Genomic DNA, 55,404 nt, shown 5'->3' on the forward strand with positions numbered 1-55,404 from the left:
GTCCACCATGGTGGCGCCTCCTCATTTGTTCCCGAGCTTGCCTCCGGCCCGTATTCTGCCTTAAATCGGCTTACTTGCTTTGCTTGAACGCCAATACTGGCATCTATCCTTCCTTGATACGGGCTTTTTTTGTCCATGTCATGGCCACCATTTGGTGGAGACCGGAATATTCGTGACTATGATACCGATTGTCCGCCCGGCGTTTGTCGCCATGTTTTCGCTGCTGGCCGCCGCATGCCAGACAGCCTCGTTGCAGGATGTTGCGCCGACGTCAGTTCAGGTCAGTCGACTTGATGCCGGCACAACAGGCACCGACGCCCCGATCGACGGGATTGCTCCCGGTTCTGCTCAGACTTCGAATTCCGGCGCAACTGCCTCGACAGAGGTGCGGCGCAATCCGGGCTTTGCTTCGCTCATTCCGATTGAACAGACACCGCCGGCCGAGACAAAGGCGTTTGTTGCCAGCGGTGCCAGCCGATCAGGAGAGTACCCGACTTTCGGGCAGTTGCCGAATACCGCCAACGCACAATTCTCCGATGCCGACAAGATTGCAGCGGAGGCTGAAATGACCGAGTTGCTGCGCAGCCGTGCGTCCACTCCCGACGCCCGGGCCCAATATGACGCGCGGCTGAGGCAATTGCGCAGCCTGGCTGCGAACCATGGCAACGATATGCAGCAGCAAATCGAGAAATAGATCTTGCGTCTGACTTGGTTTGGTCGCAAACCGGTGTCATCAGAACGACATCAATCAGCCCACAATTCCGGGGAATTCCATGGAAGAATTTCACAAGGTCCGCCGACTTCCGCCTTACGTGTTTGAGCAGGTCAACAGGCTGAAGGCGTCGGCGCGGGCCGGGGGCGCCGATATCATCGATTTGGGAATGGGAAATCCGGACCTGCCGACACCCACCGCGATCGTCGATAAATTGTGCGAAGCGGTAAGGGATCCGCGCACTCACCGTTATTCCACATCGCGTGGCATTCCCGGGCTGCGGCGCGCACAGGCCAGCTACTACCAGAGACGGTTTGGCGTCAAACTCAACCCTGAAACCCAGGTTGTGGCGACCTTGGGCTCCAAGGAGGGGTTTGCCAACATGGCACAGGCGATCACCGCGCCCGGCGACGTGATCCTGTGCCCCAATCCGACCTATCCGATCCACGCGTTCGGTTTCATCATGTCAGGTGGCGTTATCCGTTCACTCGATGTGGTGCCTGACAACAGTTTCTTTTCTGCTCTCGAGCGCTCCGTAAGGCATTCGATTCCGAAGCCTCTGGCGTTGATCCTGAACTACCCGTCCAATCCGACGAGCTACGTGGCGACACTGGATTTCTACAAGGACGTCGTGGCCTTCGCCAAGAAGCATGACATTCTCATCCTGTCAGACCTCGCCTATGCGGAAATCTACTTCGACGAGACGCCGCCCCCTTCGGTTCTCGAGGTCCCGGGTGCCATCGATATCTGCGTCGAGTTCACATCCATGTCGAAGACCTTCTCGATGCCTGGCTGGCGGATGGGATTTGCTGTCGGCAACGAACGGCTGATTTCGGCGCTGACGCGTGTGAAGTCCTATCTTGATTATGGTGCCTTCACTCCGATCCAGGTGGCTGCAACCGCAGCCCTCAACGGCGATGGCTCTGACATCGCCGAGGTGCGCTCGATCTACAAGCGCCGTCGCGATGTGCTGGTCGACAGTTTCGGCAAGGCCGGCTGGGATGTGCCGCCGCCGGCAGCGACAATGTTCGCCTGGGCGCCTATCCCTGAGCAATTCAAGCATCTTGGATCGCTCGAGTTTTCCAAATTGCTGGTGGAACGCGCCGATGTTGCGGTTGCGCCGGGGATCGGTTTTGGCGAGCATGGCGATGAGCATGTGCGTATCGCGCTGGTTGAAAACGAGCACCGGATCCGACAGGCCGCGCGCAACATCAAGCGCTTTTTCTCCAGCGCAACCAATGGCGGCGGTGACAATGTGGTTTCATTAACCGCCCGGCGTTGACCGCCCGGTCCCCCGCCGGTAAACCCGCCCAGAGTTTCAAAGCTTCGCACTTTGGTTGCGGGCGATCCCAGACAGGTGGACTTTTACATGACTGATGCCCTGAAAATCGGCATTGCAGGCCTTGGCACTGTCGGTGCGGCGTTGTTTCAGATTGTCTCGAGCCGGCACAATCTGCTGGCCGACATCTGCGGACGCGAAATTGTGGTCACCGCGGTCTGTGCGCGCGATCGCAGTCGCGATCGCGGCCTCAATCTTGATGGGGTGGCCTGGTTCGACGATCCGGTTGAAATGGCGCGTGACGGAGATATCGACGTTCTGGTTGAGCTTATGGGGGGCGAGGGGGATCCCGCGCTTGCAGCGTCCAAGGCGGCGCTGACTGCCGGACGTCATGTGGTGACCGCCAACAAGGCGATGCTTGCCAGACACGGTGTTGAGCTGGCATTGCTTGCCGAATCGAACGGGGTTCTCCTGAACTTCGAAGCTGCGGTTGCGGGCGGTATTCCGGTGATCAAGGCGATGCGGGAATCCTTGACCGGCAATGCGGTCACGCGGATCTACGGCATCCTCAACGGCACCTGCAATTACATCCTGACGCGGATGCAGCGCGACAATATGGGCTTTGCCGAATGCCTGGCGGAGGCACAGCGACTTGGCTATGCCGAAGCCGATCCGGCTTTTGATATTGAGGGCAACGACACCGCGCACAAGCTGTCCATCCTTACAAGTCTCGCGTTCGGAACCCAGATTGCAGCCGATGAAGTCTACATCGAAGGCATCACCAACATTTCCATCGACGATATCCATGCCGCCGATGAGCTCGGCTACAGGATCAAGCTGCTTGGCGTGGCGCAACGCACTGCCACCGGCATCGAGCAGCGGGTGCATCCGACCATGGTGCCGAAGGGATCGATGATCGCGCAGGTGGAAGGTGTGACCAATGCGGTGACCATTGAAGCCGATATTCTGGGCGAATTGATGCTGTCTGGACCTGGCGCCGGTGGCGAAGCCACTGCATCCGCGGTGCTGGGTGATATTGCCGACATTGCCAAGAGCAAGCCCGGCCATCAGCACGCGCCGGCACTCGGCCGTCCTGCGGACAAGCTTGAGCCCTATACACGCGCACAGATCCAGAGCCACGAGGGCGGGTACTTCATCTCGCTCAAGGTGGATGACCGGGCCGGCGTGTTCGCCTCGATTGCCACGTCGATGTCCAAGAACGAGATCTCGCTCGAATCCATTGTCCAGCGCGCGCGTCCTTCTGGCGCGGAAGCCGGGCCACAAACGGTGATTCTGGTGACGCACGCGACAACAGAATCCCGGGTTCGCGCTGCCGTGGACGCCATCAAGAGCGAAGGTTACCTTTCCGGGGAGCCGCAGGTGATCAGAATCGAGCGGACACGCGAGAGCTGATCGTTCCGTTGGTCCGCGTGTTTGATCTGCAGCGGTCAGGGCGATGCGCATTGCTGCGCGCCGCCTAATCGATTTAGTTTGGGATCAGCTCAAATTCCTGAAAAAACAACGGGTTTTAATGTGGTTTTCACATTGCCTTGCTATGTTTGAACGCTGTATGAGCGGCGTAATGACAGACCAAAGGGGAATTTAGGCCATGGCAGGGAAACCGACAGAAGCAAGCGGTCTGGACCGGATCCTTACGCTGGAAATCGCACGCGTGACCGAACGCGCAGCTGTTGCTGCCGCACGGCTTCGTGGCCGCGGTGACGAGATGGCAGCCGATCAGGTTGCTGTCGATGCGATGCGGCAGGAGCTCAACCGGTTGCCGATCGATGGAACCGTGGTGATCGGCGAAGGCGAGCGCGACGAAGCGCCCATGCTCTATATCGGCGAAGAAGTCGGTACTCGCGACGGCGCCAAGGTCGACATTGCGCTTGACCCGCTCGAGGGCACCACGATCTGTGCCAAGAACCTTCCCAATTCGCTGGCTGTGATTGCCTTCGCGGAAAAGGGCAGCCTGCTCTACGCGCCTGACGTTTACATGGAGAAGATCGCCATTGGGCCGGGATATCCGGCCAATACGGTTTCGCTTGATGCAACGGCTACTGAAAACATTCATGCCGTTGCTCGTGCCAAGGGTGTGCCTGTCGGTCAGGTGACTGCCTGTATTCTCGACCGGCCCCGCCATGCGCGGATGATCGAGGAAGTCCGCGCCACCGGCGCAGCCATCCGACTGATCGGCGATGGTGACGTTGCCGGCATCATTCACACGACAGATCCGGAAGAAACCGGCATCGACATCTATATCGGCATCGGCGGCGCGCCCGAAGGCGTTCTTGCTGCGGCAGCGCTGAGGTGTATTGGCGGCCAGATGCAGGGCCGGTTGCAGCTCAATACCGAGGAAAAGGTAGCGCGCGCTGCCAAGATGGGGATTTCTGATCCAAAGAAAATCTACACCATGGAAGAAATGGCGCGTGGGGATGTCCTGTTCGCCGCCACCGGTGTGACTGACGGCAACCTGCTGCAGGGTGTGCGCTTTACCAACGACGCCATCATCACGCATACCATCGTCATGCGCTCGTCCTCGCGCACGGTGCGCGAAATCAAGGCACGCCATCAGGACCTTTCCAAGTTCGACTAGGGCTGCGGCCCGCTTGATCTCATCGATGTGAAAAATGCGATCGCCCCGGCTCCACAAGAAGCCGGGGCTTTTTTGTGCGCGTCATCCAGCATCGTCAGGGCGGGACCGCTTTGCCGCGCCGCGCGGTTTGCGCTATGAGCGTGCCTCAGGCACAGCCATCGGGGCAGGGTGCCCGAAGCAGGTTGGGTTCCGGATGACAGGCAACGGCGCATCAGACCGGGCATTTCTCGGGGTGGAACAGTCTCTGTCCGAGCAGAAATGGGTCGCGCGGCTGGACATGGCTGGCGAAAACAAGGCGATCTCCATTGCGCAGATGACCGGGCTTCCCGACGTCATTGCACGCGTGCTTGCGGGCAGGGAGGTGGCAATCGGGGATGCCAAGGCATTTCTGGATCCGACCATCAAATCCCTCATGCCCGACCCATCCAGATTGACAGACTGCGACAAGGCGGCTGAGCGAATTTCGCTTTCGATCTCGCGCGGCGAGCGGGTCGCGATCTTCGGCGACTATGATGTCGACGGGGCCGCATCCTCGGCTTTGATGCAGCGGTTCCTGAGGCATTTTGGCGTTGTCAGCGAGATTTACATCCCGGACCGGATCTTTGAGGGCTACGGGCCAAATCCCACGGCTATCGGTGAACTTGTCGACCGCGGCGCAAAGCTGATCATCACCGTCGACTGCGGATCAACCAGCCACGAATCGCTCGAGGAGGCCGCCCGGCGTGGTGTAGACGTCGTGGTGATCGATCACCACCAGGTGGCGAGCGAGCTGCCTGTAGCGCAGGCGCTGGTCAATCCCAACCGCGAGGACGATTTGTCGGGTCTGGGGCATCTGTGCGCTTGTGGTGTGGTGTTCATGGTGCTGGCCGGAACGCTGCGCCTGTTGCGCCATAAAGGCGAAGCAAGGGCCGCCACGTTTGATCTGCTGGCCTGTCTGGATCTGGTTGCCCTGGCGACCGTGTGCGATGTGGTACCGCTCAAGGGGCTCAATCGTGCATTTGTGGTCAAGGGACTGCTGGCGGCCCGAACCATGGGCAATGTCGGCCTTGCAGCCCTTGCACAGCGCGCAGGCGTCAATGGGCCGGTGACCCCCTATCATCTGGGATTTCTGATCGGACCCCGAATCAATGCCGGCGGACGCATTGGCGATGCAGCATTGGGCAGTCGGCTGCTGACGCTTGAGAACCGGGATGAGGCCGAAACGATTGCCGAACGGCTTGAGCTATTGAACAAGGAGCGCCAGGCAATCGAAGCAGCCATGCTGGAGGAAGCCGACGCGGAAGCGGCAGTGGAGATGGCCAGCGGCGACGGGCCTTCGGTGATCATCACCGAGCGTAAGGGCTGGCATCCGGGTGTCGTTGGGCTTCTGGCCTCGCGGCTCAAGGAGCGCTACCGGCGGCCGGCGTTTGCGATCGCCTTTGATGGCAACGGAAAGGGTACCGGGTCCGGACGGTCGGTGCCAGGCGTCGATATTGGCCGGCTGGTACGCAAGGCAGTCGATATCGGGCTGCTTGTCAAAGGCGGCGGCCATGCAATGGCGGCCGGCCTGACGGTCGAACAGAACCGCCTGGGGGACCTGCGCGCGTTCTTTGAGGAGAATGCCGCTGAGGCTGTGGCAGGAGTGACGACAGCGCACCGGCTCAAGATTGACGGGGCAATATCGGCCTCGGGCGCAACGCTTGATCTGGTCGACATGATCGAGCGCGCCGGACCCTATGGCGCCGGACATCCGCAGCCGGTGTTTGCCATGCCCGGGCACACTCTCAAAGATGCGCGGATTGTGGGGCAGAATCACATCAAGCTGTCGTTTGCCGGCCCCGATGGAGGCAAGCTCAACGGCATCGCCTTTCGTGCGGCTGACACAGAGATGGGGGCTGCGCTGCTTGGCGGACGCGGAATGACATTTCACATCGCGGGGTCGTTGTCTGCGGATTACTGGCAGGGTGTCAGACGGGTGCAGATCCGGGTCACGGACGCGGCAGTGGCGCGTTAGGCGGCAGGTCTCCCCGAAAGTCTGCGAACCGCTCACAGCCTCAGAATATATCGCCTCCACGCCTGCTTTTTACCAGCGGGACCGTGACTTGCTGCAGATTGAAAATACGCGAAACGGACAGTGCCATGGCGTTATGCCAAGCCTGAGTGACCTTCAGTTTTAAAGTGAGAAGATCAAGCGAAGTGCTTGAAAACAGTGGTACGCCCTAGGGGAGTCGAACCCCTCTTTCCAGAATGAAAATCTGGCGTCCTAACCGATAGACGAAGGGCGCGTACACTGTGGCCGTCTTATAGTCAGACGATTTTAGGACCGCAAGCGGATAATTGATGTCTCCGGTAAAAAAATGACGTCTTTATGAAGATTGTTTTGCAGACGTTGGCGAGCGCCGCGCAAACCTCGCGGGACCCCTGCGTCAACCGTGATCAGATTACTTGCGCCGACGGCAGCGCCAGTTCCAGTCACGCATGTTTCCAACGTCGATGTGAACTGATTCCGTGTGGCAGTAGGTGCCGACACCGCCGCGTTCAGGCATGGACCGGAGATATTTCGCCAGCTGCCATTTTGAAACACCCTCGATCTGGATATCGGCTGCCTCGCAAGAGGTATGGCGCGATCCTGATGCGCCGCCGATGCGTCGGTTGTGCTTCGGGCTGCGATATCCGGAGGTAACCACCACCGGTCGGCCATAATGCCGCTCAATGCTTTTGAGTGTGCGCACGAGCTGCGGCTTGAAGCAGTCGACCTCGACCTTGTCTGTCTGCAGGTGCAGGCCATTGGGGGCAAGCCGGGCCAGGCCCGCTGCCGAAGCCAACTGGATCTGGCCCGAATCGGCATCGCCTGTATCGGCTTCGGACTCTTCGCCAAACATTGTCGTCATCTTGACGCCGGGTAAAGAATTGCCGCCGGCAGAGGCAACGGTCACAGGAGCGGACTTCGCCACTACCAGGCGTTTTTTGGTTCCCTCGGGGGCAATTCTGGTTGAAGTCTTTTGCGGCGCGAACATGCGCGCGAAAATAGACTTCTTCTTCGGTGGTGCGACCACCGCCAGTTCCTGGACCTGGGGTTGGGTTTCAGTGAGCCCGGAATCGGGGCTCATCGATGTCATGTCCGCGGACGCCGCCGCGGCCGGTGCCTGTTGAGGCTGAGACGCCACGTCTTCTGGCGTCACGATGGTGGGCTGCACAGGCGAGGCACTGTAAAGGTTGGCGATCGGCTGGGCAGACTGGCTTTGGGTAATGCCCCGGTTGAGGGCGTCCACCGCAGTATCGGCCATCACCACCGGTTGACCCGATGCCAATTCGCCTTGTGCCACCGCCGGCATTCGGGATGCTGCGTCAGCCGAAGCGGGCGATGGAACCGGCATCGGAATACCCGGAGCAGCCTCGGTCGCATTCCCGTCGACCATGGCCATTTCCGTTGGCTGTTCAACGCTGAGATCGACCGTTGCTGCAGCATCGGGTGCGAAGCCCTGGGGGGCAAACATTGCGGGATCGGCAGCAGACACACATCCACTGAGAATTGCCGCTGCGCCGGCCAACAGCAACGCACGCGTTGCGTTGCGCTCGTTGCCTGCTTTGTTTCCGCCTATCTGCAAACTCTGGAGCCCCTGGATAACTTGCACTGGCAGACCCGAAGGTCCTTGAAGGATGCCTACTCACTAGCGCCGTTTTTGTAAACGAACAAACCCGACGTGCCGAAGACGTAATTCATCTTAACAGCCAAAAGTGATGCGATGCGTCGCAAATACGGCGAAAGCATGACTCTATTGGCAGGGTAGACTGCGCCCGTTGTGTGAGCCTTGCGCCTTGAAGGCCCGGCCCGGCAAAAGGTCCGGGCCGGATCAAGGGCCTACCAGGCGCCGGTGTTCTTCATCGACAACCAGGGCTCTGCCGGCTCGAGCGGATCGCCCTTCTGCAGCAGTTCGATGGAAATACCATCAGGTGACCTTATGAAAGCCATGTGGCCGTCGCGAGGCGGCCGGTTGATGGTCACGCCATTGTTCTGCAGCGACAGGCAGAGGTCATGGATGTTGTCGACGACATAGGCGAGGTGGCCGAAATTGCGGCCGCCGTCGTAGTCCTGCGGATCCCAGTTGTAGGTCAGTTCGAGCAAAGGCGCCTGGTCGGCCAATGCGCGCTCCTTATCTTCCGGGGCGGCGAGAAATATCAGGGTGAACCGGCCGGCCTCGCTCTCATGGCGGCGGATTTCCACAAGTCCCAGTTTGTTGCAGTAGAAATCGAGCGACGCGTCGACATCGGTGACGCGGACCATTGTGTGCAGATAACGCATTGGGTTTACCTCATGATTCTTGATTGAACTCAAAATAGGCGGAATCGCCTCCCAGGCAATGGCAACGCGATAGAAGGGGATGATTGAACAAGTTTTCCTGCAGGGCTTGCGCTGTCCTCTCAATACACTGTTAATGTTTTAATCAAGAATCACTTCATTTGCCTGTGGCGCGTATTGGAGAGGCATCCGGATGGGGGAAAGGTCCTCAGAGAAGAACCAGGTTGGTGCGGAAGCGCTTGGGGACGCCGTTGATCTCATGGAGATCACCGGAGTCATAAAGTGGTTCGATGTCGCCAAGGGGTTTGGTTTCATCATTCCAGACAATGGAATGGAAGACGTGCTGCTGCACGTGACATGTCTGCGCCGTGATGGCTACCAGACTGTTCTTGAAGGCACCCGGGTGGTTTGCGAGATCCAGAAACGGGACCGCGGCTACCAGACCTTCAGAATTCTCTCGATGGACACCTCGACAGCGGTTCATCCTTCGCAATTGCCACCGGTTCGTACCCATGTTCAGGTCAAGCCTTCGAGCGGACTTGAGCGCGCGATCGTCAAGTGGTTCAACCGCACCAAGGGTTTTGGCTTCTTGACACGGGGCGAGGGGACCGAAGACATCTTCATTCATATGGAGACGCTCAGGCGCTACGGTCTGGCGGAATTGCGCCCGGGGCAGGTGGTTCTGGTGCGGTTCGGGGACGGTGACAAGGGTTTGATGGCGGCGGAGATCCATCCGGATATCGACGCGCCTGTCCCTAACTCCCACTGATCAGGCCATGCGCATCTTCAAGCAAGCTGCCACACTCATTTTTTCTCTCCTGATAATCGCCATTCCGGCATCGGGAATGGCTGAGCAACTTCCGACAGATTCCGAGCGCCTTGTCATCGAGACCCAAAACGGGCCGGTGGCATTTGCTGTGGAACTTGCGCTGACGGCTGATGACCGGGCCACTGGCCTGATGAACAGGCAAAGCATGCCTGCCGACCACGGCATGCTCTTCAAGTTCGACCAGACCCGTCAGGTTCTGATGTGGATGAAGAATACGCCTCTTCCCCTCGATATGATCTTCATCAGTGAGGATGGCACTGTTGCCCGGATTGCCGAGGAGACGACTCCCTTCTCAGAAACGATCATCCCCTCGGTAGAGCCGGTCCGTTATGTGCTGGAATTGAATGGAGGAACGGCTGCAAGCCGCGGACTTTCGGTAGGCGACATGGTTCGCCACCGTGTGATCGGCAAATGATTTGCCTCTAAGAGTGAATAAGCGACGATTTGGTGTTGCGGGGCATGGCGTTACCGTGTATCCGGATCACGCCTTAGTTGGCATCGGAGCGTAGCGCAGCCTGGTAGCGCATCTGGTTTGGGACCAGAGGGTCGGGAGTTCGAATCTCTCCGCTCCGACCATTTTTTCAACGTCCAGAACATTGGACGTTTTGCAAGCAGGGCGCCGTGATCCGCCTTTCCAGGCGTACGCCGCCATGAAGAGGGATTGGGACATGACTGCGAAAATCTATCGTCCCGCAAAAACTGCCATGCAATCCGGCAAGGCCAAGAGCCTGGACTGGGTTCTGGAGTTCGAGCAGGAAAAGCCCCGCAGCATTGACCCGATGATGGGCTACACATCCTCAGCCGATATGAAAAGCCAGATCCGGATGTCGTTTGAAACCCGCGAAGCAGCTGTTTCCTATGCCACGCGGAATGGTCTGGCCTTCCGGGTTGCAGAACCCAAGGAAAGCAAGCGGCGTCGGGTTGTCTATTCCGACAATTTTCGCTTTGACCGCCGCCAACCCTGGACCCACTAGAATCTCTCGTGGTTTGTCTGCGGTCGCCAGGCAAAACGAGCTGGCCCCTTAGCTCAGCTGGATAGAGCACCGGCCTTCTAAGCCGACGGTCGCAGGTTCGAATCCTGCAGGGGTCGCCAACAATTTCCTCTTTTGGACGAATCGGTTTTCCTGCAGTCTGCGGCATCTTGGTCGGCGTCTTGTCGTCAATCGAGCGAAATGTTGCCAGCCCAACTTTGTCTGCATTTGCTGGTGGCAGGTCTGAACCGCGACCTGTTTTTGCAGGGAAACTGCAATTGCCTGCCATGGCGGAAGTACTTGCCGTTAGCATCTTAAAATGAAACGTTTATTTGGCCTGTCATAATACGGCTTTGGCTATGGTGGAGTACTCTGTCTTTTTAAATGTTGTATGACGTCCTTGTGTGAATCGGCGAACCCGTTAGATATTAGCTAATTATAACACTTGGTGATTCGAAAGTGATAAAATGCTGGTGACGGAAACCGCTTTACACCTGGGTCCTGAACTGGAACGCGCTGTCAACCGGATGGATTTTTTCCGGTTGTTCAAATCACTGGCCGGAACGCATGGCTTTTCGTATTTCGGAGTAACTGAAATAGTGGGAGAAGAGCACGGGCTGAATTTTCAGTCTGTTCATGCTTTGCATAATTTTCCCGGCGTCTGGTTCGCTGATCCGAAAAACCTCGCGATTGGCGTGGCCGACCCGGTCGTCAAGTACCTGCAGAAGGCCTCGGCTCCTTGCGCGATAGACATGCGGCAAGATCCGTCTGAGGTTTTGTTGTCGAGCGGAGATGATCTTGCGGTCATCGTTCCACTCCACGCCGCGACCGGCAAGCGCCATGGTCTGATCATGGTCGGAGGCGATGTCACGGTGGTGGACCATCATGCTCTGGCGTTGATAGCACTTGATGCAGCTCTGATTTTCCAGCGCTATTTCGAGGTGATTTTGTCCCTGGAATCGATCAGCGGACTTAATGACCGGGAAATACAGATTGTCCGCTGGACGTCCGAAGGCAAGACATCCGCCGAGATCGCGATCATCCTCGGTTTGTCCGAACATACCGTCAATTCTTACATCGCGGCGATGCTGCGCAAGCTGCATGTCGTCAATCGGGCGCAGATGGTGGCTTCGGCCATCCGCAGCGGACTGATAACTTAGATATTCGGGAGGCCGTCCATGAGTTTAAGAGCGGAGGTCCGCCAAACTAGGATTTTGCTGGTTGATGACGATCCGGCCGAGCAAGTCCTGCTTGCTCGTCAACTGAAGGGTGTTGAGGAACCATCCACCGAACTGGAGTATGTCGGGGATATCGATGGTGCCGTTGAGATCGTCAAGGCTGGCGGGATCGACATCGTGTTTCTGGACAATCGTCTGGTGCCCAACAATGATTTTCGCGAAACCGCACCGCTGTTGAGGCAGGCCGGATTTATCGGGCCGATCGGTATTATTTCGTCTGACATCAGTGGCTCGTATTTTCAGGAGTTCAGCGACTACGGTGTCGATTTCAAGATTGGCAAAGACGAGATCGATGGCACCGTGATCAGCTTCATCATTGCGGAATACATGCGAGACCAGCTGTCTGAAACCTGTTCCGAAGACTACCTTTGATACAGTTTTCCTTGCTGCGTCTGGATGGGTGGCCGCATGCAGCTAAAGCCTGAATACCTGCTTGCTGCGTTGTACGATACGCTTCCGGATCCGGTGCTGATCGTTGACGACGAGAGAATGGTTGTGGCTGCCAATGCCGCAGCCACTGAAAAATTTGGCTATTCCAATGCAGAATTCACCGGCATGTTCGCGGTAAACCTCTATGCCTCGGCCGCAGATGCCAAGGATGTGGGGGCTGAGCTTTATCCGCTGAGCAGCAATTCCAAGGCTATTCACCGTCGGCTCAATCTCAAACGCAAGGACGGCAGTGTTTTTCCAACTGAACTGACAATCAGCAGAATTGAATCCGCTGAGGGAGAAGGACTTGGGTCGGTCGCAATCATCCGTGATCTGAGTGAAATCTACAAGGCGCAGGAAGATCGCTTGCGTGCCGAGACAATTCTCAACACCGCGCTCGATTCGATCTCTCAAGGCTTTGTCGTCTACGACGAGCACGACCGCCTGGTGATTTGCAACGAGGCCCAGCGGCAGATCTATTCGATATCTGATCCTGCCATGCAAGTTGGTAACACTTTTGAATCCATCCTTCGTTACGGCCTTGAACATGGCCAGTTTCCGGTTTCCCAGGACACGCCCGAAGCACAGGAAGTCTGGATTCAACAAAGGCTCGCGCATCACAACAATCCGGGCGCCACATTTACCCAAGAGATTAGTCCGGATCGAACATTGCTGGTTGAGGAGCGCTTGACCGACCAGAACTTTCGGGTTGGGCTTAGAACCGATGTAAGTGTGCTCAGCCAGACACGGAATGAGGCCGAACGTCTTGGCCGCATTATCGAGAGTGTTGAACAGGAAGTTTATCTGATCAGCCTGGATGATAATAAGATCATCAGCGCCAACAAGTCTGCGCGCGACAACCTGCAATACAGCATGGAGGAACTTCGCCAGATCAACCCGCTTGATCTCAACGCAGGTCATACTTCGTCGGATATCGCCAAGGATATCGCACCGATTCTTTCCGGTGAAAAAAATGTGCTGGTGACTGAGACGCAGCATCGTCGCAAGGACGGCAGCACCTATTTTTGCCGGGTCCGGCTGGAGCTTCTCGATGATACATCTGAAAGGGTGGTTCTGGCGTTTGTGGAAGATATTACCGGACGCATCGAGATAGAGCGGGCGCTTGAGCGCAAAGAGGCCGAGTTTCAGATGCTTGTGCGCAATCTTCCGGATTTCATAACGCGTGCCAAACCCGATACCACTTTGACCTACGTCAACGAAAACTATGCGCGTTTTATCGGGCTTGAAGCTGACGAGATGATCGGGCGCAAGTTTCTTGATTTCATAGCGGAGGACTACCGGGGGACTTTGTTAGCGCACATTTCCAGCCTTTCATTGGAAAATCCGATGAAGACGAGTGAGCAGGTGATGGAAACCTCCTCTGGCGAGCAACTGTGGTTCCTCTGGTCCAACTTGATGGTTTTCGAGAACGGTGAACCGGTGGAACTGGTTTCAGTGGGGCGCGATATAAACGACGTTCGCGAAGCCCAGACAAGGATTGCAAATCAATCCCGCGCGCTGGAAATGCGCAACGATGCGCTTGAGCAATTCTCCGGAATTGTGTCGCATGATCTCAAGGCGCCTCTGCGTCAAATCAGGCTGTTTGCCGACATGATTGCCGAGGATATCAGCGCCGGCAGGAGCGAGGATCTGGCCGCGTTCTCGGGCTACATTTCCGAGCGCAGCGAATCGATGGAACGCATGATTTCCAACCTGCTCGAATATTCCCAGCTTGCCTATCAGCGGATCAACCACGAGCATTTCCAGCTTTCAGATGCCGTGGCCGCCGCATGGGAGAATCTCGCAGTGAATGTCGGGGAGACGCGGGCAAGGTTGATCTCCGAAACCGATATTGCTGTCTACGCTGACCGTTATCTCCTGACCCAGCTTTTCCAGAACCTTTTTGCCAATTCCCTGAAGTATTGCCAGGCGGACCAGGCTTCAGTGATCAGGGTAACAGCCCGGGCGGTTCAGGATGGCGTGGAAATTTTTGCGGAAGACAATGGTATCGGAATCGACCCTTCCCAATCAGAACGCATTTTCGGCGTGTTTCAGCGGTTGCATCCGGATCAGAAACTCTATTCAGGCACTGGTATCGGGCTCGCCTTGTGCCGCCGAATTGCAGAGAGTCACGATGGCAGTATCGTCCTCGATTCCACCTATCAGGGGGGCGCGCGGTTCACGATCACGCTCCCGCTCCCGGCTAAGGCGACCTAGCGTTTTCTCTGGCTGTGAGAATCCTCAGGCGATCAGGCTGCTTTGGCAGCGCTTAGTCCGCGCTCGATGTCTGTCATCAGATCCTCCACATCTTCCAACCCGATCTGAAGCCGGATGACGGGCCCTTCCTTGGGCGGCATGGCGACGGTCCTGTCGGAGAGATTGGCGTGCACGGCGAGGCTCTCATAGCCCCCCCAGGAATAGCCCAGGCCGAAGATTTCCAATGCATCGAGGAACGCGTGCGCCTTGGCCTGCTGTCGGCTGGCATCGGCCACGTCGAGCACAATCGAGAAAATTCCGGACGACCCCGAGAAATCGCGTTTCCACAGCGCGTGGCCCGGAAAGCTCTCAAGCGCCGGATGCAGAACCCGGGCAACACCAGCCATGCCTTCCAGCGCCCGGGCAATTGCCAGTGTGCTTTCCTGATGGCGTGCAAGCCTTATGCCCATGGTGCGCAATCCGCGCAGCGTCATGTAGCTGTCGTCTGGGGCTGCACATACACCCAGCATCGTGAAGGCTTTCCAGATCGCCGGCCAGGCCTGCTTGTTGGCCGATACGGTGCCAATCAGGATGTCGGAATGGCCTGCAGGATATTTCGTTGCTGCGTGGATCGATATGTCGACACCATGGTCGAGTGGTTTGAAAAACAGCGGCGTTGCCCACGTGTTGTCCATCGAGACGAGCGCTCCGTGGGCGTGGGCGACTTCAGCAATGGCCGGAATGTCCTGCATCTCGAACGTGTTCGAACCCGGTGCTTCGGTGTGGACCAGCTTGGTGTTGGTGCGCATCAGGCTTTCGATATCGGCGCCAATGGATGGATCGTAGTAGCTGGTTTCAATGCCGAATCCCGCCAGCATGCCGGCACAGAAATTGCGCGTCGGCGCGTAGACTGAATCCACTACCAGCAAATGATCGCCGGCATTCAGCACACCAAGGAAGGGAACCGTCACCGCTGCCAGCCCTGACGGAAGGGCAATGGTGCCTTCTGACCCTTCCAGCTCGTCGATCGCCGATGTCAGTGCATCGGTGGTGGGGGTGCCATAGGTGCCGTAGGTGTATTTTTGATTGCGGGCCACCATGGTGGCGGAATCAGGGAAAAGAACAGTGGAGGCGTGAACAACTGGTGGATTGACGAAGCCATGAAAACTCCGCGGGTCATGGCCGGAGTGGGCCAGACGCGTGTTGATTCCGGTTTTCTTGGTGTTGTCTGTGTTGTTCATGATGGATCCGTTTTCTGGATTGGCACTGTGATGTCGCACGTTGGTTCAGGGATTTATCGCGAGTTGGAGGTGATCACAAGAACTGGCTGACGATCCGAAGCAGCTCTCGCAAAGAGCCGAAGTCGAAGCCCGACAAGTATTGGGACATTTTAGCCAAACAATGGGTTTGGGCCGTTTTTTAAGGCAATTTACCGGAAATGATAAATTTAAGGCAGCGGACACTTGACCCATGATTGATTTCAGCATGGTATATTATAGCGCAGGGAAATACGGGCAGAGGGCCAGAAAAATGGCCCCGTCCGCCTTCGTAGTACCCAAAACAGGGCAACAGAAAAAGGTTGTATCAAATGAAAAATAATATTCTGTCGGCTGTCGTTGGCGTCGCATCCGTTGTTGGCATGGGAGCTTCTGCTGCTTCCGCCGCAACGCTGGACGATGTTAAGGCAAAGGGATTCGTCCAGTGCGGCGTTTCCACAGGCCTCGCCGGTTTCTCCGCCCCGAATGATGCAGGTGACTGGTCAGGTCTCGACGTAGACCTCTGCCGTGGCGTTGCCGCGGCCGTATTCGGCGATGCCACCGCTGTGAAGTTCAGCCCGCTTTCGGCCAAGGAGCGTTTCACCGCGCTTCAGTCCGGCGAAATTGATGTGCTGTCGCGCAACACAACCTGGACCATGAGCCGTGATACCCAGCTGGGTCTGAACTTTGCTGGCGTCAACTACTATGACGGCCAGGGCTTCATGGTGCGCAAGTCGCTCGGCGTGAATTCTGCGCTGCAGCTTTCGGGCGCTTCGGTCTGCGTGCAGACCGGCACCACCACCGAGCTGAACCTCACCGACTACTTCAAGGCAAACGACATGACCTACAATCCGGTCGTGTTTGAAAAGCTGGAAGAAGTGAACGCAGCTTACGACGCCAACCGTTGCGACGTGTACACCACCGACCAGTCGGGCCTGTATTCGATCCGCCTCGGCCTGTCGGCTCCGGATGAGCACATGGTTCTGCCTGAAGTGATCTCCAAGGAACCTCTTGGTCCTGTCGTCCGCCAGGGCGACGACCAGTGGTTCTCGATCGTCAAGTGGGTTCACTTTGCGATGATCAACGCTGAAGAAATGGGCGTCACCTCGGCCAATGCTGACGAAATGCTCAACTCGACCGACCCGAACGTCATGCGTCTTCTTGGCAAGGAAGGCACCTTTGGCGAAGCTCTCGGGATCAGCAACGACTGGGCCTACAATGTTGTCAAGCAGGTCGGTAACTACGGCGAAGTGTTTGAACGCAACGTCGGCGCCTCGACCCCGCTTGCTATCGGCCGTGGTGTGAACGCGCTTTGGTCGAAGGGTGGTCTGCAGTACGCTCCGCCGCTTCGGTAAGCATTTCTGATCTGGAAGCGGGCTCCTTCGGGGGCCCGTTTTCTCCGGACGCTAGACGCGGACGGAACGGCCTGACGCAACGACGACAGGTTATCTAACGATCCGGCCACAAGGTCCGGACGAAAAGAGTTGGGGACAGACATGGCTCATCAAGCAGGCGTCGCTGCAGACGCTGATGATTCCGGACGCGTATCGTTGATGAACGATCCCAAGGTGCGCGGCCTTGTATTCCAGGTGTTGCTGATCATCGCCGTGATCTATCTGGTCTATTCCGGCGTCTCGAACGCCATCGACAACCTTGCACGGGCAGGGATCGCTTCCGGCCTCGGCTTCTTCAGCGAGCGCGCCGGTTTTGACATCGGACAATCCTTCATTCCCTACACCAATGACAGCACCTATTTGCGAGCATTTTTCGTAGGCCTGCTGAACACGATGGTCGTGGCGATCATCGGGATCTTTTTTGCGACGGTTATCGGCTTTGTCGTCGGACTTGCCAGACTGTCGAAGAACTATCTGGTGCAGAAATTCGCGACCGTTTATGTTGAAACGCTCAGGAACATCCCGCTGCTGCTGCAGCTTCTGTTCTGGTACAAGGCCGTTCTCTCTATCCTGCCTTCGCCAAGGGCTGGCGGGCTAGAGCCCGGCGTCGAGGTTGTCTTCAATCTCAACAATCGCGGGCTCTACATGCCGCGTATTGTGCCTGAAGGCGGCGCTCAGCTGATTGCCTATGCGCTGATTCTTGCGGTCATTGGCTGGATATTCATCGGTCGCTGGGCCAAGAAGCGCCAGATGGCAACCGGCCAGCAATTTCCCGTCTTCCTGACCGGAATCGGCATGGTGATCGTTTTGCCACTGATTGTCTTCCTGATCACAGGAATGCCCCTGTCGCTTGAATATGCAAGCCTGCAGGGCTTCAACATGGTCGGTGGCTGGGTCATTCAACCCGAATTCATGGCTTTGCTGCTGGGGCTGTCTCTCTACACAGCCTCGTTCATTGCCGAAATCGTTCGCGCCGGCATTCTCGCCGTATCGCACGGTCAATCCGAAGCAGCGTTCGCGTTGGGGCTGAGGCCGAACCTCACCAGCCGTCTGGTGATCGTGCCGCAAGCTATGAGGGTAATCATCCCGCCGCTGACCAGCCAGTATCTGAACCTGACCAAGAACTCGTCTCTGGCGGTTGCGATCGGTTACCCGGATCTGGTTTCGATCTTCGGCGGCACAGTGCTCAACCAGACGGGGCAGGCGGTCGAGGTTATCTCGATTACCATGCTGGTCTATCTCACGCTGTCGCTTCTGACATCGGCCTTCATGAACTGGTTTAACTCCAGTGTCGCACTGGTGGAGCGCTGATCCATGGATTACAACACACAAAAAATCGCTTACGTTCGCACGCAGGAAAGCCCCAGCATGGCGCCGCCGGTCTCGTCAGGTGGTGTCGTGGGGTGGTTCAAGACGAACTTGTTCGCCACACCGCGCGATACGGTTCTCACCATCCTGACCTTTCTGCTGCTGCTGTGGATCATCCCGCCTATCATAGACTGGGCCTTTATCAGCGCGGTCTGGACCGGCGAAAGCCGGGAAGCCTGCATCGCGCCAGGGACAGGTGCCTGCTGGGCTTTCGTTGATGCCAAGTTCGGCCAATTCATCTACGGCCGGTATCCGATTGAGGAGCGCTGGCGTGTCAACCTGTCTGGACTTCTGCTGATTGCCGGTCTGGTGCCGATCGCCATTCCCTCCATCCCCTACAAGCGCGAAAATGCCTTGTATTTGCTGGTCGTTTTTCCGGTTCTGGCGTTTATTCTGCTGACCGGTCAGTTCGGGCTGGAGCCTGTCGAGACACCGCTTTGGGGTGGTCTTCTGGTAACCTTGGTCGTCGCCATCGTTGGCATCGTGGTGTCGTTTCCGCTGGGCATCCTGCTGGCACTGGGACGGCGGTCGGAAATGCCGATCGTCAAAATGTTCAGCGTCATCTTCATCGAGTTCTGGCGTGGCGTCCCGTTGATCACGGTGCTGTTCATGTCGTCGGTGATGCTGCCACTGTTCCTTCCCGATGGCGTGTCGTTCGACAAGCTGCTCCGGGCGCTGATCGGTGTGGCGCTGTTCTCTTCAGCCTATATGGCCGAAGTCATCCGCGGCGGATTGCAAGCCATCCCCAAGGGTCAGTACGAAGCGGCAAATGCCATGGCGCTGACCTTCTGGCAAGGCACGCGGCTGGTGATCATGCCGCAGGCGCTGAAGCTTGTCATTCCGGGCATCGTCAACACCTTCATCGGCCTTTTCAAGGACACCAGTCTGGTCCTGATCATCGGTCTGTTCGATCTGCTCGGCATCGTTCAGCAGAACATGAACGACCAGAACTGGATTTCACCTGCAACGCCGGCGACCGGTTTCGTCTTCGCCGCGTTCGTCTTCTTCATCTTCTGCTTCAGCATGTCGCGCTATTCCGCCTATATGGAACGGCGTCTCGACACTGGCCACAAACGATAACAAGGGAACTTAACCATGGCTGACAGTAACGCAGCAGCAACAGAGGTTGCTGGCCCTTCGAAAATGACCGTGTCGGAAACCGACGTGGCCATCGAGCTCATCGGCATGAACAAGTGGTACGGCGAGTTCCACGTTCTCCGTGACATTAACCTCAAGGTGATGCGCGGCGAGCGGATCGTCATCGCCGGGCCTTCCGGTTCAGGCAAATCGACGATGATCCGTTGCATCAACCGTCTGGAAGAACACCAGAAGGGCAAGATCCTTGTCGATGGCATCGAACTGACCAACGATCTCAAGAAGATCGACGAAGTCCGTCGCGAAGTTGGCATGGTGTTCCAGCACTTCAACCTGTTTCCTCACCTGACCATCCTCGAGAACTGCACCCTGGCGCCGATCTGGGTGCGCAAGATGCCGAAGAAGAAGGCCGAGGAAATCGCGATGCATTACCTGGAACGGGTCAAGATCCCCGAGCAGGCAAACAAGTATCCCGGACAGCTTTCAGGCGGCCAGCAGCAGCGTGTGGCAATCGCCCGATCGCTGTGCATGAACCCGCGCATCATGCTGTTTGATGAGCCGACATCGGCGCTCGATCCGGAAATGATCAAGGAAGTTCTCGACACCATGGTGGGTCTCGCCGAGGAAGGCATGACCATGTTGTGCGTTACCCACGAAATGGGTTTTGCGCGTCAGGTCGCCAACCGGGTGATCTTCATGGACCAAGGCCAGATTGTCGAGCAGAACGAGCCAGGCGAGTTCTTCGACAATCCGCAGCATGAGCGGACAAAGTTGTTCCTCAGCCAGATCCTGCATTAGGATATTCGGGCATGGTTCGGGATCCCGGCACAGGCCGGGCCCGTTGCCGGCGCTATGCGCTGGGGGCTGTGTTGCTGATCATTGCCTCACTGGGCTTCGGGACTCTTGTCCCGAGGCCCTTTTTCAGTTCGGTGCCGGGCGTGGCGGCAATTGACACCCAAGCTGCGGCAAGCACGCAAACAGTGCTGGTGCTTTCCTCCGAGATCCATACCGATATCGCGCTGCCTGCAACGCCCGGTGTGGTGGCTCGTTTTGCTTTCATGGCGAAAGATGGGTTGGATCCCGCACAACCCGGCGTGGAGTACCTGATCGCAGGGTGGGGTGGCCGGAGTTTCTACATCGAAACGCCGACCTGGTCGGATCTCAAGCCCGGCCCCTTGTTCAGCGCCCTGACGCTGGACCGGTCGGTGATGCATGTCGGGCTGGCCGGTGAAATTGACAAGAACCATCCGACTGTCACGGCGATCGAGCTCGACGAGGCATCATTCGAACGCCTGATCCAGTCTGTTCTTGCGAGTTTCACACGCGCATCCGGTGGTGCGCCGGTCATCGTCGAGGGCGCGAACTACGGAGAGTATGACCGGTTCTACGAGGCGGAAGGCCGGTTCAACGCAATTGTCGGATGCAATGTCTGGACAGCGCGGATGCTGCGGCAGGCAGGACTGAAAACCGGGTGGTGGACGCCATTGCCGGTGTTGCTGACCACAAGTCTCGGGTTGCACAATCCGGCAAGCGGGTTTGGTTACAGCCCAGTGGCGCGGTAGCCATAGAGCCAGTCAAGGTCGCCAGCCAGGCTTTCCGGGCTCTTGAGAGACAGAACAAGATCACGACCGACACGGATCGGGCCGCTGGCATGATAGGCAAACTGATTAAAAGCGCCTCGATTGCGGGTGCGACCTATTCGAGCCCGCCGGAGGGTCTCATAGCGATCGAGCGTACTTGTCATGTCTCCGCTGGCTTGGTTGCAAGCCTGAGCCAGCTCATAACCGTCCTCTATCGCCATCGCGGCTCCTTGCGCGGCAAACGGTGTCATGGCGTGCGCGGCATCGCCGATCAGAATGGTCCTGTCCGAATTGTGCCAACTACCATCGGGCACCTCAAACAGCGGCCAAAAAGTCATCTCGGGCGCCTGGCGCAAAATAGTGATCAGATCCGGGTGCCAGCCGGCAAATGCATTGAGCAGATCCGCTCGCCCCTTGGGGTTTTCCCGTTCGGCCCAAGTTTCACCAGGGTCAGATCCACGGGTGATCGCCACAATGTTGACTGCCTTGCCCTGTTCCAGCGGATAGGCGACCAGATGGGTCCGTGACCCCAGAAATGCGGTGACGTTGGTCGGGTTCAGGGCCGAACGGGTGAGCTCCGTCGGTACCTTGAACCGCCAGGCAACCTGGCCGGAAAAGCGCGGGGCTGGTGCATCCTTTATCAATCGACGGGTCTGGGACCAGACGCCGTCAGCGCCAACAACTAGATCGGGGCGAGGCCGCCCAAAACGCTCATGCCATGAGCCAATGTCATCCGATGCGATCCGCTGATCAAGATGCAGATGGCAGCCTGGGTGCGCGACAACCGCGTCACGAAGCAGCGACTGCAGATCCGCACGGTGCATAACGCCATAGGGCGCGCCCCACCTGTTTTCTGCGAACATGCCGCAGGGAACATGGGTGATCTTGCGCAGTGATCGGCCTGACGCCAGCACGATCTCATGGGGTCGAATCATCGCCTTCAGAAAGGCATCACCGAGACCAAGGGCAGACAGGATCCGGCTGGCATTTGGGGAAACCTGCAGACCGGCGCCGACCTCGCTCAGCGTTGGTGCCTGTTCGACAATGTCGACCTCATGACCATTGCGGGCAAAGGCGAGCGCAGTTGTCAGGCCACCAATGCCAGCGCCGATGATCAGAATATTTCGGGAAGTCACGGAGTCCTCCCCGAGCTGCGGCAAAAACCGCCCTCAGGCTGCCTGATAAACCCAGGAACATCCGGCGGGGGTGGTCTCTTCACCATGCAGGGCCGGATTGTACTTGTAGAGTGTCGAGCAATAGGGGCAGACCTTTTCGCTGTCCGAACCCATATCCAGAAATTCGTGCGGATGATCGAAAGGCGGGTTGGCGCCCACGCACATGAATTCCTTGACGCCGATTTCGATTGCGGCGTGTCCGGCATCATTCTGGAAATGCGGGATTTTGTGGTCAGCCATGCATCTCTCCGTCGTGGCGATCTTGATTTCGAGCGGACCTTATACGCTGACCTTGCAAAAGTGTAGCCGGTTTTTGGATGTTGCCCGGATAGTTGTAACAGGCGGTAATGAAATCGGCTGAGCGCAACATTTGCATGGCGGTGCGATTGGGTTAGGTATGGAGTGAAAGGGGTTTCTCATGAATCTGGATCGGCTGCAGGCCGGACGTTTCACGTCCGGGGATATTGAAATTGCGTGGTATGAGGCGGGAAACCCTGACGGTTTTCCAATTCTGCTGATCCACGGCTTCGCATCGACCGCGCATGTGAACTGGGTGTTTCCCGGCTGGTTCAAGACCCTGGCCGATGCCGGTTTCCGGGTTGTCGCGCTCGACAATCGCGGCCACGGAGAATCCGACAAGCCGCATGATCCCGAGGCTTATCATCCTGAAATCATGGCTGCAGATGCTGCGGGGCTGATTGATTCGCTCAATATCGGTTCTGCCCATGTGATGGGTTATTCCATGGGCGCGCGGATTTCGGCGTTCCTTGCGATCGCGCGGCCCGATCTAGTTCGCTCCGTGGTATTCGGCGGTCTGGGCATGGGCATGATTGATGGCGTCGGTGACTGGGATCCGATCGCGGATGCTTTGCGTGCTGATTCTCTCGACGATGTCACCGATGAGCGCGGACGCATGTTCCGCGCCTTTGCCGAACAGACCAAAAGCGACCGGCTGGCGCTGGCCGCCTGCATCAGCACGTCGCGCACACTGGTGAGCCGTGAGGAACTGGCCCGCCTGACGATGCCCGCACTGATCGGGGTGGGAACGCGTGATGACATCGCCGGTTCGGCCGAAGGTCTTGCGCAACTCATGCTGCGCGCCCGGTCTGTCGATATTCCCAACCGGGATCACATGCTTGCTGTCGGCGACAAGGTCTTCAAGGCCGCCGCACTCGAGTTTTTTGCAGACGTCGACGCAGGATCAATTTGATGAAAGACATGAAAAAGCAGATGGATTTTACCGGCGCGTCGGGCAATCGCCTGGCTGCCGATGTGCATGAACCGCGAGGCGAGGTTCATGGAAATCCTGTGCTGCTGCTGCATGGCGGCGGACAGACACGCCACGCCTGGGGTGGCGCCGCGCGGCGGATCGCCGATGCTGGCCACATGGCTTTCACGATCGATCAGCGCGGCCACGGAGACAGCGCATGGGTTGAGGACAAGGGCTATGCGTTTGATGATTACGCAGCTGACGCCGTTGCTGTTTGCCGCCAGATAACTGCGGAAACCGGCAAGCGCCCGGTTCTGGTTGGAGCCTCGCTGGGAGGCATATCCGGTTTGATGGCCGAGCATATCGGCGGTCCCGACCTTCTCGCAGGGCTTGTGCTGGTCGACATCACGCCGCACATGGACGCCGATGGCGTCAGCCGCATTCAGGGCTTCATGGCGGAGCGCATGAGCGAGGGCTTTGCCACGCTCGAGGAAGCAGCGGCGGCAATTGCAGCCTATCTGCCCAATCGCGCTCCCCGCCGCTCACTCGACGGTTTGGCCAAGAACCTTCGCCAAGGCGACGACGGCCGCTATCGCTGGCATTGGGATCCTGCCTTTATCAATGGGCCGCGCAACATCAATCACGGATCAGATACCGGTCAGCAACGCCTTGTCGAAGCAGCAAGCGGGCTCAAAATTCCGGTTCTTCTCGTCCGTGGGCAGCAATCGGAGTTGGTGACCGAGGAAGCTGTTGAAGCGTTCCGCAAAATGGTGCCGCACGCCGATTTCGTCGATGTATCCGGGGCAGGGCACATGGTGGCGGGTGACCGCAATGACGCCTTCAATGATGCAATTTCAGGCTTCCTCGACAAGCTCGAGGGGCGCAGCTGAAGCCTTATTTTCCCTGAAATTCCGGTTTTCGCTTCTCCATGAAGGCACGGCGACCTTCTGCGTAGTCGGTGCTTTCGAAAGTGGCTGCTGCAAGACCAGCCGCATGGTCATAATCGACCCGCGAGCCGCTGTGCAAAGCTGTAATGGCTGCTTTAGAGGCGAGAACCGACAAGGGAGCTGCCGAGGCCATAGCGGTTGCCAGCGTAAGGACATCCGCATCAAGCTCGTCTGCCCGGCACAGCTTCATCACGCAGCCGCAGGCCGTGGCTTGCTCTGCCGAGAGTTCCTGGGTGGAAAACAGCGCGTGGCGCGCCCGTTGATCACCCAATGCCCGGACCAGATCCTGGACCGCGTCGAGCGGGTAGGCGAGCCCCAGCCTTGCCGCAGGGATGGCAAACCGCGCAGTATCATCGGCCAGCCTGATGTCGGCTGCTGCGGCAAGACCAAATCCGCCGCCAAAACAGATGCCGCGCACCGCTGCAATCACCGGGACGGGGCACGTTCGGACTGCAGCAAAAGCGGCCGAATTTCCTGCCTCGTAGATGCGTGCGGTTGTGGCGTCCTTCCGCAAGGTTTCGAATTCGCCAATATCTGCGCCTGCGGAGAAATCACGGCCGCCAGCGCCCCGGATGACGACGACGCGGGCCTGCTGATTTGCCGTCAGCCAATTGATCGCCTCGGGGACCGCACGCCACATTGCATCGGTCAGGGCATTGCGCTTTTCGGGGCGGTTTATGGTGAGCCAGCCGATACCGTTGTCGGCGGTGGCCGCGGCAATTCCGCGATCGGCAAAGGATATGTTTACGTCCATTTCATACGCTCATTTGTTTTTTCAGCGTTGTGTCTTATCTTTGATTGAAGGCCAGGTTCAAATGTCTTGATTTGAACATCGGTCGTGGACACCTTATCAAGGCGCTTCAGCGTATCCAGTGCGTTTGTAAAACTTGCTCGGTACTGAAGATGCAAACCAGCCCGGAGGCGGCGATGTCAGCGAAATCAGGTGTGCGGGCGGGCGAATCCGTCAAGGCGATTGATCCTATCTGGGATTCGATTCGTCTCGAAGCCGAGCGATCCATTGCGCAGGATCCCCTGCTTGCGGCCTTCCTCTATTCGACCGTTCTCAACCAGCCTTCGCTCGAGGAAGCGGTCATTCACCGCGTGTGCGAGCGCCTCGACCATCAGGACCTTCAGGCCAATCTTTTGCGGCAGACATTTCTGGAAATGGTCAGCGACTGGCGCGAGTGGGGTTCGGTGCTGCGCGTTGACATTCAGGCGGTCTATGACCGCGATCCTGCCTGCACGCGCTTCATCCAGCCGGTGCTTTATTTCAAAGGCTTCCATGCGATCCAGACCCACCGTCTGGCGCATTGGCTTTGGGGCAAGGGACGGATTGATCTGGCACTTTACCTGCAAAGCCGGTCATCGGAAATCTTCCAGACCGACATTCATCCTGCAGCCAAGGTCGGCAAGGGGCTGTTTCTCGATCACGCGACCGGTCTTGTCGTCGGCATGACCGCGACGATTGGGGACAATGTTTCGATTCTTCAAGGGGTTACCCTTGGTGGCACGGGCAAGGAAACCGGCGACCGTCACCCCAAGATCAGGGACGGCGTTCTTGTTGGTGCGGGTGCAAAGGTGCTCGGCAATATCGAGATCGGCCATTGCAGCCGGGTGGCTGCGGGCTCGGTGGTGCTCAAGGCCGTGCCGCCAAACACCACGGTTGCGGGCGTGCCTGCGCGCGTTGTCGGAACAGCCGGTTGCGAGGAGCCGTCGCGGGCGATGGACCAGATGCTCAACGCAAGTTCCTGAGACTGGCAAGACCGTTTCCAGAAACGATAATGTCTTGAAAAGACGAACCCGGGTTTGATTTAGCCTGCTGTCCGTGCCAAAAGCCCGACGAACCCAATTTCCCAGGAGAGCATCGTGAAACCGGACGAAATCAAAAAGCTGGACGCCTATTTCAAGCGTATTTTCAATGAGAAGATGACGATCAAGGCTCGGCCACGCAAAGATGATTCGGCTGAAGTCTATGTCGGCGACGAGTTTCTCGGCATCGTTTTCCGCGATGACGAAGATGGCGACCTGTCCTACAATTTCTCGATGGCCATCCTGGACGTCGATCTTACCTGAGCAGCGCCGTTTCCAGGCGTTTGCGGATGTCGTGTTCTATTTCCTGCCAATGGGGCAGAAGATCGATCGAGAAGCGATAGGTGACCGAAAGGTCCTTGCCGATAAAAATATCGCGCTGGCATCCGGTCTGAGTTGTGAAGTTGTTGTCCGGTTCGGACAGCTCTTCAACCAGGCACCGAACGGCATAGGGCCGTTCGGACAGTTGACGTTCCACATACATCAATTCGTTGGCATAACCGGCGCCCGGCCGCAGGCGGAACGAATTCAGGCCGTTGGGTCCTGCGAGCGGAGGGCCGTCGGTCAGTCTCTTGTAGATTGGCGCAAAACGGCCTGACATGTCGCGTGACATGGTCGCTTGTGCGATCCTGGCAAAGATAAGCCCATTGGCCGATCTGGTCTGGTTGAAGACATCCCGCCGCGCGTCACTGTAGCCATTCATGCCCGGCCAGGCGAAGTAGGTGTCCACTGCATTCTGGACGCCTGACACACGCTGGCTTTCAAACCGGATGACGTTTGCCGGCAGACTGATGACGTCATTTCCGATGACGATTTCATGCAGCGTCCCGTCCGCAGTGTTGCCGGCATAGGAAATGGTCTTTCCGATCATCCGCCCGGTGATCGCAATCGCCAGGGTGATGAGGCACATCACGGTTATCACTGCAGTCAGTTTCCAGACGAATCGTGGCGACAGCAGCGGTGCGTGTTCGATTGTGGATGACGTGTCGGACATAGGGTGCCAGTTGGTTCGATGTGTGCCAAAGTGGAGCATCCGGTCGCGGCATGGCGCTTGCTAGATGTCTTGACGAACCTCAACTCTGGACCGGGCATGGTTAACCAATGATTTATTCCCTCGACATTCTCGCATCGATTTTCGCAATGGCGACCGGGTTTGCCACCGCCTGGGTCGGTCTTGAGATCGTCCGGCTTGCCGGATGGCGTGAACCTGAACTTGCGGGAGTGCCTGCGCATCCTGTGCGGATCGGTGCCGAGCTGGCGTTGGCAGCCTTGGTGGGGCCACGGCTTCTGCTGATTAACGGCTTTCACAACTGGCGGGCCGGCATGGTTTCGCTGCCGCTTTATCTGGTTCTGGCGCTGATCGCTGCAGGCTGGTCAATGTGTTCAGGCGTCATCGTGCTGCAGATGGCTTTCGCGAGCGGCTATTTTCTGGCCTAGGAGTGCCGGTCGTGGTCGCCCTATAGGCTCTGATGGCAGTTGTTCGAAGCCTTAAGACCGTGTTTGTGGCTACAGCATCATAGGAACACCCGGACAAACGCTTTAAGAAGCCGTTGAGCTGCCTTTGGGCGCGGCGACGCAGAGAGAGGAAATGCAAATGGCGATTTACAGCCTGGATGGAAAACAGCCAAAGCTGCCTTCGGGTTTTTACTACGTGGCGGACAATGCGCAGGTTATCGGAAATGTCGTCCTGGAGGAGGGCGCCGGTATCTGGTTCGGTGCGGTTCTGCGCGGCGACAATGAAACGATTACGGTCGGTGAAGGCTCCAACATCCAGGAAAATTCCGTCCTGCATACGGATATTGGGTTCCCGCTGGTCATCGGCAAAGGCTGCACAATCGGCCATGCTGCCATCCTGCACGGCTGCACTATCGGCAACAACAGTCTGATCGGAATGGGTGCGACCGTGCTGAACGGTGCGAAGATTGGCGAAAATTGTCTGATTGGCGCAGGCGCGCTGGTCACCGAAGGCAAGGTCATTCCCGACAATTCCCTGGTTGTCGGATCGCCTGCGAAGGTGGTCAGAACGCTTGGCGCCGACACGGAGGCGATGCTGAAGCTTTCAGCCAGTCATTACGTCGAAAACGCAAAGCGTTTCGCCAAGGGTCTGACACGGATCGACTGAGGTCCGTTCACGTCCCCGCAGAAGAAAAGAATGAGCCGACCCCAGGGGACATTGGGGTCGGCTCAAGGCCTGGCCGTTTGCGGGGAAGCATGGGGACTCGACCAGAGCCTAACCCTGAACCAGACGCATTGTAGCGCCCGGTTCAATTATCTGTTGTCCGGGACGGCCCCCGCGGGCCTGGTGTCCGGGACGTGAACGTTCAGTTCTTGATGGTACCGACGTTGGTGGCGGAGCCCGGTCCGAGCTTGGTCCATCGCGCAGCATGCTCGGATGACTGGCGTTTGACGAAGGTGTATCCGGTTTCCGACCAGAGGCGGACATCGCCTCGCATGTTGTCGAGAATGTAGTCACCGTAGTCGGTTCGCACTGTCAGCACCGCATGGCCATCGCCATTGGGCTGGAGAACCACGGTGATCAGCAGATCGCTGGCGGAAAAACCCTTTTTCATCAGCATGTGCCGCTTAAGAAGCACATAATCTTCGCAGTCACCCACAGTACGTGGATATGACCAGAGTTCCTCGACGCCGTAAATGTTGAAATCGGTGTCCGGCCGGATGCTTTGGTTGACCCGTGTGTTGACCTCGAGCATCGTCGCCCATCGTTTTCGCGTGAGTGCCAGCGGACCGGGGTCCCGCCCGAGTGCCGTGCATTCATCTGGATAGGTCTTGCAGAATTCGAAGTGACCAATTGGCGGGTTTGTGTTGCCAGCGGCCACAAGGTTTGTAGGTGCAGCCACGGCTGCAGTGTTGAACGCGATTGCCAGGCCAAAGGCTGCAGCAAATTTCCCCAATACATGAATATGTTTGTACATTGTCTTGTTTCCCCGTTATGAGGCAACAATGACAGTCAGACTTTGAGATGCTGCAAAAAACAACAGTAGAAATAAGTACTTATTTGAGACTAATACAATTAAAACAAGTATAAAACTAGAATAAAATTGGCCTAAAACTAGAGTAAAATCTGCCTGCCTGCATTCAGATTTCGGCAACCATTCCCTCCCTGAGTCCATTGCCTGGCGGGAGCGTGTGCTCAAGCGGACGTTGACTGCGCCGCGCTGGCGCGAGAGGTGACACAGCTGTGCGTGACGGCTTGCGCAAAAAATGATAGCGTCGTTCAAGTCACCCGGTCTGGTTGCGGTCGAGGATTAAGCCGATCGGCCGGGATGGATTGTGCCGATTTGCGCAGAGCGAACTCAATTGAGCTTCCACCACACTATTGAAACGAAACTGTATCGCTATCCGGATTTGAGCTCCAACCCTCGTACAGGACGTTATGGAATGCATCTCAGAAGAAATCCGCCTCGGACTGTTGAAGCAGTACGGCAATTTTCCGATTGCGTATTCGGTCGCATTCCAGCCGGGTCTTCGCCATTTCGGGGATGAGAGGGGGTTCTTGGCATACAAGAAAGTGGGCAAGACTGCTTTCGTGCTTGGCAATCCGATTGCGAATCCGGGCCACCACGAAGCTCTCATCGATTCCTTTCTCGCCAAATATTCCGATGTTGTGTTCTGCCAGGCGTCTTTTGCAACGGCAGAAATTCTCTCGAAACGCTCGTTTTTCGTCAATGATTTCGGATGCGAGAGTATTGTCGACCTCAAGGCGTTTTCTTTCAGCGGACCGCGGCGCCGTAGCTATCGCACTGCTTCCAGCCGGTTGATTGAGCGTGGCTATCATGTGCGTGAGATGTCGGCGGGTGAGTTTAGCGCGGCCGATCTGCGCACCGTATCGGACGGGTGGAAAAGCACCAAGGTGACAAAGAACCGGGATATGCGTTTTCTTGTGCGTCCAATACAGCTCGCAGATGAACCCGGAGTACGCAAATTCTTCCTGCTCAACAAAGAAGGGGCGCCGGAAGGCTTTGCCGTTTTCGATCCTGTCTATGAAAACGGGCAGGTGACGGGTTATCTATCCACCACAAGGCGGTGGCTGCCGACATCTGATCCGCTCGCCGCCTATTTTATCGTGCGTACGGCGGTCGAGACGTTTCAGTCTGAAGGGGTTGCCGAGTTTCATCTTGGCCTTTCGCCATTTCACCGGATTGAGGACAAGAGTTTTGAGAAGAACTGGCTGGTTCGGCGCGGTTTTCGGTTCATTTACACCAACGAACTCAGCAACCGTTTCTTCTACCCATGGCAAAACCTTGCCAAGCACAAGGAGAGTTATGGTGGAAAGGAGCGTCAGACCTACTATGCGTTCAACACCTTGCCGAGTTTGCCGCGCCTTCTGAAATTGATCTGGGCTTGCCGGCTCGTCTAAGTAGGGCAGGGTCACCGTGTTGCGGGCAGTTGACGTTCAGAGTCAGCCGGAAAGCAGGGACGCTGCCCTTGTAAATGAATGGGGGCGGTGCCGCTTTTACTCTTCCCGGTCTGGCGGCCTGAGGTTTTTCAAGCGGCTTCTGAAATATATCCAAATTCTAACCATAATGTGATGCAGGACCTGCCCGCCAAGGCTTGTCGTGGGCGCGATCCGAATGCTACCGAGCAGCTTGATATGTGGCTGATCCAAAGCCTGCAGTACTTATGGGAGTCGTAGGCCGGTATGCCGGGCGAAACGCGGATACACACTTGGAAACACGGAGAATTGGATGCGCGGCCGCTATGTGAGCCTTTCCCCTGCACGCCGCCTGGTCGCGGACTACATGTGGTTTTCACGCGACCTGCCATTGGTGACCGTCGAAAGGCGCATTGATCTCGCAAGGCTGATAGAGGTGCGCCAGAACGCTGGCGATCGTCCGATATGGGCCTCGGCATTCGCAAAGGCGTTTGCCATGGTCTGCATGGAGGAGCCGCGGCTGCGTCGCGCCTATGTAAAACTGCCGTGGCCGAGTTTCTATGAATATGAGAGCACGGTCGCATCGATCATTCTCGAGCGGGAGCATGACGGCGAGGAGTCGTTGCTGTCCGCACTGGTCAAGAGCCCGGAGACCCTTCCACTTTCCGAGATAAGCCGAAGAGTGAGACATCTGGCGGCAAGCCCGGTTGCCGAGGTTCGCGAGTTCTCCCGCATGTTGCGCGTCGCTCGGTTGCCAAGGCCGCTGCGTCGATTGATCTGGTGGATCGTTCTTAATTGGGGCCGGCAGCGGGCCAACCATTTCGGAACCTTTCTTCTCACCTCCCTGATGAGCGAGAAGGGCATTTCCAAGCGCATCCTTTCGCCGCTGCCGGCGATCCTGACTTACGGCCTGTTCGATGCTGACGGCTCGATCGAAGTGCGGATGACCTTTGACCACCGGGTGATGGATGGCTTGGTGGCTGCGCGCGCTCTCGCCAGGCTCGAACAGATCCTGACCGGCCCGATCGTCGACGAGATTGCCGCGCAATCTGCTTGAGCCAACTTCACAAAAAAACCGGCCGCAAGGGGCCGGTTTGATAGAAGCCTCTGGTGGCGCTGAAACTACGACAACTGATCGATCGCGTCTTCGGGCTGAAGGGTCATGAACTCCATGGCGATGCCCTCCTGGAAATGCCGGACGACACGTCCGCGCATGTTGCCCAGCACGACCATGGTGCCGAAAGCGGGACGAACATCAATTTCAACCGCAGCGCCTGAAACCGACAGGTCAATGATCCGGCATGGATAGCGTCGTCCGTCGTCAAGGCGGATTTCAGAGACCGGATTGCTTGGCGACACGCGTTCATGTCGACGGTCTTCCGGCAGGCCGAGCTCATGCTTGTTGGCGAGCCAGGTCAACTGTGCGGAAAGCTTGTCGCGTTTGCGATCGGTGGCGTTCAGGGAAATGGTGAAAGAGCGGATGCCCGTTGCAGTCACCTTGCCCTCGATGCGGCCAATGTAGTCGACATATGCAACAATCCGTTCGCCCTCTTCCGGACGGATGCCGCAGGATATCACCGCGTCGAAAGGCGACATCGAGTCTACGATGCAATCGTGTTCGGAGTGGTCCGCACGCATGAAGCGGCCCTGGACCGATATGGTCACGCGATGGAACTTCCGTTCCCCGGAGTCATTCGTGTCGGAAGAGTGCGATGCGGAAGTAGCGGTCAACATGAGAGCCTTGTTGAATCTCTAGAGAATAGGGCCTCATGTTAGTCAGGGTAATATTAACATTGGGTAAGCGTAGCGCGCATTTGCCCGTTAATCGCGACGGCCTCCGTCGAGCACAACCAGATGGGCGACTTTCTTGCGGTTCTGGCCGAAAGCCTCGGCAAAATTGCGGGGCGTCGGCAATCTGATTTCCGGGCGGTTTGCAAGAAACACAGGCTCGCGCGCCTGATCGATAAAGCGGATTCCGGTCGAGGAAAAACCCACAACGGGTTCATGGCCGACCCAGTAGGGCTGGTCAAAGATCGAAAGCAATCCAATCAACCTGTCATTGAGGCCACTTGGTCCGGTGATCGGGAGCAAAAGCATCTCGGCTTGCGCCACCCGTCCGCCCTGGCTGAGACAATCAAGTGACAGAACGGCAGGTGTTGCGCCAGTGGCGACAGATGCCCCTGTGCGACCGGCATTTCGAACGCCATCGGCGAGCCAAAGCGAAGCAAAAGCCGATCCCTTCAATTCCCGTCCATGGAGCGCGCACAGGGCGGTGCCAGCGAGACGAAAGTTCAACTGGCCGTCAGCGGACAGATCGCAAATGAAGACATGCGGCAAAAGGGTGCGAATGTCAGCGGGTTCGATGTCGGTTCTGCTCGGAGCGGTGCGGGCCCCACGTTTTTCGGTCCAGTAATCGAAGAGTTCGAAGCTGTTTTTATGTTTCATCTTGTCGCCACCATTGTTTCAGGTTGCGGTTTCCGTCCCGGCATGTGCCGTTTTGGCGCACTCGCGTTCGGAAAACCGGTTTTGGCTTTAACAATGCGAAAACCATGCCACGGCGCGGCGTTAAGGTTAATTTTCAGTTGGGATTGCAGGCCGTGCGGCGGCGTGCCATCTTGGGTCATCAGTTCTTGAAGGGAATTCCTTCAGCACAATTCGGACGAGGGGACTCGGCCAGCCGTTCGCACATCGCGAGCGGCTTTTTTTTGCCCGACGGTTGCCAGTCTGCGGCGCGGGTTCTACTGCTCGGCTGACCAAATTCAGCAGATAAGAAAGCGCTTTCGCATGAGCCAGGACCACGACGTCAGAGAGCCCGCTCCGCAAAGGCCCGGAAACGAGCCGGTTTTCAATCTGCCGAATGTTGTTCTGGCGATGTTGCTGCTGATGCTGGCCATACAGGTTGCCATCGACTCGCTGCTGCCACAGGCGGCGGTGCTGGAGATCTTCCTGCAAACAGCTTTTATCCCGCAGCGCTACGCCGTTGATATTGCTGGGCAGGCCGGTCCCTATTTCTGGTCACCCTTTACCTATTCGCTGCTTCATGGCGGCTACACGCATCTGGCGCTCAATTCGTTCTGGCTTGCGGCCTTTGGTGCGGTTGTAGCGCGCCGCATCGGCTGGGTCCGGTTCCTTGTCTTCTGGATGCTGAGCGCTCTTGCGTCGGCTGCTCTTTTTCTCGCGTTCCACTGGGGTGAGCAGACCGTCATGGTTGGCGCATCCGGCGTCGTTTCGGCGCTGATGGGAGCGGCTGCCCGCTTTGCCTTTGGCGATGGTGGCGGATTCAGACGCGATCAGGCTCACCTCAACCGCAGACTGAGTGTCGCCCAGTCACTCCGCAATCGCACGGTTTTCGGTTTTCTCGTGGTCTGGTTCGGCATCAATATGCTGACTGCAGTTGGATTTTCATTCGACATCACAGACTCGGCCATTGCCTGGGAGGCCCATGTTGGTGGTTTCCTCTTCGGATTCCTGGCGTTTTCGCTGTTTGATCCGATTGAACCGCGCTGAAAAACTCTTCCGTTTCGCACCGCCGCTGATCGTTACTGGTTTCAAAGCCTTGGCAAGGTCTGGCGATTCTCTTTCAAGACTAGGTTCAGATGGACTTTTTTCAGGCTTCGGGTGGATCGCAGTTTGATGCTGTTCACCACAACATGTCGCTTTTTGTGACAGCAGGGCCGGGTTTGGGTCAGCGATGTCTGGGCAGGGTCGCCGAGGGTTGCAAACACCGTGCTTCGAGCGCACCATATGGTCGGTTTTCAGGCGTTTGGGAGCGTCTGTGAATGGAGGCAATGTGCGGAAGGAGGATTGAATGACTGTTAAACAGATACTCGCCCAGAAGGGTCGCGAAGTCGTCACAGTGAGCCCGACGATGGGCACAGATGAAGCAGTGCGTTTTCTGGCTGAAAACAAGATTGGCGCCGTGGTTGTCACCGGTGCCGGCGGCAAGATTGCCGGCATTCTATCGGAGCGCGATATCGTTCGTGTGGTGGCATCGAAAGGGGCTGATGCTCTGGGGATGCCAATTTCCGCGATCATGACCGCCAAGGTGACGACCTGCGGCGAGGACCACACGGTCAATCAGGTCATGGAATTGATGACCAATGGCAGGTTCCGGCATTTGCCGGTCGAGAGCAACGGGACTTTGATCGGGATTATTTCAATCGGCGACGTGGTGCGCAGGCGGATTGAAGATGTCGAGCGAGAGGCCGAAGAGATCAAGGCTTACATCGCCAGCTGAACGCTTTGTTCCAACATGATTTATGCGGCCGGGTCGATGCTTGTGTCGACCCGGGTTGGCGTTGTGCAGTCACGGTTCAGAGCGGTGCCAGAATGGCCTGCATGCGCATGATTTCGCCCAGCTTGGCTGAAGCTTCCTGATAGCCGCGATCGATGGCTTCGCTGGCGCGATGGAATTCCGACAAACCGATATCCGCCAGTCTTGGATGCAGCGAGAGATCAGGTGGGTCACCGGCAAGGCGCGCACGCGAAATCCGGTCCTGAATGATGTTGAAGGCCTGGACCATGACGGAGGTCATGCCAATGCGGCTTTCGCGCGGTTTCTGGCGACGCTCGGGACCTTCGTGGGCCGGTACCGGTTCGCTGGCCGTATGTTTGATGACTGCCGAGCGACCGTAGAGGTCGTAATGCAGATTGACTGCAACCACCAACGGCTGCTCGTGGGCGCGGCAGACCGAAACCGGGACCGGATTGACCAGCGCGCCATCAAGCAGAACCCTGTTGTTGCAGCGTACCGGTTCGAAAATGCCCGGCAGCGCATAGGATGCGCGAATGCCTGTGATCAGCGATCCGGACGAAATCCAGACTTCGTGGCCGGTGTTGAGTTCTGCGGCAACCGCCACAAAGGTCCGGTCGAGGTCTTCAATGTTGACGCCGATCAGGTGTTCCTGCATCCGGTCATTGAGCCGCATGCCGCCGAAAAGGCCGCCGCCGCCGATGGCAAAATCCAGCAAGCCGGCAATGCGCCGCATGGTCAGGCTGCGGGCGAAGATTTCCAGCTCGTCAAGACGTCCAGCCAGATAGCAGCCTCCCACCAGCGCGCCGATGGAGGTTCCGGCGATCATGGAGACCTCGACGCCAGCTTCATCAAGCGCTCGAAGCACACCGATATGCGCCCAACCGCGTGCGGCTCCGCCGCCCAGCGCAAGGGCAATCTTGGGTTTTTGTGGTGGTACGTGTTGCATCCCGCCTACCGGTGTCATTGCCATCATGTCGCCGGTGTCGGCGGAAGATACTGGCTCTGTGTTACGGCCCATGTTCCAGTTCAGCATTTTCGGGTCCTTCCCCACTGAACACTCCCCCAGCGTTCTCAGTGATGACACCAGATTTGGGTTGCCAATTTGTGAAGGAAGCAAGCAAATGCTTTAAAATGGTGCAGCTTGCCTAATGATCGGTATACACAGAGGCCGGGTCAAAAAGCGGTTCGGAATCGATTTCAAGGCAGATATTGCCCTCGCTGGTGACGACCTTGCGATAGAAGCATGAGCGTCGGCCCGTGTGACAGGTCGCATCCGCGCCGCTGACACGCACCTTGAGCAAAACGGCGTCCTGATCGCAGTCAACGCGGATTTCATCCACCATCTGCAGATTGCCCGACGTCTCGCCCTTTTTCCAGAGCTGATTGCGTGAGCGGCTCCAGTAATGCGCCACACCGGTTTCAATTGTCAGTCGCAGCGCTTCGTCATTCATGTGTGCCAGCATCAGGACCGCATTGTCGCGGCTGTCAGTAACCACGGCCGTGACCAGGCCGTTGGCATCGAACCTAGGCGTAAGATCCGCGCCATCTTCAAGCGCGGATTTGTCAGCCGGTGCGGATTCTAATGAAGTCGTCATGAGTACCCCTCAAATCGGGATTCTCTCTCAACCCCGGATCAATGTCATGAAGCGGACCTGCTCGTGCGGATCCGACTTGAACGCGCCTGTAAAGGTCGTGGTGATGGTTGTCGAGCCTTGCTTCTTGATGCCGCGCATGGCCATGCACATGTGCTCGGCCTCGATCATCACCGCGACACCACGCGGATGCAGCGCGTCGTCAATGGAATGGGCTACCTGGGCGGTCATGGTTTCCTGGGTTTGCAGCCTGCGGCCGAAAATCTCGACCACGCGGGCAATTTTCGACAGTCCCAGTACCTTGCCGTCGGGCAGGTAGGCGACATGGGCCTTGCCGATAATCGGAACCATGTGGTGTTCGCAGTGTGAAAAGAAGGGGATGTCCTTGACCAGAACGATGTCGTCATAGCCTGCGACTTCCTCAAAGGTGCGGCCGAGCTCTTCCTCTGCGTCCTGCTCGTAGCCGGAGAACAGCTCCTTGTAGGCCTTGACCACGCGCTTTGGCGTGTCCAGCAAACCTTCGCGGGTGATGTCATCGCCAGCCCAGCGCAAAAGCGTGCGCACTGCTGCTTCCGCTTCGGCTTCTGTCGGGCGTTTGTCTTTGTCGTTCAAGCTGTTGACGATCGCATCCATATTCGTGGTCTCCGTAGGGAATTGCACCCTTTACGTTGTTCGCATTCAATCGGACCACGCACTCCGACAATTTTGCGGCACTGCCGCATTCCTGTCGAGCGGGCTCCGGGGCTTTCGGGCGCAAACCCTCCTGCACGGTCTCCCTAGGCGCAAGGCAAACAGGTTTTGCCGAACGACTGATAGGCACTATATAGTGTTCATGAGGCGCGCGTCGAGATGCGATACCGTCAACTCTTGCCGCAGGCCGAATGCCAATTGACGAAGCGTGGAAAGGTCCGAAGTGATGATCGATGATGTATATAATGCCCGGATCCTGGATTTCGCAGGCAACATTCCGCGGATTGGCACGCTTGAAAATGCCGATGCGGAAGCCTCTGCGCACTCGAAACTGTGTGGCTCGAAGGTCAAGGTCTGGCTGAAGATGGACGGTGACGAGGTCGCCGACTTCGCCCAGGACGTCAAGGCCTGCGCACTTGGGCAGGCGTCGTCGTCGATCATGGCGCGCAATATCATCGGTGCAAGTGCGGATGAACTGCGCGAGGTGCGTGAAACCATGCGCATGATGCTCAAGGAAAACGGCCCGGCGCCGGAAGGTCGCTTTGCCGATCTCAAGTTCCTGGAGCCTGTCCGTGACTACCGTGCGCGGCACGCCTCGACACTTCTGACCTTTGATGCCGTGGTTGATTGCCTTGACCAGATCGACGCCCGCAAGGCCAAGGAAGACGCCGCCTGATGAACGCCTCTGCCGCCGGTCGCAACTGGGCCGGCCCCTGGCGCAAGACGCCGGGCCGGGTTCTTGGCACCGGGCTGGTGCGCCTGTATCAACTCACGCTGTCCGGCTTCATCGGCAATTCCTGCAGGCATCTGCCGACCTGTTCCGAATATGGCTATGAAGCAATCGCCCGCCACGGCCTGTGGAAGGGCGGCTGGCTGGCGCTGTTCCGGGTCGGACGCTGCGGCCCGGGCGGAACCAACGGCATCGACAATGTTCCGGTTGAGCTCGATGCGCGGCTGGTCTGGTGGGCGCCGTGGCGGTTCGTCACAGCTGGCAGAAAGTGCGATCATTCGGGACACGGTGCCTAATGGATCGAAACACAGGAGTTCCATTGATTGTGTCGGCTCGATTGCGCTTTGCGCTTATCTTATTGATAAATTGATCCGGCAGCACGCCTGCGAGTGGCTCGAAACGTTGTGCCACTCGCATGTGTAATACAGCGCTGATTTTCTAGTTAGGCCGCAGCGGATACGCTTCTTCTGCTCAGGTGGGCCACGAACGGAACAGCGACGATGCCGCAGATCGCAATCGCAGCAGCATTGTATCCCAGGCTCGCGACACCGAAGCCGTTGATGGCCGCTGCCCCGATGATTGCGCCGAAGCCGATTCCCGCGTTCGCCATTGAGACATTGAGCGTTCCAGCAAGTGCTTGCGCATGGCGCGCGGCACCCATCACCCGGACCTGGCAGATGGGATAAAGTGCGGTGTTGGCAAATCCCCAGACTGCGAGTGCTGTGCCCAGCCAAAAATGATTGCGGCCAGTGGGACTGTGGCTGTCATTGCGATGGCCAGCACAACCAGAGCCGCAAGCGTCGCCCGGAACGGGTCTCGCCCGACCATGTAGCCGCCGACCCAGTTGCCAACAAGACCAACAAGACCGAAACCCATGAGCCACCATCCGACAGCGCCCGGTGCGATGCCTGCCACCTGCTCCAGGAGATCGGCGAGGTAGGTGTAGGACGTGAACATTGCGGTGAAGACGACCACGGACAGCGCCAGATTTGCTACGAACGCGGCATCCCTGAAGATGTGTAGTTGCTCGCCAAGCCGCATTTTTTTGCGTTCGGGCAATTGCGGCATCACGACGAACAGAAGCACCGCCATCGCCAGCGACATGACAGACAACCCCCAGAATTTACCGCGCCAGCCGAAAGCGTCACCGGCGAGTGTCCCGAGCGGGATGCCGAGGACCATCGCTCCGGCAATACCCATGTAAACATTCGACACTGCCTTCGCTGCTCGCTCGGGCCCTGCGATCACCGCTGTCGTCTCGCTCGCGGTTCCCCAAAAGACCGGCAAGGCAATCGCGGGAGGGAATCGACCAAGTCCGAGCACCCAGATATTCGGTGCGACCGCTGCCAGGGCATTCGACCCGGCGAAGATAAGCAGGATTATGACGAAAAGCCGCTTGCGATCAAAGTGAGACAGCAGGGCGGTTAGGACGGTTCCGAACAGCATCACGGTGAACCCGAACAGCGTCACCGGCCAGCCTGCTGTTGATACCGATATATCGAGATCGCGCGCAAGGCTGGGAAGAAGGCCGACGATGATGAATTCGGTCGTGATAATCACGAATGCTGACACGGCAAGCAGAATGACCGCAGGCGCAGTGTCGCCGGGCTTCGCGGCGCTCGTCGGCACGCATTGCGATTTGGCACTCATCGACTGACACCGTGCTGGGACTTTGGTGCCGGGGACACCTGACGCGAGTACGCCAGGCGGGAAAAATCAATTGAATATAGGATACTAGCCACGGTGGCTTCGGGATCTGATTGCAACACAGCCTTCCCTAGCAACAATGGCTGTGAGGATTCATAAGCTGCAATTCCGATCACAACGGAGAGAAAGTTGCCAATGGCGGATCCGGTAGACAGTCTTGCCTCAATACGAGCTTTCGTCGCAGCGGCCGATAGCCGAAGCTTCAAGATAGCAGGGCAGAGCCTTGGTGTGTCCTCATCGGCGATCGGCAAGGCGGTTGCGCGACTGGAAGGACAGCTTTCAACCAGCCTCTTTCACCGCACCACGCGGACAATCTCGCTGACCGATGCTGGCAATCTCTTTCTGATTCGTGCCCGGCGCATGCTCGATGAACTGAGCGAAGGAGAAGCGGAGCTGGCGGAAGCGTCTGGCAGCCCGCGCGGCAGATTGCGCGTCAGCCTGCCGCTGACGGGGACTTTTTTCACAAAGGCGCTTGCGGCATATACCTCCAGTTATCCTCTCGTGGAATTGGAGCTGGACTATAGCGACCGCCTGATTGACGTGACCGAAGAAGGATTCGACGTTGTGATCCGAACGGGTGAAACGGGCGACACGCGCCTGCTGCACAAGACACTCGGAAGGTTCGGCTGGCGGCTGGTTGCTTCCCCCGCCTATGTCGCCAGACGTGGAGCGCCGGATACCGTTGAGGACCTTTCCCACCATGTCTGCCTCCGGCAGCGTTTTTCGTCAGGGCGTGTTGCCCCATGGCCTCTGCAGTCTTCGCCGAGCCAAGGGATACCTTTCAGCCTGGTGACGAGCGTAATTGACCCGTTGCTCGATCTCGCCCTTGCCGGAGCAGGTATTGCGTCTTTTCCTGAATTTCTTGTGCGGGAAGCCCTCTCCAACGGAGACCTCGTGCCGATTTTCGACGCGAAAATCGAGCAGACAAGTGTCCTGACCATGCTTTGGCCGGCCAGCCGCTTTCGAGTGCCGAAGGTTCGAACGTTCGTGGACTGCATTGCAGAGCAAATCGGAATGGAGATGGGGGGCTAGAGCACCCTGCGCAAAATGCGGCTGACAAAGGTCGTTCCAGATCCTTTAATCGAGCGCATCTTGTTTGCGATCCGTCGATTCCATCTGATCGCAGAGCGAGCCAGCTTGTCTCCGGCCTTGCCCGCTTTATCCAAATCGCGTAAACGCGACCGCGCAGACATACCCCACTCAACCACCCGCGTTCGTTGGCGGGACTGGATCCAGGAGAGACTATCATGGCGTCAGCCGTATCCCTTACATTTCCCGATGGCTCAAAGCGCGAATACCCCGCCGGTACGACCGGCCGTGAGGTCGCGGAGTCTATTTCCAAATCACTGGCCAAGAAGGCTGTTGCGATCGCGCTCGATGGTGAACTTACTGATCTGAGCGACCCGGTTCGCGATGGCGCGCTGGAGATTGTCACGCGCACCGATCCGCGTGCGCTGGAGCTGATCCGGCATGATACCGCACATGTGATGGCGGAAGCGGTTCAAGAGCTGTTCCCCGGCACGCAGGTGACCATCGGCCCGGTGATCGAGAACGGCTTCTATTACGATTTTGCCCGCAACGCGCCGTTCACGCCGGAAGACCTTCCGGTGATCGAGAAGAAGATGAAAGAGATCATCGCGCGCAACAAGCCTTTCACCAAGGAAGTCTGGTCGCGCGATGAAGCCCGGCGCGTGTTTGAGGACAAGGGCGAGGCCTACAAGGTCGAGCTGATTGAATCGATCAAGTCGGGCGAGGATCTAAAGATCTATCGCCAGGGCGACTGGTTCGACATGTGCCGCGGTCCTCACATGGCCTCGACCGGACAGATCGGCACCGCCTTCAAGCTGATGAAGGTCGCCGGCGCCTACTGGCGCGGCGATTCCAACAACATGATGCTGACGCGCATCTACGGCACTGCCTGGGCCGAGCAGGCCGAACTTGATGCCTATCTGCATATGCTTGAAGAAGCCGAAAAGCGCGACCATCGCCGCCTGGGCCGCGAGATGGACCTGTTCCATTTCCAGGAAGAAGGTCCGGGCGTCGTCTTTTGGCATTCCAAGGGCTGGCGCATGTTCCAGAACCTCGTCGCCTATATGCGGCGGCGGCTTGAAAACGACTATGAAGAGGTCAACGCTCCGCAGATCCTCGACAAGAGCCTGTGGGAGACGTCGGGTCACTGGGGCTGGTACCAGGAGAACATGTTTGCGGTGAAATCCGCCCATGCCTTCACCCATCCCGAGGACGAGAACGCCGACAACCGGATTTTTGCGCTTAAGCCAATGAATTGCCCCGGCCACGTGCAGATCTTCAAGCACGGGCTCAAATCCTATCGCGATCTGCCGGTGCGACTGGCCGAGTTTGGCAATGTCCACCGCTATGAGCCGTCGGGCGCGCTGCACGGTCTGATGCGGGTACGCGCCTTTACGCAGGATGACGCACATATCTTCTGCACCGAGGAGCAGCTTGAGGCAGAGTGTCTGAAGATCAACGACCTGATGATGTCGGTCTACCGCGACTTCGGCTTTGAGGAAGTGGTGGTCAAGCTTGCCACGCGGCCTGAAAAGCGCGTCGGCACGGATGCCATGTGGGATCATGCCGAGGACATCCTGCGCAAGGTGCTCGACAAGATGGCAGCTGAATCGGGCGGGCGCATCAAGGTGGGTATCAATGAAGGCGAGGGGACGTTCTACGGACCCAAGTTCGAATACACATTGCGTGATGCGATCGGTCGCGACTGGCAGTGCGGAACCACCCAGGTGGACTTCAACCTGCCTGAGCGCTTCGGCGCTTTCTACATTGGTTCTGATTCGGAAAAGAAGCAGCCGGTGATGGTGCACCGCGCGATCTGTGGTTCGCTTGAGCGGTTCCTCGGCATTCTGATCGAAAGCCATGCGGGCCATATGCCGCTGTGGTTTGCGCCGCTGCAGGTTGTTGTGGCGACGATCACGTCCGAAGCCGATGACTACGGTGCATCCGTGGCCCAGAAGCTGCGCGATGCCGGGCTTCAGGTTGATACCGACTTCCGCAACGAGAAGATCAACTACAAGGTCCGCGAGCATTCGCTGGCCAAGGTGCCGGTGATCCTCGTCTGCGGCATGCGCGAAGCCGAGGAACAGACGGTCAATATCCGCAGGCTCGGAAGCCGTGACCAGGTGCCGATGACGCTTGCCGATGCGATTGATCTGTTGGTCACGGAAGCAACACCGCCTGACGTTCTGCGCAAGGACGCCGAGAAGGCTGCGCGGTCGGCCTGACAGTCTTCCTGCGCGGCGTGCTGATGCCCGCCGCGCCGGTTGTCACATGGTTTTCATGCTGGCGTGGCATGCGGAGGGACGTTGTCTTTTTCCGAGATCCACCATGCGCCTCGACCAGCTCAGCTACGCCAATGAAAACCAGCCGCGCTTCAAGCGCTGGATCATCCGCTCCATCGAAGGCCTTTCGGGTCGGGACCGCTATCTGCGGCTCTATCAGATCTGGAGCCGCGACGTGGTTCCGCAGGGTCAGCAGATCTTCTCGAAGATGCTCGATCTGATCGATATCCGTCTCGATCTCAGGTCGGAGTGGCCGCCGCGCAATCTTCCCGACAGCCCTCTGGTCATCGTTGCCAATCACCCTTTCGGCATCGGTGACGGCATTGCCGTGCTGGTGATGGCCGAGGCTCTGGGTCGTCCGTTCCGGGTTCTGATCAACAATGATCTGATGAAGATCCCCGAAATTGCGCCTTACGCCTTGCCGATATCGTTTGACGAGACCCGCGAGGCGCTGGCCATGAACATGGCGACACGGCACGAGGCGGTGCGGCTGCTCAAGTCGGGCGTCACTGTCGTGGTCTTCCCCGCTGGCGGCGTTGCCACGGCGCCAAAGGGATTTGGCCGCGCGGTGGATCTGCCGTGGAAAATGTTCCCTGCCAGACTGGTCCAGGCAGCCGGCGCTTCAGTCATCCCGGTCTATTTCGGCGGCCAGAACGGCCGGTTGTTCCATCTGGCGAGCCGTGTTTCGATGACGCTGCGGATCTCGCTTCTGATCCGCGAATTCCGCAGGCTCTCGGGCACGACAATTGTCGCTCAGGCGGGCACGGTGCTTGCGGCTGATGAACTTGCCCGTGTCACGGACCGCAAACAGCTGCTGGAGCTGCTCTATCATGCGGTCTTTGATCTGGGGCTTCCGCGGCGCGAGCCCGAATTGCAGCTGGCAATCGCCTAGTTGAGCAGAACTTCGACATCTTCATTACGGCCGGCGACAACGGTGAAATCGCGCTGGTAGACCTTGGTCTTGTTGCGCGCGATTGCGGTGTATTCGCCTTCGGCAAGCACGATCGTGGGGAAGGCGCCAACGCTTTCTGACACCACATCGCCGCCTGATGTGAGGATCGACCAGGCTGTGTCAGCAATAGCTTCGCCGCCTGCTTCGGCAACCAGCTTGAGTGTCAACTGGGCGGCGCGGTGCTGAATGACAGCCTCTGTGAGTTTCCCGGCCTCGACCCTGATGTCGGATCTGATGACTGCATTGACCGAGCCATAATCGGAGACGATGTGGTAGGTCCCGGCATTGAGCCTGACAATGGTGTTCGGTTTGACGTCCTCGACCACCAGCTGCTGCTCGCCGTCGATGCCTTCTTCGGCCTTGTAGATGTTGAAGCGCAACTGGGTGACCGGAATGCGGGCATCGATGCCCGAGACTGCGTTGAGCATCAGTCCACCGGCTTCCATGACGATGTGCTGTTTCTCGATCGGCCCATCCTTCGGAACGGTAAGTTTCTTGGTGACACCAGCCCGGCCAAAGGCAACATGCAGGAAATAGTCGCCAGGCTCGAACTCGAATTCTGCCGAACCACCTTCCGAAGTGGCAAGCAGGGGCAATTTCCCATCAGGCCCGGGGGTCGGATGGAAAATGCGCCAGGTCAAACCATACTTGAGTGGCTCGCCGGCCTCTGTGAGCGCTGCTTCCATTCGTACGGTTCGCCGAACCGCCGCGCCATCGGCTGCGGAATCTGCGGGTGCATACTCTGTCAGTCCCGGCAAGGCGATTTTCGGATCGGCGGTGTTGCCGAAGGCGTCTTGAGCGCCGGCGAGGTTCGGCGGCGTCAGAAACGCGAATGCGGAAAGAAGAACAATCGACAGTCTGTTCATAAGGCACGGTCCGGTTGACTTCTGGAATTCGAGAGGCCACTTGGACCTCAAAGCCATGGCAAATTCATGACCGAGTTAGGTCGAACCTGAATGCACGAGGAACACATGCCGGTCAATGCTGCCCTGAAGTCCTATCTCGAAACCCGCCGCTCGATCCCCGCGTTCCAGATGACCGATCCAGGGCCGTCGCGAAGCGAGATCGAGGAGATGCTGAAGCTTGCGAGCCGGGTCCCTGATCACGGCAAGCTCGCACCATGGCGGTTCATTGTCTATTCGGGCGCTGTGCGCGAACGCATGTCGCTGGACCTTGCCGAAATAGCCATGGCCAACAAACCCGACATGGCGGATGACATGATCGCCGTCGAGAAGAACCGGCTGACCCGTGCCCCGGTGGTGATCGCGGTGGTGTCGCGCGCGGCCTCGCATGCCAAGATCCCCGAATGGGAGCAGGTCTTGAGTGCTGGCGCGGTGTGCCTCAACCTGGTGATGGCGGCAAATGCGCTCGGCTATGCCTCCAACTGGTTGACCGAGTGGTTTGCCTTTGACGAGAAGGCCTATCCGGTTCTCGGTGTTTCAGCTGACGAACGGGTGGCAGGGTTCATTCATATCGGTTCACCGAAAATGCATCCGGGCGAGCGGCCAAGGCCGGAGCTGTCCGACATTGTCAGTTTTGCAGGGGAGTGAGCGTGATGTTCTATGAAACAAAGGACAATGCCCACGGCCTGCCGCATGACCCGTTCAAGGCCATCGTCTCGCCACGGCCGATCGGATGGATCGGTACCAGAGGCAATGACGGGTCGGTCAATCTCGCGCCCTATTCCTTTTTCAACGCCATTTCGGATAATCCCAAGATGGTGATGTTCGCTTCGGTGGGGCGCAAGGATACGCTGCGCAATGTCGAGGAAACGCGCGTCTTCACCACAAGCATGGTTGGTCGCGCCTTGACCGACAAGATGAACCTGTCGTCAGCCAATGCCCCTTACGGCGAGAATGAGTTTGGTTTTTCCGGTCTGGAAATGGCGGAAGCAAAGCTGATCAATGCGCCGTTTGTAGCCGAGGCCCATGCGGCACTTGAATGCAAGGTTACGGAGATCTTCCAGCCCAAGGGCCTTGACGGGAACCCGGGCGAATCCTTCGTCGTCATCGGGCAGGTGGTCGGCATCCATATCGACGAGGCAGCGCTGGTAAATGGTCTGCTCGATATGGCGACCGTGGCACCGCTGGCGCGCCTTGGTTACATGGATTACGCTGACGGAGCCGAGACTTTCCAAATGCGGCGCCCTAGATGGCCGCTCGAAAAATGACCGTGATCTAGTCGATCTTTGGCATTTCCTTCGGCTCAAGGCCAGCGCGGCGTGCAATCCGTTGAGCCTGCCGAAGGTGCGGCCGGTCGATCATTTTACCATCCAGCGACAAGACCCCGGCATCAGGTCCTGCAGCGGCAAACAGGGCAAGAATTCGAACGGCCCGTTCCACATCTTCTGCCTGCGGAGTGAAGGTCTTGTTGATCACCGCCACCTGATCGGGGTGTATTGCCATCTTGCCGTTGAAGCCGTCGCGGACAGCGGCGCGGCACTCCGCTTCCAGCCCTTCCAGGTCTTTGAAATCAGTGAACACGGTGTCGATCGCATCCACGCGCGAATGGGCAGCGGCGAGAATGGTCAGGCTGCGTGCCATGCGAAAGACGTCGGTGTAGACACCGTTCGCATCCTTGTTGGAGGAGGCGCCGATGTCCGCTGCCAGATCCTCAGCTCCCCACGCAAGTGCCGAGAGGCGCTCGGACTTGGCTGCGAACGATCCCGCGGAAAGCATCCCTCCCGCAGTCTCGGTCATCAGGGCATGGATCAGGATCTTGCCCTCTTCCAGGCCGGCTTCGACTTCAAGCACGGCGATCCGCGCGCTCAGATCCTGAATCTCTGCACCTGAACCTGCCTTGGGCAGCAGGATTATGTCTGGAGACGCGGAGACCACCGCAGCAAGATCATCATCGCTCAGGCCGGTGTCGAGCGCATTGATCCGAACAATCAGCCACGGTGTTCCGGCACCTCGTTGGGCTTTGGTCAGAAACGACGCCACAATCTGGCGCGCTTCGACCTTGCGTGATTGCGAAACCGAATCCTCAAGGTCAAGGATCAGGGCGTCGGCGCCCGAGTCCGCAGCCTTTGCAAGCTTGCGTTCAGAATCGCCCGGGACGAACAGCAGTGACCGCATCATGACTTTGGACCCTTGCGCATCATCGCCTGGCGGACGCAACGGGCAACCAGCTTGTCGTGCTGATTGAAGGCCTGGTGCTCCATTTCAACAATGCCGCGATCATCCTTGGATTTAGACTCGCGAACGGTCAGCACCTTTGTTTCCACCCGCACGGTGTCGCCATGGAACAGCGGATTGGGAAAGGTCACGTCTGTCATTCCCAAATTGGCGATTGTTGTGCCGACCGTGGTGTCGTTGACCGAGATCCCGATCATCAGCCCGAGGGTGAAAAGCGAATTGACCAAGGGCTGGCCGAATTCGGTGGTCTTGCAGAATTCGTAATCGATATGCAGCGGTTGCGGATTGAGCGTCATATTGGAAAACAACATGTTGTCCATTTCGGTGACCGTGCGTCGCAGAGTGTGGGAAATCACAGCGCCCGGTTCGAATTCCTCAAGATACATCCCGCGCATGCTTTACCCCTTGTACAATTTCTAGCTTATAGATGCCGCGTTCCAAACGGATGCGCAAGTTCCAGATCTTGATGAATTCCCTCGGGTCACAGATTTGCGACCAACCTGTGGAAGAGGGTCCGCGGCCGGCAGGTATTCTTCCCTAATTCAGAAGTCTCATGACGTTGAAGGATCGTGGGAATTTTTCTGATTCGTATCAGGTGGCGATCAAGTCAAGGAGGCGATAGGTACCGGAGACTTGCAGTTTTCAGCCTGTTTGATGCGTTAAGAAGTATGGTGAACCGATCGTAAACCATTTGGTCCTAGTGTCTGAGCACTGGTACCGAGTGGGGTCGCATAGTCATGATTGTAAGTTCCTTTTTGAAGTGGTCGGAAACTGCCAAGGTCGGTGACCGTTGCATTGCGACCCGGGCTTTGACCCAGGCTTACGCACAGGGACGCATGAACCAATCAGAACGGCAGGAAGCCGAAGCCGCACTCGCACTACTGCTTGAAGACCCGTCTCCCAAAGTTCGCCTGGCGCTCGCCGAGGGCTTGGCTCTGGTGGAGCACGCGCCGCGCAGCATTCTGCTGGGTCTGGCTTCCGACCAGATCGAAGTCGCCGGTCGGGTCATCGCACTGTCTCCCGCGCTCGCCGACAATGACCTGATAGAGATTGTCGCCAGCGGTCGCTCGTCGCTGCAGCGGTTTGTTGCTTTCCGCTGCCCGGTTTCTGTGTCTGTCGCTGCGGCGATGGCGGAAGTGGGTGAGGCGGATGCAGTCGCCGATATGCTTGATAATCCGCATGTTTCAATTGCCCGGATTTCGCTGCGCCGGATTTCCGAACGGTTTGGCGATGATGGGGACATTCGCGCGCGTCTGTTTGAGCGCCGGGATCTGCCCTGCGATGTGCGTCAGGCGCTGGTGGAGCGGCTCGGCGCAGCACTCGCCGGTTCGGATTTTGTCCGCTCCGCGATTGGCGGCAGCCGCGGCCGCAAAGTCACGGAAGAAGCCTGCATGAATGCCACGCTGAGATTGGCCGAAACCGTGGTCCAGGATGAAATTCCTGCGCTTGTCGAACACCTTCGCATATCCGGACGCCTGACACCGGCCTTTCTGATCCATGCCCTGTGTGCGGGAAATGTCGATTTCTTCGCCAGCGCGGTGGTGTCCTTGTCCGGCATGAGTGATTCCCGCGTTCGGGGTATCCTGATCGACGGCCGTGAAACCGCAATGCGGGCACTTTACCGGTCAATCGGCCTGGGCAGTGATCTGGCGCCGGTTTTTGTCTCCGCAACGCAGATCTGGCGCGCAGCCTCGCGGCTTAACGCCAGCGTCGATACAGGACGGGTCACAACGCAATTGCTTCAACGCCATGCAAGCGATGCGGAAAGCCAGCCGTCGGTGGCGGATCTGCTGCGGCTGGTTGAAGCCATGCATTTCAGCTGGCATCGCCATGTCTCGCGCGACTATGCCCACAGCCTGGCTGCGGAAGCAGCGTAGGCACCGATCCCGTCAGATATCGAGATTGTCTGCGAAAGCTGCGTGTTCCTGGATAAACCGGAAACGGGCGTCCGCTTTGGTTCCCATCAGATTGTCGACCGTTTCCTGGGTTGATTCCGGATCGGTCGCATCGACAGCGACCTTCAAAAGGGTGCGCTTGGCCGGGTCCATGGTGGTCTCCTTGAGCTGGGAAGCCATCATTTCGCCAAGTCCCTTGAACCGGTTGATCTCAACCTTGCCGCGGCCGGTGAATTCCGTTTCCAGCAGCTCCACCCTGTGTGCGTCGTCGCGGGCATAAAGCGATTTTGCCCCTTGGGTGAGTTTATAGAGCGGCGGGACGGCAAGGTAGAGATGACCCTCGCGGATCAGTTCAGGCATTTCTTGATAGAAGAAGGTGATCAGCAGTGACGCGATATGGGCGCCATCGACGTCAGCATCGGTCATGATGATGATGCGTTCGTAGCGAAGTTCCTCTTCGCGGTACTTGGATCGGGTGCCGCAGCCCAACGCCTGCACGAGATCGGCGATCTGCTGGTTGGCGCCAAGTTTCTCGCGCCCGGCGCTCGCCACATTGAGGATCTTGCCGCGCAACGGCAAGATGGCCTGATTGGCGCGGTTGCGTGCCTGTTTTGCGGAACCGCCAGCGGAATCGCCCTCGACGATGAACAGTTCAGCTCCGGCGGCCGTGGTCTGGCTGCAATCGGACAGTTTTCCCGGAAGCCGCAGTTTCCTCACGGCGGTCTTGCGGTTGACTTCCTTTTCCTTGCGGCGCCGGACCCGTTCGTCAGCGCGGTCGATGACCCATTCGAGCAGCTTGTCGGCTTCACCCGGGGAATCGGCCAGGAAATGGTCAAACGGATCGCGCAAGGCGTTCTCGACAATCCTCTGGGCCTCCACGGTTGCGAGCTTGTCCTTGGTCTGGCCGACAAATTCGGGTTCGCGGATAAAGACGGACAGCATGCCTATGGACGAAATCATCACATCGTCGGTGGTGATGGCGGCCGCACGCTTGTTGCCGGTGAGTTCGGCATAGGCTTTCAGGCCCTTGGTCAGCGCAATGCGGAGGCCAGCTTCATGGGTGCCGCCCTCGGGGGTCGGGATCGTGTTGCAATAGGAATTGATTGACGAATCGCCGCCATACCAGGTGATCGCCCATTCCATCGAACCGTGACCGCCGGACTTCTCGGTCTTGCCGGCAAAGATATCCCGGTTGACCCGGTGTTCCTTGCCTAGTGAGGCTTCGAGGTAGTCCTTGAGGCCGCCCGGGAAGTGAAGCACCGCCTTTTCCGGCGTATCGGTGCCCTCGACCAGCGAAGGCGCACAGACCCAGCGGATCTCGACACCGCCAAACAGATAGGCCTTGGAGCGCGCCATCCGGAACAGCCGGCCCGGATCAAAGCGTGCGCCGGGGCCGAAAATATCCGGATCGGGGTGAAACCGGACCTTTGTGCCACGCCGGTTGTGAACATCGCCGAGTTCTTCGAGGCCGCCTTGGGGAATGCCGCGTGAAAAGCGCTGCCGGTAGAGCTTCTTGTTGCGCGCGATCTCGACAACAAGATCGTCGGACAACGCATTGACCACCGAGACGCCGACGCCGTGCAGGCCGCCCGAGGTTTCATAGACCTTGCTGTCGAACTTGCCGCCCGCATGCAGCACCGTCATGATCACTTCGAGCGTGGATTTGCCCGGAAATTTCGGGTGGTTCTCGACAGGAATGCCGCGGCCATTGTCCATGACCGAGAGATAGCCCTCGGCGTCGAGCTCGACTTCGATGAAGTTGGCGTGTCCTGCAACAGCCTCGTCCATCGAGTTGTCGATGACTTCGGCAAACAAATGGTGCAGGGCGCGTTCGTCTGTGCCGCCAATATACATGCCCGGCCTGCGCCGAACCGGCTCGAGACCTTCAAGCACCTCGATGGTCGAGGCATCATAATCATCACCACTGGCTGGTGCACCCGGCTTGGACGCGGCTGCGCGCGGCGGTTTCGCTGCGGCAGGGGCCGGTTGTTTCGCCGTGGTGTTTTCCGATTTTGGCGCAGATGTTGCCGCAGGTGTGCCAGTTGTGGAAAATAGATCGTTGGAATCGTCCATATCGCCGTGATGCCTGATGTAGATTGGGAAAACGAATCAGCCGGAGTGTGCCAGAATCCGTTCTTTCAATCGACTATGTAGCATTTGGTTTGTTGTTTTGCGCGGCGTTCTTGCCGTGCAAGGCGCGATATTCCTTGTCCTGTTGATAGCGCTCAGCACTGGCGCCCCAGCCCATGCCCTGGAGCTCAAGGGCCACAAGGACCGGCTGTTTGCCTATCCGGGCATACTGTCGACCACGCCGGATGGCTCGTTCATGGTGGTCAATTACGACAAGATGCGTGACATCCACCGCCGCGACGTGGTGCTGGAGCGGCAAGTCCGCTCGAATTATGTGTCTCTTGGTGTCAACAAGCATAGCCGCGCAGCCGTGCACGAGGCCAATGGCAGGTCGGTCGAGACCGGTGTGACCGGTGATTATGCCAGTGCACGGTTTGCGGTCATTTTCGTTCATGGCCGGGGCGGGGATCAGCGCCTCGGGATGAATGACTATACGTTTGGAGGCAATTTCAACCGGGTGAAAAACCTCGCATGGCTCAATGGCGGTGCCTATCTGTCGCCGACTGTGAAGAGTTTTGACGACGACGGGGCGAAAGACATCAGGGAACTGGTTCTGGCGGGCAGGGCACCGGTGGTGCTGGCCTGCGCCTCGATGGGCGCGATCATCTGCTCTAAGCTGGCCAATGATCCGGCGGTGGTGCCGCGGCTGGCCGGCATGGTGTTGCTCGGGGGAGCACCTGATATGGGGATTGCGAAAAGTGTGGCCGTGAAAGCGAAAACCCCCATCGTCTTTGCCCATGGCAGTCTCGATACGGTCTATGACTGGCAAGACCAGAAATCTGTCTTTGATAGCGTCCAGCGCACCGCCAAAGGCTATCCGGCGAAGTTCGTGCTGTTTGACACTGGCTCGCATGGCACGCCGATCCGCATGACCGACTGGAAGCAGACGCTAGAGTTTCTCCTGAGCCGCTAGCTTGCGGCCTGGCTTGACTTTCGAAACGTTTCATTTCGGGAATGCTTGCAATTTTACGAAAAATTGACCGCGCCGGTGAACTGGATGTTGGTGAAATACCGCTAGAACCCGTCTCATGCGAAACCGGAGCGGGACATGAAATATATCGTCTTCATTCTTTTTACCGTGCTGACCAATGCTGCAGCGCAGCTGATGCTCAAGCAAGGCATGATATCGCTGGGACCTCTGTCGTTTACCGCTGATACCATGATTGCCCGCATCTTCCAGATTGTGTTCAACCCCTGGGTTTTCGCCGGACTGGCGACCTTTGCCATCTCGATGGCCTCGCACTTGTATGTGCTCTCCAAGGTTGAACTGTCGTTTGCCTATCCGTTTCTGAGCCTGGCTTATGTGGCGGTGGCGATCTTTGCTTTTGTCCTGTTCAAGGAAGACCTCAACAGCTGGCGGATTGCCGGCATTGCCTTCATCTGCGTGGGAACGGTTCTTATCGCCCAATCCGGCCGTGACGGTCAGGCAACCGAGACGCATGAGACCGCGCAGCTTTCAAACACCACTGTAGCAGCTAGTGAGATTTCGCGATGAAACACATTCTTTTCGGAGGCGACGGCTTTGTTGGTCGCCATCTTGCCCAGAAACTTCTTGCCGACGGCGAAGAAGTGGTGGTCGCTGATATCGTCAATGACAACAAGGCTTTCTATCGCGACGCGACAATCGTCAAGTGCGATGTGACCAAGCCTGACATGGTCGCCGCTGTGCCGATCGCAGCTGACGACATGGTCTACAACCTGTCTGCCAAGATGCTTTCGCCGCTGCAGGTTCGCGCCAAGCGTCATGATTTCTTCTATCCGGTCAATTATGACGGGACAAAGAACATCATCGAGGCGATGGACAAGGCGGGTGCCAGCAAGCTTGTGCATTTCACCACCGACATGATCTATGGCCACACTGTCACCTTTCCGATGACCGAGGACCATCCTGTTTCGCCACTGGGCGAGTACGGGCAGTCCAAACTCGATACCGAGGTGCTGGCAGCTGAATGGCGGACCCGTGGCATGTCGATCTCGCTGTTCCGTCCTCGCCTGATCATCGGTCCTGGTCGTCTGGGCATCCTTGAGAAGCTGTTCAAGCTGGTCGACGCCAATCTGCCTGTTCCGATGATCGGATCGGGCAGGAACCCCTACCAGTTCATTTCTGTCTTCGATTGCGCGGAAGCCGCGCGTCTGGCCTGGAAGGCCGGTGTGCCGAACGAGGCCTACAATCTTGGCTCAATCAATCCACCGCCGGTGCGCAGGCTCCTGGGTGATCTGGTCAAGCACGCAGGGTCCAAATCGTTCCTGATCCCGACGCCAGGCTGGGCGGTCAAGCGGACGCTCGATCTGTTCGACCTGATGAACATGCCGATCATGGATCCGGAACAGTACCTTATCGCAGACGAGAACTGTGTTCTTGATGTCTCCAAGGGTGAGCGCCAGCTTGGTTGGGTGCCTCAGTACCGTGATGAAGACATGCTGATCGCCGCCTACGACGAATATCACGCGGCCAAGGCACGCAACGGATCCTCCGCTGCAGCCCAGGTCGCACCGGCCGAATGAATCGTTCCGAGGGAGCCCACATAATGCTTGATACACCCAACCGCGTTACCGTCGATGCACCGCCGTTGTCTGACACCGCTCCTGCTTCGCGCTCAGCCGACAGCCGCGGAAAGCGCCCGGATTTGCTGACGGTTTCGGATGCAAAGTCGATGTCGGTCGCTGAGATGACTGAACTGTTCAAGGATCACATCAATCCCGGTCAGCTGCATTTCATGAAGCTTCTGGGCTTCCACAAGGTCAAGATCGAAACAGCCTCGGGCATGTATTACACCGATCAGACCGGCCGCAAGATCCTTGATTTCTTCGGCGGTTTCGGATCGCTGGCGCTGGGGCACAACCACCCGCGCATCATCGAGGCGCGCAAGCAGTTTCAGGACGAAGACCGGCATGAAATCGCCATTGCCTTCATGAGCCAGTATGCCTCGGCGCTGGCCAAGAACCTTGCCGCAATCGCACCGGGTGATCTCGACATGGTGTTCCTCGGCTCTTCCGGCTCGGAAGCCATGGAAGCCGCGATCAAGGTGGCTGAACGCGCCGCCGGACCAAAGCGTCCCAAGATCGTCTATGCCGAGAATTCGTTTCACGGCAAGACCAAGGGTGTGTTGTCGCTCACCGACTCTGAACTCTACCGTGGCGAATTCCAGCTTACCGGCAACACCATCAAGGTGCCCTTCGGCGACATCGATGCGATCCGGGCTGCCTTTGAAGCCGATCCCGAGATCGGGGTGATCGTGCTCGAGACCATCCAGGGCGGTGGCGGCATTATCGAAGCACCGATCGAGTTCTGGCAGGAGTTGCGCGCGCTCTGCGACAAGCATGGTGTGTTGTGGATCGCCGACGAGGTTCAGTGCGGCATGGGCCGTTCGGGTCACTTCTTCGCCTTCGAGAAGGCTGGTGTGGTGCCTGATGTCACGGCGCTGGCCAAATCGCTGGGCGCCGGCAAGTGCGCCATGGCCGCGATGATTGCGTCGCGCAAGGTCTACATGAAGGCCTATGGCACGCCCAAGACCGCGATGATCCACGCCCAGGCCACCTTTGGCGGCATCGGCGAGGCCTGTGTCACGGCCATCGAGGGTCTCAATGTCATGTATGACGAGGATCTGATCGGCAATGCCGAACGGGTCGGTGGCTACCTGATCGAGCGTCTCAACGGACTCAAGGCAAAGTACCCGCAGATCATCAAGGATGTCCGCGGCAGCGGCTTCATGGTCGGGCTCGAGTTCCAGGATTTCAGCCAGACCCTGCCGGCGCTGCTGAGGCCGATGGTCGCGTTGCTCGACGACAAGCTCAAGGGCTCGCTGTCCGGCTTTGTCGGGGCGGAGCTGTTGCGCGACCACAATGTGCTGGTGGCTTTCACCGAGTACAATCGCAACGTCATCCGGCTTGAGCCACCATTGATTTGCGGGATTCAGCATGTCGACGAGTTCATCACGGCACTCGACACCGTCCTCGGCCGCGGCATCGTGCGCATCGTGCGTGACTTCATCGGCAGCCAGGCCAAGAAGTAGGCTCCGGCTCTTCAGCCAGACACTGCAGATACAGAACCGGGGTGTGGATGACACGCCCCGGTTTTCTGTATGCAGCGAAAACCTTGATCCCTGGCCGCCTTGCAGAAACCGGATCAAGAAACCAGATATGTTTGGACAGGTTGCGAAGGTCTAGTCGCTGTTTGAGATTTCGGGTTTGCTTGCGTGAGCGTGTTTTTCCCGTTACCCATTGCCCGGACGGACCGCGATTTTGAGCC

At 58.0% G+C, this 55,404-nt stretch carries 58 protein-coding genes and 3 tRNA genes (1 of these 61 running past the window's edge); 40 read left to right on the top strand and 21 right to left on the bottom strand.

Annotation, left to right across the window (positions count from 1 at the left end; translation table 11 throughout):
* Positions 1-9: the 5' portion of a class I poly(R)-hydroxyalkanoic acid synthase gene (phaC, locus tag WNZ14_RS13265; RefSeq protein ID WP_342869122.1), read on the bottom strand. 1,827 nt of this gene lie to the left of the window's left edge; 9 of the gene's 1,836 nt are visible here — the first part of the coding sequence; the start codon lies at positions 7-9; the stop codon falls past the left edge of the window.
* Positions 10-172: 163 nt separating this feature from the next.
* On the opposite strand from phaC, the gene WNZ14_RS13270 reads away from it, so the two are divergent.
* From WNZ14_RS13270 to recJ, 5 genes are all read left to right on the top strand, one after another.
* Positions 173-694, top strand: a complete 522-nt coding sequence (locus tag WNZ14_RS13270) for a hypothetical protein (protein WP_342869123.1) — start codon at positions 173-175, stop codon at positions 692-694.
* A 79-nt stretch (positions 695-773) separates the two neighbouring features.
* Positions 774-1,994 (top strand): LL-diaminopimelate aminotransferase, encoded by a 1,221-nt coding sequence (locus tag WNZ14_RS13275; RefSeq protein ID WP_342869124.1) that lies wholly within the window; start codon positions 774-776, stop codon positions 1,992-1,994.
* 87 nt (positions 1,995-2,081) lie between these two features.
* On the top strand, positions 2,082-3,404 hold the full coding sequence (locus WNZ14_RS13280) for a homoserine dehydrogenase (RefSeq protein ID WP_342869125.1): 1,323 nt from the start codon (positions 2,082-2,084) through the stop codon (positions 3,402-3,404).
* A 196-nt stretch (positions 3,405-3,600) separates the two neighbouring features.
* Complete coding sequence (gene glpX, locus WNZ14_RS13285) at positions 3,601-4,587, top strand: class II fructose-bisphosphatase (protein WP_342869126.1); 987 nt, start codon at positions 3,601-3,603, stop codon at positions 4,585-4,587.
* 193 nt (positions 4,588-4,780) lie between these two features.
* Positions 4,781-6,580, top strand: coding sequence for a single-stranded-DNA-specific exonuclease RecJ (gene recJ, locus WNZ14_RS13290; protein WP_342869127.1), 1,800 nt, complete (start codon positions 4,781-4,783; stop codon positions 6,578-6,580).
* 196 nt (positions 6,581-6,776) lie between these two features.
* Here recJ and WNZ14_RS13295 read toward each other — a convergent pair.
* The 3 genes from WNZ14_RS13295 to WNZ14_RS13305 all read right to left on the bottom strand — a co-directional run bounded on the left by WNZ14_RS13295 (position 6,777) and on the right by WNZ14_RS13305 (position 8,869).
* Positions 6,777-6,851 (bottom strand) — tRNA-Glu (locus WNZ14_RS13295).
* Between the two features lie 156 nt (positions 6,852-7,007).
* Positions 7,008-8,174, bottom strand: coding sequence for a YcbK family protein (locus WNZ14_RS13300; RefSeq protein WP_342869128.1), 1,167 nt, complete (start codon positions 8,172-8,174; stop codon positions 7,008-7,010).
* 254 nt (positions 8,175-8,428) lie between these two features.
* The gene (locus WNZ14_RS13305) at positions 8,429-8,869 is read right to left on the bottom strand and encodes a VOC family protein (protein WP_342869129.1); all 441 of its coding nucleotides are present in this window, start codon (positions 8,867-8,869) and stop codon (positions 8,429-8,431) included.
* A 190-nt stretch (positions 8,870-9,059) separates the two neighbouring features.
* Between WNZ14_RS13305 and WNZ14_RS13310 the strand changes: the two genes are divergently transcribed.
* From WNZ14_RS13310 to WNZ14_RS13345, 8 genes are all read left to right on the top strand, one after another.
* Positions 9,060-9,635, top strand: coding sequence for a cold-shock protein (locus WNZ14_RS13310; protein WP_342869130.1), 576 nt, complete (start codon positions 9,060-9,062; stop codon positions 9,633-9,635).
* Positions 9,636-9,711: 76 nt separating this feature from the next.
* The gene (locus WNZ14_RS13315) at positions 9,712-10,110 is read left to right on the top strand and encodes a DUF192 domain-containing protein (protein ID WP_342869131.1); all 399 of its coding nucleotides are present in this window, start codon (positions 9,712-9,714) and stop codon (positions 10,108-10,110) included.
* Positions 10,111-10,194: 84 nt separating this feature from the next.
* A tRNA-Pro gene (locus WNZ14_RS13320) sits at positions 10,195-10,271 on the top strand.
* Between the two features lie 92 nt (positions 10,272-10,363).
* Positions 10,364-10,669 carry an ETC complex I subunit gene (locus tag WNZ14_RS13325; protein WP_342869132.1) on the top strand — a complete coding sequence of 102 codons (306 nt, stop codon included), beginning with the start codon at positions 10,364-10,366 and terminating at the stop codon, positions 10,667-10,669.
* Positions 10,670-10,711: 42 nt separating this feature from the next.
* Positions 10,712-10,788 (top strand) — tRNA-Arg (locus WNZ14_RS13330).
* Positions 10,789-11,133: 345 nt separating this feature from the next.
* On the top strand, positions 11,134-11,826 hold the full coding sequence (locus WNZ14_RS13335) for a helix-turn-helix transcriptional regulator (RefSeq protein ID WP_342869133.1): 693 nt from the start codon (positions 11,134-11,136) through the stop codon (positions 11,824-11,826).
* Between the two features lie 18 nt (positions 11,827-11,844).
* Positions 11,845-12,276, top strand: a complete 432-nt coding sequence (locus tag WNZ14_RS13340) for a response regulator (protein ID WP_342869134.1) — start codon at positions 11,845-11,847, stop codon at positions 12,274-12,276.
* A 36-nt stretch (positions 12,277-12,312) separates the two neighbouring features.
* The gene (locus WNZ14_RS13345; RefSeq protein WP_342869135.1) at positions 12,313-14,550 is read left to right on the top strand and encodes a PAS domain S-box protein; all 2,238 of its coding nucleotides are present in this window, start codon (positions 12,313-12,315) and stop codon (positions 14,548-14,550) included.
* Between the two features lie 32 nt (positions 14,551-14,582).
* Here the strand turns inward: WNZ14_RS13345 and WNZ14_RS13350 are convergent, their stop codons facing one another.
* Positions 14,583-15,770 (bottom strand): cystathionine beta-lyase, encoded by a 1,188-nt coding sequence (locus tag WNZ14_RS13350; protein ID WP_342869136.1) that lies wholly within the window; start codon positions 15,768-15,770, stop codon positions 14,583-14,585.
* Positions 15,771-16,117: 347 nt separating this feature from the next.
* Between WNZ14_RS13350 and WNZ14_RS13355 the strand changes: the two genes are divergently transcribed.
* The 5 genes from WNZ14_RS13355 to WNZ14_RS13375 all read left to right on the top strand — a co-directional run bounded on the left by WNZ14_RS13355 (position 16,118) and on the right by WNZ14_RS13375 (position 21,204).
* Positions 16,118-17,140: an amino acid ABC transporter substrate-binding protein gene (locus tag WNZ14_RS13355; RefSeq protein WP_342869137.1), complete on the top strand. Its 1,023-nt coding sequence runs from the start codon at positions 16,118-16,120 to the stop codon at positions 17,138-17,140.
* 141 nt (positions 17,141-17,281) lie between these two features.
* The gene (locus tag WNZ14_RS13360; protein ID WP_342869138.1) at positions 17,282-18,490 is read left to right on the top strand and encodes an amino acid ABC transporter permease; all 1,209 of its coding nucleotides are present in this window, start codon (positions 17,282-17,284) and stop codon (positions 18,488-18,490) included.
* Between the two features lie 3 nt (positions 18,491-18,493).
* Complete coding sequence (locus WNZ14_RS13365; protein ID WP_342869139.1) at positions 18,494-19,627, top strand: amino acid ABC transporter permease; 1,134 nt, start codon at positions 18,494-18,496, stop codon at positions 19,625-19,627.
* 15 nt (positions 19,628-19,642) lie between these two features.
* Positions 19,643-20,440: an amino acid ABC transporter ATP-binding protein gene (locus tag WNZ14_RS13370; RefSeq protein WP_342869140.1), complete on the top strand. Its 798-nt coding sequence runs from the start codon at positions 19,643-19,645 to the stop codon at positions 20,438-20,440.
* A gap of 11 nt (positions 20,441-20,451) precedes the next feature.
* Positions 20,452-21,204: a TIGR02117 family protein gene (locus tag WNZ14_RS13375; protein ID WP_342869141.1), complete on the top strand. Its 753-nt coding sequence runs from the start codon at positions 20,452-20,454 to the stop codon at positions 21,202-21,204.
* Here WNZ14_RS13375 and WNZ14_RS13380 read toward each other — a convergent pair.
* Together WNZ14_RS13380 and WNZ14_RS13385 are read right to left on the bottom strand one after the other, a co-directional pair.
* Positions 21,183-22,358 carry an FAD-dependent monooxygenase gene (locus WNZ14_RS13380; protein ID WP_342869142.1) on the bottom strand — a complete coding sequence of 392 codons (1,176 nt, stop codon included), beginning with the start codon at positions 22,356-22,358 and terminating at the stop codon, positions 21,183-21,185. The genes WNZ14_RS13375 and WNZ14_RS13380 overlap by 22 nt on opposite strands.
* Positions 22,359-22,391: 33 nt before the next feature.
* A complete protein-coding gene (locus WNZ14_RS13385) occupies positions 22,392-22,637 on the bottom strand; it encodes a zinc-finger domain-containing protein (RefSeq protein ID WP_342869143.1) in 246 nt (81 codons plus the stop codon).
* Between the two features lie 178 nt (positions 22,638-22,815).
* Between WNZ14_RS13385 and WNZ14_RS13390 the strand changes: the two genes are divergently transcribed.
* Both WNZ14_RS13390 and WNZ14_RS13395 read left to right on the top strand, forming a co-directional pair.
* Positions 22,816-23,607, top strand: a complete 792-nt coding sequence (locus WNZ14_RS13390; RefSeq protein ID WP_342869144.1) for an alpha/beta hydrolase — start codon at positions 22,816-22,818, stop codon at positions 23,605-23,607.
* Positions 23,607-24,497 carry an alpha/beta hydrolase gene (locus tag WNZ14_RS13395; protein WP_342869145.1) on the top strand — a complete coding sequence of 297 codons (891 nt, stop codon included), beginning with the start codon at positions 23,607-23,609 and terminating at the stop codon, positions 24,495-24,497. The genes WNZ14_RS13390 and WNZ14_RS13395 overlap by 1 nt, the downstream gene beginning before the upstream one ends.
* A gap of 4 nt (positions 24,498-24,501) precedes the next feature.
* Here the strand turns inward: WNZ14_RS13395 and WNZ14_RS13400 are convergent, their stop codons facing one another.
* Complete coding sequence (locus tag WNZ14_RS13400) at positions 24,502-25,308, bottom strand: enoyl-CoA hydratase-related protein (protein WP_342869146.1); 807 nt, start codon at positions 25,306-25,308, stop codon at positions 24,502-24,504.
* Between the two features lie 173 nt (positions 25,309-25,481).
* Between WNZ14_RS13400 and cysE the strand changes: the two genes are divergently transcribed.
* Both cysE and WNZ14_RS13410 read left to right on the top strand, forming a co-directional pair.
* The gene (cysE, locus tag WNZ14_RS13405) at positions 25,482-26,306 is read left to right on the top strand and encodes a serine O-acetyltransferase (RefSeq protein WP_342869147.1); all 825 of its coding nucleotides are present in this window, start codon (positions 25,482-25,484) and stop codon (positions 26,304-26,306) included.
* Between the two features lie 114 nt (positions 26,307-26,420).
* Positions 26,421-26,627 carry a DUF3126 family protein gene (locus WNZ14_RS13410; RefSeq protein WP_342869148.1) on the top strand — a complete coding sequence of 69 codons (207 nt, stop codon included), beginning with the start codon at positions 26,421-26,423 and terminating at the stop codon, positions 26,625-26,627.
* Here the strand turns inward: WNZ14_RS13410 and WNZ14_RS13415 are convergent.
* A complete protein-coding gene (locus tag WNZ14_RS13415) occupies positions 26,620-27,357 on the bottom strand; it encodes a hypothetical protein (protein WP_342869149.1) in 738 nt (245 codons plus the stop codon). The two genes, WNZ14_RS13410 and WNZ14_RS13415, sit on opposite strands and share 8 nt — an antisense overlap.
* 107 nt (positions 27,358-27,464) lie before the next feature.
* Here WNZ14_RS13415 and WNZ14_RS13420 point away from each other — a divergent pair, with 107 nt between their 5' ends.
* On the top strand, positions 27,465-27,800 hold the full coding sequence (locus WNZ14_RS13420; RefSeq protein WP_342869150.1) for a hypothetical protein: 336 nt from the start codon (positions 27,465-27,467) through the stop codon (positions 27,798-27,800).
* A 157-nt stretch (positions 27,801-27,957) separates the two neighbouring features.
* Positions 27,958-28,485, top strand: coding sequence for a gamma carbonic anhydrase family protein (locus tag WNZ14_RS13425; RefSeq protein ID WP_342869151.1), 528 nt, complete (start codon positions 27,958-27,960; stop codon positions 28,483-28,485).
* 199 nt (positions 28,486-28,684) lie between these two features.
* Here the strand turns inward: WNZ14_RS13425 and WNZ14_RS13430 are convergent, their stop codons facing one another.
* Positions 28,685-29,296, bottom strand: coding sequence for a transglutaminase-like cysteine peptidase (locus WNZ14_RS13430; protein WP_342869152.1), 612 nt, complete (start codon positions 29,294-29,296; stop codon positions 28,685-28,687).
* Positions 29,297-29,757: 461 nt separating this feature from the next.
* Here WNZ14_RS13430 and WNZ14_RS13435 point away from each other — a divergent pair, with 461 nt between their 5' ends.
* Together WNZ14_RS13435 and WNZ14_RS13440 are read left to right on the top strand one after the other, a co-directional pair.
* Positions 29,758-30,741, top strand: coding sequence for a DUF2156 domain-containing protein (locus WNZ14_RS13435; RefSeq protein WP_342869153.1), 984 nt, complete (start codon positions 29,758-29,760; stop codon positions 30,739-30,741).
* Positions 30,742-31,069: 328 nt separating this feature from the next.
* On the top strand, positions 31,070-31,813 hold the full coding sequence (locus WNZ14_RS13440; protein ID WP_342869154.1) for a hypothetical protein: 744 nt from the start codon (positions 31,070-31,072) through the stop codon (positions 31,811-31,813).
* A gap of 65 nt (positions 31,814-31,878) precedes the next feature.
* Here the strand turns inward: WNZ14_RS13440 and WNZ14_RS13445 are convergent, their stop codons facing one another.
* Both WNZ14_RS13445 and WNZ14_RS13450 read right to left on the bottom strand, forming a co-directional pair.
* On the bottom strand, positions 31,879-32,490 hold the full coding sequence (locus WNZ14_RS13445; RefSeq protein ID WP_342869155.1) for a PilZ domain-containing protein: 612 nt from the start codon (positions 32,488-32,490) through the stop codon (positions 31,879-31,881).
* 87 nt (positions 32,491-32,577) lie between these two features.
* On the bottom strand, positions 32,578-33,201 hold the full coding sequence (locus tag WNZ14_RS13450) for a PAS domain-containing protein (RefSeq protein ID WP_342869156.1): 624 nt from the start codon (positions 33,199-33,201) through the stop codon (positions 32,578-32,580).
* 339 nt (positions 33,202-33,540) lie between these two features.
* Here WNZ14_RS13450 and WNZ14_RS13455 point away from each other — a divergent pair, with 339 nt between their 5' ends.
* Positions 33,541-34,263, top strand: a complete 723-nt coding sequence (locus tag WNZ14_RS13455; RefSeq protein ID WP_342869157.1) for a rhomboid family intramembrane serine protease — start codon at positions 33,541-33,543, stop codon at positions 34,261-34,263.
* Between the two features lie 301 nt (positions 34,264-34,564).
* Positions 34,565-34,993 carry a CBS domain-containing protein gene (locus WNZ14_RS13460; RefSeq protein WP_342869158.1) on the top strand — a complete coding sequence of 143 codons (429 nt, stop codon included), beginning with the start codon at positions 34,565-34,567 and terminating at the stop codon, positions 34,991-34,993.
* Positions 34,994-35,069: 76 nt separating this feature from the next.
* On the opposite strand, the gene WNZ14_RS13465 is transcribed toward WNZ14_RS13460, so the two are convergent.
* The 3 genes from WNZ14_RS13465 to folE form a co-directional block, all read right to left on the bottom strand.
* A complete protein-coding gene (locus WNZ14_RS13465) occupies positions 35,070-35,984 on the bottom strand; it encodes a patatin-like phospholipase family protein (RefSeq protein ID WP_342870230.1) in 915 nt (304 codons plus the stop codon).
* 172 nt (positions 35,985-36,156) lie between these two features.
* Positions 36,157-36,606: a phosphoribosyl-AMP cyclohydrolase gene (hisI, locus tag WNZ14_RS13470; protein ID WP_342869159.1), complete on the bottom strand. Its 450-nt coding sequence runs from the start codon at positions 36,604-36,606 to the stop codon at positions 36,157-36,159.
* Between the two features lie 27 nt (positions 36,607-36,633).
* Entirely contained in the window at positions 36,634-37,236 is a 603-nt protein-coding gene (gene folE / locus WNZ14_RS13475; RefSeq protein WP_342869160.1) for a GTP cyclohydrolase I FolE, read from the bottom strand.
* Between the two features lie 283 nt (positions 37,237-37,519).
* On the opposite strand from folE, the gene WNZ14_RS13480 reads away from it, so the two are divergent.
* Together WNZ14_RS13480 and yidD are read left to right on the top strand one after the other, a co-directional pair.
* The gene (locus tag WNZ14_RS13480) at positions 37,520-37,969 is read left to right on the top strand and encodes an iron-sulfur cluster assembly scaffold protein (RefSeq protein ID WP_342869161.1); all 450 of its coding nucleotides are present in this window, start codon (positions 37,520-37,522) and stop codon (positions 37,967-37,969) included.
* Positions 37,969-38,319: a membrane protein insertion efficiency factor YidD gene (gene yidD / locus WNZ14_RS13485; RefSeq protein WP_342869162.1), complete on the top strand. Its 351-nt coding sequence runs from the start codon at positions 37,969-37,971 to the stop codon at positions 38,317-38,319. Before WNZ14_RS13480 ends, yidD begins: the two co-directional genes overlap by 1 nt.
* A gap of 146 nt (positions 38,320-38,465) precedes the next feature.
* Here the strand turns inward: yidD and WNZ14_RS13490 are convergent, their stop codons facing one another.
* Complete coding sequence (locus WNZ14_RS13490; RefSeq protein WP_342869163.1) at positions 38,466-38,684, bottom strand: hypothetical protein; 219 nt, start codon at positions 38,682-38,684, stop codon at positions 38,466-38,468.
* Positions 38,684-39,673, bottom strand: coding sequence for an MFS transporter (locus tag WNZ14_RS13495; protein ID WP_342869164.1), 990 nt, complete (start codon positions 39,671-39,673; stop codon positions 38,684-38,686). The genes WNZ14_RS13490 and WNZ14_RS13495 overlap by 1 nt, the downstream gene beginning before the upstream one ends.
* A gap of 192 nt (positions 39,674-39,865) precedes the next feature.
* Here WNZ14_RS13495 and WNZ14_RS13500 point away from each other — a divergent pair, with 192 nt between their 5' ends.
* From WNZ14_RS13500 to WNZ14_RS13510, 3 genes are all read left to right on the top strand, one after another.
* Entirely contained in the window at positions 39,866-40,762 is an 897-nt protein-coding gene (locus WNZ14_RS13500) for a LysR substrate-binding domain-containing protein (protein ID WP_342869165.1), read from the top strand.
* A gap of 215 nt (positions 40,763-40,977) precedes the next feature.
* Positions 40,978-42,984: a threonine--tRNA ligase gene (gene thrS / locus WNZ14_RS13505; RefSeq protein WP_342869166.1), complete on the top strand. Its 2,007-nt coding sequence runs from the start codon at positions 40,978-40,980 to the stop codon at positions 42,982-42,984.
* Between the two features lie 103 nt (positions 42,985-43,087).
* Positions 43,088-43,933 (top strand): lysophospholipid acyltransferase family protein, encoded by an 846-nt coding sequence (locus tag WNZ14_RS13510; RefSeq protein ID WP_342869167.1) that lies wholly within the window; start codon positions 43,088-43,090, stop codon positions 43,931-43,933.
* On the opposite strand, the gene WNZ14_RS13515 is transcribed toward WNZ14_RS13510, so the two are convergent.
* On the bottom strand, positions 43,930-44,859 hold the full coding sequence (locus WNZ14_RS13515) for a hypothetical protein (RefSeq protein WP_342869168.1): 930 nt from the start codon (positions 44,857-44,859) through the stop codon (positions 43,930-43,932). The genes WNZ14_RS13510 and WNZ14_RS13515 overlap by 4 nt on opposite strands.
* 90 nt (positions 44,860-44,949) lie before the next feature.
* On the opposite strand from WNZ14_RS13515, the gene WNZ14_RS13520 reads away from it, so the two are divergent.
* Together WNZ14_RS13520 and WNZ14_RS13525 are read left to right on the top strand one after the other, a co-directional pair.
* The gene (locus WNZ14_RS13520; RefSeq protein WP_342869169.1) at positions 44,950-45,543 is read left to right on the top strand and encodes a nitroreductase; all 594 of its coding nucleotides are present in this window, start codon (positions 44,950-44,952) and stop codon (positions 45,541-45,543) included.
* A gap of 5 nt (positions 45,544-45,548) precedes the next feature.
* The gene (locus tag WNZ14_RS13525; RefSeq protein ID WP_342869170.1) at positions 45,549-46,163 is read left to right on the top strand and encodes a flavin reductase family protein; all 615 of its coding nucleotides are present in this window, start codon (positions 45,549-45,551) and stop codon (positions 46,161-46,163) included.
* Between the two features lie 7 nt (positions 46,164-46,170).
* Here WNZ14_RS13525 and WNZ14_RS13530 read toward each other — a convergent pair whose 3' ends face one another.
* Positions 46,171-47,070, bottom strand: coding sequence for a CoA ester lyase (locus WNZ14_RS13530; protein ID WP_342870231.1), 900 nt, complete (start codon positions 47,068-47,070; stop codon positions 46,171-46,173).
* Positions 47,070-47,525 carry a MaoC family dehydratase gene (locus tag WNZ14_RS13535; protein ID WP_342869171.1) on the bottom strand — a complete coding sequence of 152 codons (456 nt, stop codon included), beginning with the start codon at positions 47,523-47,525 and terminating at the stop codon, positions 47,070-47,072. Before WNZ14_RS13535 ends, WNZ14_RS13530 begins: the two co-directional genes overlap by 1 nt.
* Before the next feature lie 441 nt (positions 47,526-47,966).
* Between WNZ14_RS13535 and WNZ14_RS13540 the strand changes: the two genes are divergently transcribed.
* Complete coding sequence (locus WNZ14_RS13540; RefSeq protein ID WP_342869172.1) at positions 47,967-49,007, top strand: DUF2336 domain-containing protein; 1,041 nt, start codon at positions 47,967-47,969, stop codon at positions 49,005-49,007.
* A gap of 12 nt (positions 49,008-49,019) precedes the next feature.
* On the opposite strand, the gene parE is transcribed toward WNZ14_RS13540, so the two are convergent.
* Positions 49,020-51,098 (bottom strand): DNA topoisomerase IV subunit B, encoded by a 2,079-nt coding sequence (gene parE / locus WNZ14_RS13545; protein WP_342869173.1) that lies wholly within the window; start codon positions 51,096-51,098, stop codon positions 49,020-49,022.
* Positions 51,099-51,213: 115 nt separating this feature from the next.
* On the opposite strand from parE, the gene WNZ14_RS13550 reads away from it, so the two are divergent.
* From WNZ14_RS13550 to WNZ14_RS13565, 4 genes are all read left to right on the top strand, one after another.
* On the top strand, positions 51,214-52,068 hold the full coding sequence (locus tag WNZ14_RS13550; protein ID WP_342869174.1) for an alpha/beta hydrolase: 855 nt from the start codon (positions 51,214-51,216) through the stop codon (positions 52,066-52,068).
* A 135-nt stretch (positions 52,069-52,203) separates the two neighbouring features.
* Positions 52,204-52,650 carry a transporter gene (locus tag WNZ14_RS13555; RefSeq protein WP_342869175.1) on the top strand — a complete coding sequence of 149 codons (447 nt, stop codon included), beginning with the start codon at positions 52,204-52,206 and terminating at the stop codon, positions 52,648-52,650.
* Positions 52,647-53,660 (top strand): NAD(P)-dependent oxidoreductase, encoded by a 1,014-nt coding sequence (locus tag WNZ14_RS13560; protein WP_342869176.1) that lies wholly within the window; start codon positions 52,647-52,649, stop codon positions 53,658-53,660. The genes WNZ14_RS13555 and WNZ14_RS13560 overlap by 4 nt, the downstream gene beginning before the upstream one ends.
* Positions 53,661-53,683: 23 nt before the next feature.
* Positions 53,684-55,168, top strand: a complete 1,485-nt coding sequence (locus WNZ14_RS13565; RefSeq protein WP_342869177.1) for an aspartate aminotransferase family protein — start codon at positions 53,684-53,686, stop codon at positions 55,166-55,168.
* Positions 55,169-55,404 lie beyond the last annotated feature (236 nt).

Origin of the sequence: Hoeflea sp. AS60, from assembly GCF_038900115.1 — a bacterium.
Classification (GTDB): domain Bacteria; phylum Pseudomonadota; class Alphaproteobacteria; order Rhizobiales; family Rhizobiaceae; genus Hoeflea.

Coding starts and splice junctions, on each gene's coding strand:
- WNZ14_RS13445 (WP_342869155.1), bottom strand. CDS start 32,490: ATGTTGACCGCTACTTCCGCATCGCACTCTTCCGACACGAATGACTCC.
- WNZ14_RS13395 (WP_342869145.1), top strand. CDS start 23,607: ATGAAAGACATGAAAAAGCAGATGGATTTTACCGGCGCGTCGGGCAAT.
- WNZ14_RS13560 (WP_342869176.1), top strand. CDS start 52,647: ATGAAACACATTCTTTTCGGAGGCGACGGCTTTGTTGGTCGCCATCTT.
- WNZ14_RS13360 (WP_342869138.1), top strand. CDS start 17,282: ATGGCTCATCAAGCAGGCGTCGCTGCAGACGCTGATGATTCCGGACGC.
- WNZ14_RS13335 (WP_342869133.1), top strand. CDS start 11,134: ATGCTGGTGACGGAAACCGCTTTACACCTGGGTCCTGAACTGGAACGC.
- WNZ14_RS13450 (WP_342869156.1), bottom strand. CDS start 33,201: ATGAAACATAAAAACAGCTTCGAACTCTTCGATTACTGGACCGAAAAA.
- WNZ14_RS13385 (WP_342869143.1), bottom strand. CDS start 22,637: ATGGCTGACCACAAAATCCCGCATTTCCAGAATGATGCCGGACACGCC.
- WNZ14_RS13565 (WP_342869177.1), top strand. CDS start 53,684: ATGCTTGATACACCCAACCGCGTTACCGTCGATGCACCGCCGTTGTCT.
- WNZ14_RS13350 (WP_342869136.1), bottom strand. CDS start 15,770: ATGAACAACACAGACAACACCAAGAAAACCGGAATCAACACGCGTCTG.
- WNZ14_RS13325 (WP_342869132.1), top strand. CDS start 10,364: ATGACTGCGAAAATCTATCGTCCCGCAAAAACTGCCATGCAATCCGGC.
- WNZ14_RS13555 (WP_342869175.1), top strand. CDS start 52,204: ATGAAATATATCGTCTTCATTCTTTTTACCGTGCTGACCAATGCTGCA.
- WNZ14_RS13430 (WP_342869152.1), bottom strand. CDS start 29,296: ATGTACAAACATATTCATGTATTGGGGAAATTTGCTGCAGCCTTTGGC.
- WNZ14_RS13280 (WP_342869125.1), top strand. CDS start 2,082: ATGACTGATGCCCTGAAAATCGGCATTGCAGGCCTTGGCACTGTCGGT.
- WNZ14_RS13425 (WP_342869151.1), top strand. CDS start 27,958: ATGGCGATTTACAGCCTGGATGGAAAACAGCCAAAGCTGCCTTCGGGT.
- WNZ14_RS13415 (WP_342869149.1), bottom strand. CDS start 27,357: ATGTCCGACACGTCATCCACAATCGAACACGCACCGCTGCTGTCGCCA.
- thrS (WP_342869166.1), top strand. CDS start 40,978: ATGGCGTCAGCCGTATCCCTTACATTTCCCGATGGCTCAAAGCGCGAA.
- WNZ14_RS13305 (WP_342869129.1), bottom strand. CDS start 8,869: ATGCGTTATCTGCACACAATGGTCCGCGTCACCGATGTCGACGCGTCG.
- WNZ14_RS13460 (WP_342869158.1), top strand. CDS start 34,565: ATGACTGTTAAACAGATACTCGCCCAGAAGGGTCGCGAAGTCGTCACA.
- WNZ14_RS13275 (WP_342869124.1), top strand. CDS start 774: ATGGAAGAATTTCACAAGGTCCGCCGACTTCCGCCTTACGTGTTTGAG.
- WNZ14_RS13520 (WP_342869169.1), top strand. CDS start 44,950: ATGCACGAGGAACACATGCCGGTCAATGCTGCCCTGAAGTCCTATCTC.
- WNZ14_RS13310 (WP_342869130.1), top strand. CDS start 9,060: ATGGGGGAAAGGTCCTCAGAGAAGAACCAGGTTGGTGCGGAAGCGCTT.
- WNZ14_RS13345 (WP_342869135.1), top strand. CDS start 12,313: ATGCAGCTAAAGCCTGAATACCTGCTTGCTGCGTTGTACGATACGCTT.
- WNZ14_RS13355 (WP_342869137.1), top strand. CDS start 16,118: ATGAAAAATAATATTCTGTCGGCTGTCGTTGGCGTCGCATCCGTTGTT.
- WNZ14_RS13535 (WP_342869171.1), bottom strand. CDS start 47,525: ATGCGCGGGATGTATCTTGAGGAATTCGAACCGGGCGCTGTGATTTCC.
- cysE (WP_342869147.1), top strand. CDS start 25,482: ATGTCAGCGAAATCAGGTGTGCGGGCGGGCGAATCCGTCAAGGCGATT.
- WNZ14_RS13420 (WP_342869150.1), top strand. CDS start 27,465: ATGATTTATTCCCTCGACATTCTCGCATCGATTTTCGCAATGGCGACC.
- WNZ14_RS13435 (WP_342869153.1), top strand. CDS start 29,758: ATGGAATGCATCTCAGAAGAAATCCGCCTCGGACTGTTGAAGCAGTAC.
- WNZ14_RS13500 (WP_342869165.1), top strand. CDS start 39,866: ATGGCGGATCCGGTAGACAGTCTTGCCTCAATACGAGCTTTCGTCGCA.
- glpX (WP_342869126.1), top strand. CDS start 3,601: ATGGCAGGGAAACCGACAGAAGCAAGCGGTCTGGACCGGATCCTTACG.
- WNZ14_RS13370 (WP_342869140.1), top strand. CDS start 19,643: ATGGCTGACAGTAACGCAGCAGCAACAGAGGTTGCTGGCCCTTCGAAA.
- yidD (WP_342869162.1), top strand. CDS start 37,969: ATGAACGCCTCTGCCGCCGGTCGCAACTGGGCCGGCCCCTGGCGCAAG.
- WNZ14_RS13540 (WP_342869172.1), top strand. CDS start 47,967: ATGAACCAATCAGAACGGCAGGAAGCCGAAGCCGCACTCGCACTACTG.
- WNZ14_RS13530 (WP_342870231.1), bottom strand. CDS start 47,070: ATGCGGTCACTGCTGTTCGTCCCGGGCGATTCTGAACGCAAGCTTGCA.
- WNZ14_RS13525 (WP_342869170.1), top strand. CDS start 45,549: ATGTTCTATGAAACAAAGGACAATGCCCACGGCCTGCCGCATGACCCG.
- WNZ14_RS13365 (WP_342869139.1), top strand. CDS start 18,494: ATGGATTACAACACACAAAAAATCGCTTACGTTCGCACGCAGGAAAGC.
- WNZ14_RS13340 (WP_342869134.1), top strand. CDS start 11,845: ATGAGTTTAAGAGCGGAGGTCCGCCAAACTAGGATTTTGCTGGTTGAT.
- WNZ14_RS13480 (WP_342869161.1), top strand. CDS start 37,520: ATGATCGATGATGTATATAATGCCCGGATCCTGGATTTCGCAGGCAAC.
- WNZ14_RS13495 (WP_342869164.1), bottom strand. CDS start 39,673: ATGAGTGCCAAATCGCAATGCGTGCCGACGAGCGCCGCGAAGCCCGGC.
- WNZ14_RS13390 (WP_342869144.1), top strand. CDS start 22,816: ATGAATCTGGATCGGCTGCAGGCCGGACGTTTCACGTCCGGGGATATT.
- WNZ14_RS13515 (WP_342869168.1), bottom strand. CDS start 44,859: ATGAACAGACTGTCGATTGTTCTTCTTTCCGCATTCGCGTTTCTGACG.
- WNZ14_RS13455 (WP_342869157.1), top strand. CDS start 33,541: ATGAGCCAGGACCACGACGTCAGAGAGCCCGCTCCGCAAAGGCCCGGA.
- WNZ14_RS13510 (WP_342869167.1), top strand. CDS start 43,088: ATGCGCCTCGACCAGCTCAGCTACGCCAATGAAAACCAGCCGCGCTTC.
- recJ (WP_342869127.1), top strand. CDS start 4,781: ATGACAGGCAACGGCGCATCAGACCGGGCATTTCTCGGGGTGGAACAG.
- WNZ14_RS13400 (WP_342869146.1), bottom strand. CDS start 25,308: ATGGACGTAAACATATCCTTTGCCGATCGCGGAATTGCCGCGGCCACC.
- hisI (WP_342869159.1), bottom strand. CDS start 36,606: ATGACGACTTCATTAGAATCCGCACCGGCTGACAAATCCGCGCTTGAA.
- WNZ14_RS13440 (WP_342869154.1), top strand. CDS start 31,070: ATGCGCGGCCGCTATGTGAGCCTTTCCCCTGCACGCCGCCTGGTCGCG.
- WNZ14_RS13490 (WP_342869163.1), bottom strand. CDS start 38,684: ATGGGTGCCGCGCGCCATGCGCAAGCACTTGCTGGAACGCTCAATGTC.
- WNZ14_RS13465 (WP_342870230.1), bottom strand. CDS start 35,984: ATGATGGCAATGACACCGGTAGGCGGGATGCAACACGTACCACCACAA.
- WNZ14_RS13315 (WP_342869131.1), top strand. CDS start 9,712: ATGGCTGAGCAACTTCCGACAGATTCCGAGCGCCTTGTCATCGAGACC.
- parE (WP_342869173.1), bottom strand. CDS start 51,098: ATGGACGATTCCAACGATCTATTTTCCACAACTGGCACACCTGCGGCA.
- WNZ14_RS13375 (WP_342869141.1), top strand. CDS start 20,452: ATGGTTCGGGATCCCGGCACAGGCCGGGCCCGTTGCCGGCGCTATGCG.
- folE (WP_342869160.1), bottom strand. CDS start 37,236: ATGGATGCGATCGTCAACAGCTTGAACGACAAAGACAAACGCCCGACA.